Source organism: Sphingorhabdus sp. (assembly GCF_046154385.1).
In the GTDB taxonomy this organism is placed as follows: domain Bacteria; phylum Pseudomonadota; class Alphaproteobacteria; order Sphingomonadales; family Sphingomonadaceae; genus Sphingorhabdus_B.
In genome coordinates, this window is record NZ_JBJXFW010000049.1 from 1 (window position 1) to 54,839 (window position 54,839).

At 55.7% G+C, this 54,839-nt stretch carries 62 protein-coding genes and 3 tRNA genes (1 of these 65 running past the window's edge); 33 read left to right on the forward strand and 32 right to left on the reverse strand.

The genetic code is table 11. The annotated features are described in order from the left end of the window. Positions 1-75 (reverse strand) — tRNA-Thr (locus ACKVOS_RS10695). Positions 76-162: 87 nt separating this feature from the next. On the opposite strand from ACKVOS_RS10695, the gene ACKVOS_RS10700 reads away from it, so the two are divergent. From ACKVOS_RS10700 to ggt, 3 genes are all read left to right on the forward strand, one after another. Next, complete coding sequence (locus ACKVOS_RS10700; RefSeq protein ID WP_409211999.1) at positions 163-303, forward strand: hypothetical protein; 141 nt, start codon at positions 163-165, stop codon at positions 301-303. 301 nt (positions 304-604) lie between these two features. Continuing rightward, on the forward strand, positions 605-1,642 hold the full coding sequence (locus tag ACKVOS_RS10705; protein ID WP_409212000.1) for a quinone-dependent dihydroorotate dehydrogenase: 1,038 nt from the start codon (positions 605-607) through the stop codon (positions 1,640-1,642). 45 nt (positions 1,643-1,687) lie between these two features. After that, positions 1,688-3,430 (forward strand): gamma-glutamyltransferase, encoded by a 1,743-nt coding sequence (gene ggt, locus ACKVOS_RS10710; protein WP_409212001.1) that lies wholly within the window; start codon positions 1,688-1,690, stop codon positions 3,428-3,430. Between the two features lie 130 nt (positions 3,431-3,560). On the opposite strand, the gene ACKVOS_RS10715 is transcribed toward ggt, so the two are convergent. Beyond that, on the reverse strand, positions 3,561-4,829 hold the full coding sequence (locus ACKVOS_RS10715) for an MFS transporter (protein ID WP_409212002.1): 1,269 nt from the start codon (positions 4,827-4,829) through the stop codon (positions 3,561-3,563). Continuing rightward, a complete protein-coding gene (gene pgeF / locus ACKVOS_RS10720; RefSeq protein WP_409212003.1) occupies positions 4,826-5,590 on the reverse strand; it encodes a peptidoglycan editing factor PgeF in 765 nt (254 codons plus the stop codon). The genes ACKVOS_RS10715 and pgeF overlap by 4 nt, the downstream gene beginning before the upstream one ends. 89 nt (positions 5,591-5,679) lie before the next feature. On the opposite strand from pgeF, the gene ACKVOS_RS10725 reads away from it, so the two are divergent. The 3 genes from ACKVOS_RS10725 (at position 5,680) to ACKVOS_RS10735 (ending at position 8,082) form a co-directional block, all read left to right on the forward strand. Further along, positions 5,680-6,480 carry an SDR family oxidoreductase gene (locus ACKVOS_RS10725; RefSeq protein WP_409212091.1) on the forward strand — a complete coding sequence of 267 codons (801 nt, stop codon included), beginning with the start codon at positions 5,680-5,682 and terminating at the stop codon, positions 6,478-6,480. A 91-nt stretch (positions 6,481-6,571) separates the two neighbouring features. Next, complete coding sequence (locus tag ACKVOS_RS10730) at positions 6,572-7,369, forward strand: esterase/lipase family protein (protein WP_409212004.1); 798 nt, start codon at positions 6,572-6,574, stop codon at positions 7,367-7,369. A 41-nt stretch (positions 7,370-7,410) separates the two neighbouring features. Next, positions 7,411-8,082 carry a glutathione S-transferase family protein gene (locus ACKVOS_RS10735; RefSeq protein WP_409212005.1) on the forward strand — a complete coding sequence of 224 codons (672 nt, stop codon included), beginning with the start codon at positions 7,411-7,413 and terminating at the stop codon, positions 8,080-8,082. A 301-nt stretch (positions 8,083-8,383) separates the two neighbouring features. Here the strand turns inward: ACKVOS_RS10735 and ACKVOS_RS10740 are convergent, their stop codons facing one another. The 6 genes from ACKVOS_RS10740 to ACKVOS_RS10765 all read right to left on the reverse strand — a co-directional run bounded on the left by ACKVOS_RS10740 (position 8,384) and on the right by ACKVOS_RS10765 (position 12,256). After that, on the reverse strand, positions 8,384-8,854 hold the full coding sequence (locus tag ACKVOS_RS10740; protein WP_409212006.1) for an SRPBCC domain-containing protein: 471 nt from the start codon (positions 8,852-8,854) through the stop codon (positions 8,384-8,386). Beyond that, positions 8,851-9,651, reverse strand: coding sequence for a VOC family protein (locus ACKVOS_RS10745; protein WP_409212007.1), 801 nt, complete (start codon positions 9,649-9,651; stop codon positions 8,851-8,853). The genes ACKVOS_RS10740 and ACKVOS_RS10745 overlap by 4 nt, the downstream gene beginning before the upstream one ends. An 83-nt stretch (positions 9,652-9,734) precedes the next feature. Then, the gene (locus tag ACKVOS_RS10750) at positions 9,735-10,457 is read right to left on the reverse strand and encodes a DUF1428 domain-containing protein (RefSeq protein WP_409212008.1); all 723 of its coding nucleotides are present in this window, start codon (positions 10,455-10,457) and stop codon (positions 9,735-9,737) included. Positions 10,458-10,489: 32 nt separating this feature from the next. Then, positions 10,490-11,167 (reverse strand): glutathione S-transferase family protein, encoded by a 678-nt coding sequence (locus ACKVOS_RS10755; protein ID WP_409212009.1) that lies wholly within the window; start codon positions 11,165-11,167, stop codon positions 10,490-10,492. 1 nt (position 11,168) lies between these two features. Further along, positions 11,169-11,594 carry a VOC family protein gene (locus tag ACKVOS_RS10760; protein ID WP_409212010.1) on the reverse strand — a complete coding sequence of 142 codons (426 nt, stop codon included), beginning with the start codon at positions 11,592-11,594 and terminating at the stop codon, positions 11,169-11,171. 20 nt (positions 11,595-11,614) lie between these two features. Continuing rightward, on the reverse strand, positions 11,615-12,256 hold the full coding sequence (locus ACKVOS_RS10765; protein WP_409212011.1) for a TetR/AcrR family transcriptional regulator: 642 nt from the start codon (positions 12,254-12,256) through the stop codon (positions 11,615-11,617). 369 nt (positions 12,257-12,625) lie between these two features. Here ACKVOS_RS10765 and ACKVOS_RS10770 point away from each other — a divergent pair, with 369 nt between their 5' ends. Continuing rightward, the gene (locus tag ACKVOS_RS10770) at positions 12,626-14,134 is read left to right on the forward strand and encodes a YifB family Mg chelatase-like AAA ATPase (protein WP_409212092.1); all 1,509 of its coding nucleotides are present in this window, start codon (positions 12,626-12,628) and stop codon (positions 14,132-14,134) included. Between the two features lie 25 nt (positions 14,135-14,159). Here ACKVOS_RS10770 and ACKVOS_RS10775 read toward each other — a convergent pair. The 5 genes from ACKVOS_RS10775 to aroA form a co-directional block, all read right to left on the reverse strand. Continuing rightward, positions 14,160-14,245: transfer RNA gene (locus ACKVOS_RS10775), tRNA-Leu, on the reverse strand. Positions 14,246-14,303: 58 nt separating this feature from the next. Further along, a complete protein-coding gene (locus tag ACKVOS_RS10780) occupies positions 14,304-14,582 on the reverse strand; it encodes an integration host factor subunit beta (protein WP_373475926.1) in 279 nt (92 codons plus the stop codon). Positions 14,583-14,805: 223 nt separating this feature from the next. Beyond that, on the reverse strand, positions 14,806-16,512 hold the full coding sequence (rpsA, locus tag ACKVOS_RS10785) for a 30S ribosomal protein S1 (RefSeq protein WP_409212012.1): 1,707 nt from the start codon (positions 16,510-16,512) through the stop codon (positions 14,806-14,808). Between the two features lie 238 nt (positions 16,513-16,750). Continuing rightward, positions 16,751-17,377, reverse strand: a complete 627-nt coding sequence (locus ACKVOS_RS10790; protein WP_409212013.1) for a (d)CMP kinase — start codon at positions 17,375-17,377, stop codon at positions 16,751-16,753. 31 nt (positions 17,378-17,408) lie between these two features. Further along, positions 17,409-18,737, reverse strand: coding sequence for a 3-phosphoshikimate 1-carboxyvinyltransferase (gene aroA, locus ACKVOS_RS10795; RefSeq protein ID WP_409212093.1), 1,329 nt, complete (start codon positions 18,735-18,737; stop codon positions 17,409-17,411). A 157-nt stretch (positions 18,738-18,894) separates the two neighbouring features. Between aroA and ACKVOS_RS10800 the strand changes: the two genes are divergently transcribed. The 7 genes from ACKVOS_RS10800 (at position 18,895) to spt (ending at position 24,051) form a co-directional block, all read left to right on the forward strand. Next, the gene (locus ACKVOS_RS10800) at positions 18,895-19,212 is read left to right on the forward strand and encodes a TIGR02300 family protein (RefSeq protein ID WP_160354679.1); all 318 of its coding nucleotides are present in this window, start codon (positions 18,895-18,897) and stop codon (positions 19,210-19,212) included. Between the two features lie 81 nt (positions 19,213-19,293). Continuing rightward, positions 19,294-19,369 (forward strand) — tRNA-Ala (locus ACKVOS_RS10805). Between the two features lie 98 nt (positions 19,370-19,467). Continuing rightward, positions 19,468-20,520, forward strand: coding sequence for a GTPase ObgE (gene obgE / locus ACKVOS_RS10810; protein ID WP_409212014.1), 1,053 nt, complete (start codon positions 19,468-19,470; stop codon positions 20,518-20,520). Next, entirely contained in the window at positions 20,505-21,638 is a 1,134-nt protein-coding gene (gene proB / locus ACKVOS_RS10815) for a glutamate 5-kinase (RefSeq protein WP_409212015.1), read from the forward strand. Before obgE ends, proB begins: the two co-directional genes overlap by 16 nt. Continuing rightward, the gene (locus tag ACKVOS_RS10820; protein WP_409212016.1) at positions 21,635-22,546 is read left to right on the forward strand and encodes an NAD-dependent epimerase/dehydratase family protein; all 912 of its coding nucleotides are present in this window, start codon (positions 21,635-21,637) and stop codon (positions 22,544-22,546) included. The genes proB and ACKVOS_RS10820 overlap by 4 nt, the downstream gene beginning before the upstream one ends. A gap of 58 nt (positions 22,547-22,604) precedes the next feature. Then, positions 22,605-22,847 (forward strand): acyl carrier protein, encoded by a 243-nt coding sequence (locus ACKVOS_RS10825; RefSeq protein WP_409212017.1) that lies wholly within the window; start codon positions 22,605-22,607, stop codon positions 22,845-22,847. Positions 22,848-22,851: 4 nt separating this feature from the next. Then, positions 22,852-24,051, forward strand: coding sequence for a serine palmitoyltransferase (gene spt / locus ACKVOS_RS10830; RefSeq protein ID WP_409212018.1), 1,200 nt, complete (start codon positions 22,852-22,854; stop codon positions 24,049-24,051). A gap of 20 nt (positions 24,052-24,071) precedes the next feature. On the opposite strand, the gene ACKVOS_RS10835 is transcribed toward spt, so the two are convergent. The 3 genes from ACKVOS_RS10835 to ACKVOS_RS10845 are packed head-to-tail and all read right to left on the reverse strand — an operon-like array spanning position 24,072 to position 26,496. After that, positions 24,072-24,995, reverse strand: coding sequence for a hypothetical protein (locus ACKVOS_RS10835; protein ID WP_409212019.1), 924 nt, complete (start codon positions 24,993-24,995; stop codon positions 24,072-24,074). A 45-nt stretch (positions 24,996-25,040) separates the two neighbouring features. Further along, positions 25,041-26,009 carry a diacylglycerol/lipid kinase family protein gene (locus tag ACKVOS_RS10840; RefSeq protein WP_409212020.1) on the reverse strand — a complete coding sequence of 323 codons (969 nt, stop codon included), beginning with the start codon at positions 26,007-26,009 and terminating at the stop codon, positions 25,041-25,043. 10 nt (positions 26,010-26,019) lie between these two features. After that, the gene (locus ACKVOS_RS10845; RefSeq protein WP_409212021.1) at positions 26,020-26,496 is read right to left on the reverse strand and encodes a DUF2141 domain-containing protein; all 477 of its coding nucleotides are present in this window, start codon (positions 26,494-26,496) and stop codon (positions 26,020-26,022) included. Between the two features lie 125 nt (positions 26,497-26,621). Here ACKVOS_RS10845 and lptF point away from each other — a divergent pair, with 125 nt between their 5' ends. From lptF to ACKVOS_RS10865, 4 genes are read left to right on the forward strand one after another with little or no spacing between them, the layout of a single operon-like run. Continuing rightward, a complete protein-coding gene (lptF, locus tag ACKVOS_RS10850; RefSeq protein ID WP_409212022.1) occupies positions 26,622-27,854 on the forward strand; it encodes an LPS export ABC transporter permease LptF in 1,233 nt (410 codons plus the stop codon). Between the two features lie 39 nt (positions 27,855-27,893). Then, a complete protein-coding gene (gene lptG, locus ACKVOS_RS10855; protein WP_409212023.1) occupies positions 27,894-28,946 on the forward strand; it encodes an LPS export ABC transporter permease LptG in 1,053 nt (350 codons plus the stop codon). Positions 28,947-28,956: 10 nt separating this feature from the next. Then, entirely contained in the window at positions 28,957-30,498 is a 1,542-nt protein-coding gene (locus ACKVOS_RS10860; RefSeq protein ID WP_409212024.1) for a lipopolysaccharide biosynthesis protein, read from the forward strand. A 41-nt stretch (positions 30,499-30,539) separates the two neighbouring features. Continuing rightward, positions 30,540-31,697, forward strand: a complete 1,158-nt coding sequence (locus ACKVOS_RS10865) for an N-acetyltransferase (protein WP_409212025.1) — start codon at positions 30,540-30,542, stop codon at positions 31,695-31,697. 7 nt (positions 31,698-31,704) lie between these two features. On the opposite strand, the gene ACKVOS_RS10870 is transcribed toward ACKVOS_RS10865, so the two are convergent. Together ACKVOS_RS10870 and ACKVOS_RS10875 are read right to left on the reverse strand one after the other, a co-directional pair. After that, positions 31,705-31,863, reverse strand: coding sequence for a hypothetical protein (locus ACKVOS_RS10870; protein WP_409212026.1), 159 nt, complete (start codon positions 31,861-31,863; stop codon positions 31,705-31,707). Positions 31,864-31,886: 23 nt separating this feature from the next. Continuing rightward, positions 31,887-32,195: a DUF952 domain-containing protein gene (locus ACKVOS_RS10875; protein WP_409212027.1), complete on the reverse strand. Its 309-nt coding sequence runs from the start codon at positions 32,193-32,195 to the stop codon at positions 31,887-31,889. A 63-nt stretch (positions 32,196-32,258) separates the two neighbouring features. Between ACKVOS_RS10875 and ACKVOS_RS10880 the strand changes: the two genes are divergently transcribed. Together ACKVOS_RS10880 and ACKVOS_RS10885 are read left to right on the forward strand one after the other, a co-directional pair. Beyond that, on the forward strand, positions 32,259-32,909 hold the full coding sequence (locus tag ACKVOS_RS10880; RefSeq protein ID WP_409212028.1) for an SOS response-associated peptidase family protein: 651 nt from the start codon (positions 32,259-32,261) through the stop codon (positions 32,907-32,909). Between the two features lie 246 nt (positions 32,910-33,155). Beyond that, positions 33,156-33,650 carry a thermonuclease family protein gene (locus ACKVOS_RS10885; RefSeq protein ID WP_409212029.1) on the forward strand — a complete coding sequence of 165 codons (495 nt, stop codon included), beginning with the start codon at positions 33,156-33,158 and terminating at the stop codon, positions 33,648-33,650. Positions 33,651-33,653: 3 nt separating this feature from the next. On the opposite strand, the gene ACKVOS_RS10890 is transcribed toward ACKVOS_RS10885, so the two are convergent. From ACKVOS_RS10890 to ACKVOS_RS10925, 8 genes are all read right to left on the reverse strand, one after another. Beyond that, a complete protein-coding gene (locus tag ACKVOS_RS10890) occupies positions 33,654-34,544 on the reverse strand; it encodes a hypothetical protein (protein ID WP_409212030.1) in 891 nt (296 codons plus the stop codon). Positions 34,545-34,586: 42 nt separating this feature from the next. Then, positions 34,587-34,886, reverse strand: coding sequence for a DUF1294 domain-containing protein (locus ACKVOS_RS10895; RefSeq protein ID WP_409212031.1), 300 nt, complete (start codon positions 34,884-34,886; stop codon positions 34,587-34,589). A 200-nt stretch (positions 34,887-35,086) separates the two neighbouring features. Beyond that, positions 35,087-35,203: an excalibur calcium-binding domain-containing protein gene (locus ACKVOS_RS10900; protein WP_409212032.1), complete on the reverse strand. Its 117-nt coding sequence runs from the start codon at positions 35,201-35,203 to the stop codon at positions 35,087-35,089. Positions 35,204-35,426: 223 nt separating this feature from the next. Beyond that, the gene (locus ACKVOS_RS10905; RefSeq protein WP_409212033.1) at positions 35,427-35,990 is read right to left on the reverse strand and encodes a hypothetical protein; all 564 of its coding nucleotides are present in this window, start codon (positions 35,988-35,990) and stop codon (positions 35,427-35,429) included. 203 nt (positions 35,991-36,193) lie between these two features. Further along, positions 36,194-37,363, reverse strand: a complete 1,170-nt coding sequence (locus tag ACKVOS_RS10910) for a helix-turn-helix domain-containing protein (protein WP_409212034.1) — start codon at positions 37,361-37,363, stop codon at positions 36,194-36,196. A gap of 28 nt (positions 37,364-37,391) precedes the next feature. Further along, positions 37,392-38,444, reverse strand: coding sequence for a ribonucleotide-diphosphate reductase subunit beta (locus tag ACKVOS_RS10915; RefSeq protein WP_373475954.1), 1,053 nt, complete (start codon positions 38,442-38,444; stop codon positions 37,392-37,394). 29 nt (positions 38,445-38,473) lie between these two features. Beyond that, complete coding sequence (locus tag ACKVOS_RS10920; RefSeq protein ID WP_409212035.1) at positions 38,474-39,313, reverse strand: class I SAM-dependent methyltransferase; 840 nt, start codon at positions 39,311-39,313, stop codon at positions 38,474-38,476. A gap of 58 nt (positions 39,314-39,371) precedes the next feature. Continuing rightward, complete coding sequence (locus ACKVOS_RS10925; protein ID WP_409212036.1) at positions 39,372-41,330, reverse strand: ribonucleoside-diphosphate reductase subunit alpha; 1,959 nt, start codon at positions 41,328-41,330, stop codon at positions 39,372-39,374. 529 nt (positions 41,331-41,859) lie between these two features. Here ACKVOS_RS10925 and ACKVOS_RS10930 point away from each other — a divergent pair. Both ACKVOS_RS10930 and ACKVOS_RS10935 read left to right on the forward strand, forming a co-directional pair. Beyond that, positions 41,860-43,383 (forward strand): fumarate hydratase, encoded by a 1,524-nt coding sequence (locus ACKVOS_RS10930; protein WP_409212037.1) that lies wholly within the window; start codon positions 41,860-41,862, stop codon positions 43,381-43,383. A gap of 3 nt (positions 43,384-43,386) precedes the next feature. After that, the gene (locus ACKVOS_RS10935; RefSeq protein WP_409212038.1) at positions 43,387-43,854 is read left to right on the forward strand and encodes a hypothetical protein; all 468 of its coding nucleotides are present in this window, start codon (positions 43,387-43,389) and stop codon (positions 43,852-43,854) included. Positions 43,855-43,856: 2 nt separating this feature from the next. Here ACKVOS_RS10935 and ACKVOS_RS10940 read toward each other — a convergent pair whose 3' ends face one another. The 3 genes from ACKVOS_RS10940 to rpsU all read right to left on the reverse strand — a co-directional run bounded on the left by ACKVOS_RS10940 (position 43,857) and on the right by rpsU (position 45,011). Next, positions 43,857-44,015 carry a hypothetical protein gene (locus ACKVOS_RS10940; RefSeq protein ID WP_409212039.1) on the reverse strand — a complete coding sequence of 53 codons (159 nt, stop codon included), beginning with the start codon at positions 44,013-44,015 and terminating at the stop codon, positions 43,857-43,859. A 44-nt stretch (positions 44,016-44,059) separates the two neighbouring features. After that, positions 44,060-44,692, reverse strand: coding sequence for an FKBP-type peptidyl-prolyl cis-trans isomerase (locus tag ACKVOS_RS10945; RefSeq protein ID WP_409212040.1), 633 nt, complete (start codon positions 44,690-44,692; stop codon positions 44,060-44,062). A gap of 112 nt (positions 44,693-44,804) precedes the next feature. Beyond that, positions 44,805-45,011, reverse strand: coding sequence for a 30S ribosomal protein S21 (gene rpsU / locus ACKVOS_RS10950; RefSeq protein WP_125231027.1), 207 nt, complete (start codon positions 45,009-45,011; stop codon positions 44,805-44,807). Positions 45,012-45,235: 224 nt separating this feature from the next. Between rpsU and ACKVOS_RS10955 the strand changes: the two genes are divergently transcribed. Together ACKVOS_RS10955 and ACKVOS_RS10960 are read left to right on the forward strand one after the other, a co-directional pair. Beyond that, the gene (locus ACKVOS_RS10955; RefSeq protein ID WP_409212041.1) at positions 45,236-46,000 is read left to right on the forward strand and encodes a class II aldolase/adducin family protein; all 765 of its coding nucleotides are present in this window, start codon (positions 45,236-45,238) and stop codon (positions 45,998-46,000) included. Between the two features lie 191 nt (positions 46,001-46,191). After that, positions 46,192-46,731, forward strand: a complete 540-nt coding sequence (locus tag ACKVOS_RS10960; RefSeq protein ID WP_409212042.1) for a (2Fe-2S)-binding protein — start codon at positions 46,192-46,194, stop codon at positions 46,729-46,731. Positions 46,732-46,895: 164 nt separating this feature from the next. Here ACKVOS_RS10960 and ACKVOS_RS10965 read toward each other — a convergent pair whose 3' ends face one another. Beyond that, positions 46,896-47,480 (reverse strand): HNH endonuclease, encoded by a 585-nt coding sequence (locus ACKVOS_RS10965; RefSeq protein ID WP_160353739.1) that lies wholly within the window; start codon positions 47,478-47,480, stop codon positions 46,896-46,898. A 119-nt stretch (positions 47,481-47,599) separates the two neighbouring features. Here ACKVOS_RS10965 and gluQRS point away from each other — a divergent pair, with 119 nt between their 5' ends. The 5 genes from gluQRS to egtD are packed head-to-tail and all read left to right on the forward strand — an operon-like array spanning position 47,600 to position 51,545. After that, positions 47,600-48,484 (forward strand): tRNA glutamyl-Q(34) synthetase GluQRS, encoded by an 885-nt coding sequence (gluQRS, locus tag ACKVOS_RS10970; RefSeq protein WP_409212043.1) that lies wholly within the window; start codon positions 47,600-47,602, stop codon positions 48,482-48,484. Positions 48,485-48,524: 40 nt separating this feature from the next. Next, positions 48,525-48,752, forward strand: a complete 228-nt coding sequence (locus ACKVOS_RS10975) for an HIG1 domain-containing protein (protein WP_409212044.1) — start codon at positions 48,525-48,527, stop codon at positions 48,750-48,752. A gap of 18 nt (positions 48,753-48,770) precedes the next feature. Further along, entirely contained in the window at positions 48,771-49,352 is a 582-nt protein-coding gene (locus ACKVOS_RS10980) for a cob(I)yrinic acid a,c-diamide adenosyltransferase (RefSeq protein ID WP_409212045.1), read from the forward strand. Continuing rightward, complete coding sequence (egtB, locus tag ACKVOS_RS10985) at positions 49,328-50,587, forward strand: ergothioneine biosynthesis protein EgtB (protein WP_409212046.1); 1,260 nt, start codon at positions 49,328-49,330, stop codon at positions 50,585-50,587. Before ACKVOS_RS10980 ends, egtB begins: the two co-directional genes overlap by 25 nt. Next, positions 50,580-51,545, forward strand: a complete 966-nt coding sequence (gene egtD, locus ACKVOS_RS10990) for an L-histidine N(alpha)-methyltransferase (RefSeq protein WP_409212047.1) — start codon at positions 50,580-50,582, stop codon at positions 51,543-51,545. Before egtB ends, egtD begins: the two co-directional genes overlap by 8 nt. Before the next feature lie 9 nt (positions 51,546-51,554). Here egtD and ACKVOS_RS10995 read toward each other — a convergent pair whose 3' ends face one another. Continuing rightward, on the reverse strand, positions 51,555-52,409 hold the full coding sequence (locus tag ACKVOS_RS10995) for a hypothetical protein (protein WP_409212048.1): 855 nt from the start codon (positions 52,407-52,409) through the stop codon (positions 51,555-51,557). A 254-nt stretch (positions 52,410-52,663) separates the two neighbouring features. Between ACKVOS_RS10995 and ACKVOS_RS11000 the strand changes: the two genes are divergently transcribed. The 4 genes from ACKVOS_RS11000 to ACKVOS_RS11015 all read left to right on the forward strand — a co-directional run. Continuing rightward, positions 52,664-53,323, forward strand: coding sequence for an energy transducer TonB (locus ACKVOS_RS11000; RefSeq protein ID WP_409212049.1), 660 nt, complete (start codon positions 52,664-52,666; stop codon positions 53,321-53,323). Between the two features lie 77 nt (positions 53,324-53,400). Further along, complete coding sequence (locus ACKVOS_RS11005; protein WP_409212050.1) at positions 53,401-54,165, forward strand: MotA/TolQ/ExbB proton channel family protein; 765 nt, start codon at positions 53,401-53,403, stop codon at positions 54,163-54,165. A 90-nt stretch (positions 54,166-54,255) separates the two neighbouring features. Next, the gene (locus ACKVOS_RS11010; protein ID WP_409212051.1) at positions 54,256-54,798 is read left to right on the forward strand and encodes an ExbD/TolR family protein; all 543 of its coding nucleotides are present in this window, start codon (positions 54,256-54,258) and stop codon (positions 54,796-54,798) included. Positions 54,799-54,819: 21 nt separating this feature from the next. Continuing rightward, positions 54,820-54,839, forward strand: partial view of an ExbD/TolR family protein gene (locus tag ACKVOS_RS11015; protein ID WP_409212052.1) — the beginning only. It continues 436 nt past the right edge of the window; the window shows 20 of its 456 coding nt (coding positions 1-20); it begins with the start codon at positions 54,820-54,822; the stop codon falls past the right edge of the window.

Sequence of the window (54,839 nt, forward strand, 5' to 3'; positions counted from 1 at the left end):
TGGTGCTGCTGGGGAGGATTGAACTCCCGACCTCGTCATTACCAATGACGCGCTCTACCACTGAGCTACAGCAGCCTGCACCGAAGTTGCGGCGCTATGCGAAGGGTTGGGCTTAATGTCAAGCCGCTTGCGCGTTGCGTTGGCATTTGGCATCGGGCGATCATGTCAAAAGAGAGCGACCAGCGGCAAAAGGAACGGGCGGAGCGCTTGCGTGCGGCGCTGCGCAATAATTTGCGTCGCCGTAAAGCGGCGGGCAATAGCAGAATGGACACGGCTGTCGACGATCCCAAATCACAAGATTGACTGTGGCCCAACGCTTGCGAGCCGCCGAATCCGGGTTCCCATAAAAAAGACCCGCTGTTTCCAGCGGGCCTAACAGGAAAAAGAACTTGGCGTCATTCGACGTCGAGCCCTTCGGGTCGCAAAGTCTCTATTCACTGAAAACAGGAGTCGCTCTTGCACGGAATCATCATCTGCATCGATTACATTTGACATTTTCGGCCATCTGTTTTTTGGCTGTAGTTAAGATATTGGAAAACCGCATTTCTTGCATATTTGTGACACCGGGATTGCGTTGGCCATTATTGTGAGTGATAGCAGGTCCATGCTATATTCCTTTGCCCGACCCTTTCTGTTTCTTGCCGATGCCGAGCGCGCCCATAATCTGTCGTTGGCCGCGTTAAAGATTGCCCCGATACCGTCATCGGGTTGCACTGATCCGGTTCTTAGTCAGGATTTCGCGTCGCTGCATTTTGCAAACCCGGTGGGTCTTGCGGCGGGATATGACAAGAACGCCGAAGTTCCCCTGGAGATTTTGCGACTCGGCTTCGGATTTACCGAAGTCGGCACGTTGACCCCGCTGCCCCAGTCAGGCAACCCGCGGCCCCGCCTTTTCCGGCTTGCCGAGGATCGCGCGGTCATCAACCGTATGGGTTTCAACAATGCGGGTCAGGATGCGGCGCTTGCCCGATTGGCGAAATTATCGGGTCGGGTAAAATCAGGGCCGATCGGCATCAATATCGGTGCGAACAAGGACAGTGCGGATCGCGTCGCGGATTATGTGTCCGGCGTTCGCAAGATGGAGCCTTTTGCCGATTATCTGACCATCAATATAAGTTCCCCCAACACACCGGGGTTGCGTGCGTTGCAGGACAAAGCGGCGCTGGATGACCTGTTGGGACAAGCGATGGCAGCACGGGTGCAGGGCAAGCCCGTGTTTTTGAAAGTAGCGCCGGATTTGCAACCTGCAGATATTGATGACATTGTCGAAGTCGCCATGGCGCGCGGGGTGGCCGCGCTTATTGTATCGAACACTACAATCGGTCGTCCGGCGCTGAAGTCCCGATATTCTGGCGAGAGCGGAGGTTTGTCCGGCGCACCTTTGCGCGATCTCGCGCAGCAGCGGCTGGTGGATTTTCGCAAAGCGAGTGGAGGGCAGATTGCGTTGATCGGGGTGGGTGGCATAACCAGTGCTCAAGATGCCTATGCGCGCATTCGGGCAGGCGCATCGCTGGTGCAGATTTACAGCGCACTGGTTTACGAAGGGCCGGGCCTTGCGGCGCGCATCAATAATGGGCTGGTGCGATTGTTGAAAGCGGATGGATTTCAGGGCCTTGCCGATGCTGTCGGGGTAGATGCCTGAAAAGGGGCTTTGCCTTGGCCGCGCCGCGCCGCTAGACACAGGCTTATGAAAAGAATTTTTATCGCGCTGTTCGCACTTGCGCTGGTGCCCCAAAATGCTGCTGCCAACACTGTTGGCGTTGCGTCCTCTGCTGACCCCCGGGTGACCGAGGCCGGGATGGAAATGCTGAAGCAGGGTGGCACGGCGGCGGACGCGGCCATGGCCATGATGGTGGCGCTGACGGTGGTAGAGCCACAGTCGAGCGGTATCGGCGGCGGCGGGTTCCTGATGTATCAGGACGCAGGCAAGGGCATGTTGAGCACGCTTAACGGCCGCGAGACCGCGCCTGCTGCGGCGACGCCGGACCGTTTTGTGGGGCCGGACGGAAAGCCCATGCCCTTTTTGCAGGCGTTCCAGGGTGGCCGTTCCGTGGGCGTGCCGGGCAATGTCGCGCTGATGGCCGAGGCACACAAGAAATGGGGCAAGCTGCCTTGGGCGACGTTGTTCAAGCCTGCCATCCGGCTCGCGCAAAAGGGATATGTGGTCAACGCCACGCTGGAATCGCGGTTGAAGATGGTCGAGCGTCTATGGCCCAATTTTGACGAGGCGCGCTCTCTGTACTGGGCGGATGGAAAGCCTGTGGTGGCTGGTGCGACCATCCGCAATCCGAAGCTCGCCGCGACGTTGAAGCTGATCGCCAAGAAGGGGCCGGATGCCTTTTACAATGGCGCGGTGGCCAAGCAGATTGTCGACGCCGTCACCACCAGCAAAGTGGGTGCAGGCGACATGACCCTGACCGATCTCGAAAAATACCGCGTCAAGGAACAGGCGGCGGTGTGTGCGCCTTATCGCGTCTATGTCGTCTGCGGCATGGGTCCGCCTTCGTCAGGCGCAACCACGGTTTTGCAGATATTGGGCAGCCTGCAGCGGTTCGACATGGCGGCGCTGGGCAAGGATGCTCCCAAAAGTTGGTTCCTGCTGGGGCAGGCGATGCAGCTCGCTTATGCCGACCGCGAGAAATATCTGGGCGACAGCGATTTTGTCGAGGTTCCGGTGAAGGGCCTTTTGGACCCCGAATATCTGAAGGCGCGCTCGGCGCTGATTGATCCGGACAAGGCGCGCACCGACTATCCGGCAGGTTCACCCCCCGGCGCGATGCCACGCACTGCGGCGCTTTCAAGCGAGGTTGCGGGCACCACGCATTTCGCCGCCGTCGATGCCAAGGGCAATATCGCCAATATGACCTCGACCATCGAAAGCGTCTTCGGCAGCCAGTTGGTCGCGGGCGGTTTCTTCCTGAATAACGAACTTACCGATTTCACCTTTGCGCCTGAAAAGGACGGCGCGCCGGTCGCCAATCGCGTGATGGGTGGCAAGCGGCCCTTGTCGTCCATGTCGCCGACAATCGTCTTTGACCGCGATGGCCGTGCGGTCCTCACGCTCGGCTCTGCGGGTGGCAAGCGGATCATCATGCACGTCGCCAAGACATTGGTCGGCGTGCTTGATTTCGGCCTGCCGCTGGATCAGGCCATAGCCTTGCCCAACATCTATTTCGGGCAAGGCGAATTGCAAGTTGAAGAAGGAACCGCATTGGCGGCGATGGCCGATACGCTTTCCGGCTTTGGACAGAAGGTGCGGGCATCTGATCTGGGTTCAAAGGTCAATGGCGCACAATGGCTTTCCGGCGCGTGGACCGGCGCGTCCGATCCGCGCAGCGAAGGGACGTCGGCAACGCTTGATGACATGGGCAAGGTGACTGTGTCGGTCCCCAAAACGAACAAGGATGCACCCGCGGCGAGCATTCACTGACGCCGGTGATTTAGCGGGGACTGTCCCCTTGGGGACTGTCCCCAAAGTTTGAGTGGAACGCTGGCGTTGGGGACAGTCCCCGAAGGGACAGTCCCCGGAGATTCTAAAGGGACGGTCCCTAACGCTGGCTTCAATCTTCGGCGATCATGCTTTGGTTTTTTGTCTCCGGCAGCATCAGATACGCGATTACCGTCGCCCCGACGCAGATTGCGACATACCAGAAAAAGCCGGTTTCATTGCCCGAACTTTTGAACCACAGCGCCACATATTCCAACGTGCCTGCGAATAACGTATTTCCCACCGCATAAGGAAAGGCAACGCCCAGGGCGCGGATGTGGGCGGGGAACAGCTCGGCCTTTACCATCGCGTTATTGGCGGTGTAGCCGCCGTGCAGCGTAATCGGAATCAGGATGAGCGCCATTGCAAAAAGGGGCGAAGTCGCCGTGCCGACCAAAGTGTAAACCGGCACCGCGACTAACGCGACGCCGACACCGGCGATCAGCAACAACGGCTTTCGCCCGAACCGGTCCGCCAGGATACCGGCAATGGGTTGCAGGCAGAATGACCAGATCAATACGCCGGCGATAATCAGGGTCGCCGTTTGTTTTTCAAAGCCTGCGGTGTTGATGAGATATTTCAGCATATAAGTGGTGAAAGCATAAGAGGCGAGGCCGCCGCCGCCCGACATCACCATGACCAATATGCAGGACCGTTTATGGTCGCGCCACAGTTGTTTCAAAGAGGAATGTTGCCGTGTCTGGTCAATCTTCGCAAAGGATTTGGTTTCCGTCATCGTGCGCCGCAACAAGTACACACATAGCGCGAGTATGGTCCCGATAACGAACGGAATCCGCCACCCCCAATCGCCCAATTGCGCCTCGCTCAATATCGCTTGCAACAATAATGCGACCAATATGGCGAGCAATTGTCCGCCACTGAGTGTGGCATATTGGAAACTGGACCAGAAACCACGATGCGCCGCCGGGGCCATTTCGGACAGATAGGTGGCGCTTGATCCATATTCACCGCCGACAGACAATCCCTGAACCATACGGGCCACGACGAGGATGACGGGGGCGACAACGCCGGCTTGTGCGAAAGTAGGCGCGCAGGCAATGGCCAGCGAACCGCCCGCCATCATCAACACAGATAAAGTCAGCCCGGCCTTTCGACCATGTTTGTCGCCATAAATGCCCATGGCCCATGCACCGATGGGCCGCATCAGAAACCCGGCGGCAAATATGGCGGCGGTGTTGAGCAATTGCGCGGTCAGGTCGCCTTCGGGAAAAAACAGCGGCGCAAAATAAATGCTGAATGTCGCATAAGCGAACCAGTCATACCATTCGACCAGATTTCCGGCCGATCCGCTGATGATCGAGACGAAACGTTGCCGGTTCATACAGGCAGGGCGATCAGCGCCATTTGCCCGCCATATCCATTTTCATCCAGATGACAGCTTCGGCGGTAACTGAAAAACCGTTCGGGCTGACTATAGGTGTCTTCCCCCAAACACTGCACACGCATGACGCCCGCTGCACCCAAGCGTCCGGCGACGAATCCCTCGATATCAAATTGATAGTGCCCCGGTTTTCCAGCCCGGAAAAATCGTTCATAATCCGAAGCGGTGTCGACAAAGCGCCGGAAAAATCCTTCGTCCACTTCATAGCTTTTCTGCGCAATGCACGGACCGATGGCACAGCTTATCCGGTCGCGGCTGGCACCCAATGCCTCCATTGCGATAATCGTGTTTTCATTGATGCCCGAAATAGCGCCTTTCCATCCGGAATGGGCCGCACCCACCACCCCGGCTTGCGCGTCGCAAAAGAGCACCGGAACGCAATCTGCCGTCTGTACACCGAGCAGGATATTGGGACGGTTGGTCACCAGTGCATCGGCCTTGGGCGGACTGTCCTGATCGATTGGCCCCGCCACCGTAAGGACGTCGGGTGAATGTATCTGGTAAACTCGGGCAAGTGCTGCGCCGGGTAAAATCGATGCTATCGCTCGGCGGCGGTTCTCCAGCACATTTTCCCGCGCATCATCCGAGCCGAGGCTACAATTCAATCCCGCATAAATGCCGGTGGAAACGCCGCCGATGCGGCCCAGAAATCCGTGCGGGACATCGCCCAGATTGGTTGCTTTTATTACCGCTACATCCATAAAATTCACGCCCTCTGATGATCTTAATCGCAAGCGCCGCGCTTGACGGCAAGCCATTAGATTGCGAACCAGACCGGATGGGCAAACATATGCTGATTTTCGGAATGGGCTACACCGCATCGCGGCTGGCCGACAGGTTACGCGCGCAAGGGTGGCAAGTGACGGGCACCAGGCGGATGAGCGGGGAGGGGGCGGTGGCCTTTGACGACCGCTTTGCGGTGCTCCACGCGCTGGAAAGCGCGACGCATATCCTGTCGAGCGTCCCTCCATTGTCCGAAGCTATTGACCCTGTGCTTGACCAATATGGCAACGCCATCGCGGCCAGCCGCGCAGATTGGACCGGCTATTTGTCGTCCACCGGCGTCTATGGCGATACCGGCGGCGCGTGGGTCGATGAAAGCGCAGCCATAGGGCAGGGCCGCCGCACCGCGCGCGCCGACGCGGATCTGGCGTGGCAGGCGCTGCGGCCCGAAGTGCATGTGTTCCGCCTGCCGGGCATTTACGGGCCGGGGCGATCGGCGCTCGACCGGGTGCGCGAGGGCAAGGCGCACCGGATCGACATTCCGGACCAGATTTTTAGCCGCATTCATGTCGACGATATTGTTGGCGCGGTGCTTGCGTCCTTTGCCGGACCTTCGGGTGTCTACAATATTTCGGACGACCTGCCCGCATCGCAAAACGCGGTTATCGAATATGCGTGTGACCTGACAGGTGCCCAATGGCCACCGTTGCTCAGCCTTGAAGACGCGCAACTTTCACCGATGGCGCGTGGATTCTATGCCGAAAACCGGCGGATATCGAACAGGAAGGCCAAACGCCTCTTTCAGTGGATTCCGCAATATGCCGATTATAAGCAAGGACTTAAGGCGCTATATGATGCGGCAAATTAAAAAGATGATTGACCATGTTGGATCTATCGGCCTAGCCTCGTGTTAATTCGGCTGCAGACCGGACGTTACTGATGTTAACGGGAGAATTATTTTGGCAACTATCGCCGCTGATTCAAAAATGGGTGCCGTCAAGGCTCCTTCGCTTTTACTGATATTAAGCGAGCTGCCCCGCGCCTTGCTCGAAACCGGATCGCTGCCTTGGGCCGCGCCGTTTCTGTTGCAAGCTCCCAAGGGAGACGGTCATCCCGTGATGTTGTTGCCGGGCTTTATGGCTTCGGAATTTTCGATGCGGGCCTTGCATAGCTATCTCAAAAAACTGGGCTATGACCCATATCATTGGGAATTGGGCCGTAATCTGGGCCATAAGGCGGTGGGACATGAAGGCGAAAAGATGATTGCCCGCCTTGACGAAATCTACGCCAAGACCGGCAAGAAAGTCAGCCTCGTCGGCTGGTCGCTGGGCGGGTCGTTCGCACGGATGCTGTCGCGCCGCCGTCCTGATCATATCCGTCAGGTCATTTCTCTGGGTTCACCGATCACCGGCACGCCCAAATCGACAAATGCCTGGCGCGCCTATCAATATGTGACCGGACAAAAGCTTGATGATCCCAAGATGAAGGAGCAGGTGAGCGAAGGCCATGCCGTCCCGCCCGTGCCGTCCACCGCCATTTTCTCGCGTACCGACGGCGTGGTCGCCTGGCAAAATTCGCGAGAGCCCAAGTCGAAGACCACCGACAATATCGAAGTGCGCGGCAGCCATTGCGGCCTGGGCGCGAACCCTGCGGTTTTGTGGGCCATCGCCGACCGGCTGGCCCAGCCCGAGGATGGCTGGAAACCGTTCGAACGCACCGGCGCCCGTGCTCTGGTCTATCCGTCGTCGGGGCATTAACCCCCTTTCCATTCGGGTCATTCAACCCTAACAGGGCCATTATGTGGCACCTTCATCAATATCCGCTTTGTCCGTTCTCGCGCAAAGTGCGTTTGCTATTGGGGGAAAAGGGCGTTCCTTATAGTTTGGTGCGCGAAAATCCTTGGGAGCAGCGGGACGATTTTCTGCAAATGAACCCGGCAGCACGCACGCCTGTGATGCGCGATGCCGAACGGAACATAACATTGGTCGATTCCGTCGCCATTTCGGAATATATTGACGAAACCGTTTCGGCCAATCCGATGATCAGCGGCACGGCCCAATATCGCGCCGAAATCCGCCGTCTGGTCGCTTGGTTTGACGAGCAATTTTACGGCGACGTGACACAGCCCCTGTTGCACGAACGGATGAAAAAGCGCCTGATCGACCGCCAACCCCCCGACAGCCGCGTGCTGCGGGAGGCGATGAAACTGGCCAATGGGCACCTTGAATATGTCGATTACCTGATCGACCACCGTGCATGGATGGCAGGATCAGTGATGAGCATGGCTGATCTGGCGGCGGCGGCACAGATTTCCGTTGCCGATTATCTGGGCGGTATCGACTGGACCGGGCATGAACAGACCAAGGCATGGTACGCCATGTTCAAATCCCGCCCGAGTTTCCGGCCATTATTGTCCGAACGCATGGAAGTCATCGCGCCGCCGAAACATTATGAGCAGGTGGATTTTTAGGTCCTGATCCTAGCCTTTAAGTTCGGCTGCTATTTGGTTGGCAGGCTAGAGACTTTACAAGAGCTTCGCTCTTTTTCACTTCCCTTTGTGCCTTTGTGCCTTTGTGCCTTTGCGTCTTTGCGTGAGATTACCCTCTCCCCTTCAGGGGAGAGGAGCGAGACTTGGCCGCAAGGCCTAGTCGCAGCGGAGAGGGGGAGTTGGCGCACGACCCTCACCGTCGAGCCCCTCACCAACTGCGCCTAGGCCTTGCGGCCAAGGCTTCGTATCCTCTCCCCTAAAGGGGAGAGGGGGAAACATCACCTCAACCCTCCGCCAATTCCTTCAACTGTTCCGCACACGTCCCCCAGCCTTGCTGGAATCCCATGTCGTCATGTTGCTTGGCGGTGGCCTCGTCCCAGTGGCGCGAGCGGGCGGTGTAGCGGGTTCCGTCGCCTTCGGGTGCGATTTCCCAAATGCCGAGCATGAAGGGTGCGGATGGCATCAAGCTGCCGTCCGTACCCCGCACAACAGCGTCCGTGGTTACGAAACGAACGCCGGGAACGACCTCGAGAAATGTTCCTTCCAACCGATGCTCTTCGCCTTCCGGACCCTTCATTACCATCGCTGACCGCCCGCCTGCATACCATTGCTGCTCAATGATTTCCGTCCGCCAGGGCTTGGGGCACCAATATTCTTCCATGCGATTGGTCATGATGTCCCAGACCTTTTCCGGCGGCGCGGCGATGTAAGTGCTTACCGAAAGCTCCCAGCTATTTTCTTGCGTTGCGGTCACATGCGTGCTCCTACCAGGCCAAAGGCTGCGCCCTGGGGATCGGCCGCGACCAGGCTGTAATCGCCGCCGGGGATTTCGATGGGTTCCTGAATGATCATGCCGCCATGGGCCGAAATGGCCGCACAGGCGGTATCGATATCGGGCACGCGGAAATAATAGGTCCAGAACGGCACCGGCATTTCTGCCATTTTCGGCATGACCGCACCCAGCATGAACCGCTTTGCGCTGTCCCACCAAAATTCATATTTGCCCATCGGGCCCATATCCATGTCGCTCTCCTGCACCCAGCCGAACTGCGCGCCGTAAAAGGCTTTTGCGGCGTACGGGTCGGTGGTGGACAGTTCGTTCCATGCACAATGGCCGACCATCGGAGTGTCGGCGGCAAAGCTGGTGCTTTGGGCATCGGACTTGTCGGCAGGCGGTGTGGGTTTCATGATGTAGAACATCACCCCTTGGGGATCGGCGACAAAGGCCGCGCGCCCGACGCCTTCGATATCCCACGGGTCCATATGGATGCTGCCGCCTGCGTCCTTGATTGCGGCGGCGCAGGCATCGACATCGGACACAAGGATATAGCCCATCCAGCAGGGGTGCGCGCCGCCTGCCTGCATCTCGGCCGTCAGGGGAAGCAATCCGGCGACCGGCCCGTCGGACGCGGAAATCATCCGGTAATCCATCTGCGCATCGCTATGTGCGTCGATGTCCCACCCGATAACCGCCGCGTAAAAATCACGCGCACCTGCGGCATCGCTGGTCATCAACTCATACCAGATAAAATCGCCATGATTATTGGCCATGTCCTCTCTCCTCCATTTTGTCAGGGACGACCCCTGCTGGATGGCATGCGCTCGCCCACGGCAGGCGAGCGCATATCGTCCAATTAGCGTGCGGTATCGACGATCGGTACGAAGCCGCCCATAATCATGCGCTTGCCGTCAAAGGGCATCGAATCCGGGCCCATGGCGGCAAAACGTTCGTCTTCCATCGCGGCTTTGTTGCCGCTGTCGCGGGCTTCTTTGGATGGCCAAGCGATCCACGAAAAAACGACCGTTTCGTCATCAGTTGCCTCAACCGCGCGGTAATAGTCGGTGACTTCGCCGCGCATCAGGTCTTCGCCCCATGTTTCGACAACGCCGGTTGCGCCATGGTCGATGAATACCGGCGCAGCCGCTTCGGCAAGTGCCTGATAGTCGGCTTGCCGGACCACGGGCAGCGGGATGACAAAGCCGTCAATATAGCCAGCGCCCTTGTCATTGCCTTCGGACAGGATGGGCGCAAAGCCCGAATAGATCATCCGCTTGGTGTCGAAAGGACATTCGGCCATTTCGGCCATACGCGGGTCGGACATCATTTTCTGGCTGGCTTCGTCGCGGGTCAGCTTGTCCGGATATTCGCACCAGCTGAAAACGACTGTCTCGTCATCCTTGGCCTGAACCGCCCGTTTGAAGTCGGTCATCGTGCCGTCGGGGATATCCTCACCCCAACATTCAACCATCCGGGTCATGCCGAATTCCTTGAAGATCGGCACCGCGCTTTCGGCATGCTGCCGGTATTTTTCCTTGTTCGCGGTGGGAACCGCCAGCACAAATCCTTCGATATACATGTCGTCTCTCCTTCGGTTCTGCCCCCACTAATTCACATTATGTCCGGGTTGTTTCGCGCAAATGCATCGAGTTGCGCGGTCATTGCGGCCTTGAATGCTGGCCGCGACGTTCCACGTTCGACATAAGCGACCAGATTATCATGTGCGGCTACCAACTTATCTTCAGGGGCGGTTCGAAGCACATCGACCATCACGAGATCACCTATGGTAAACCTGTCTTCCAACCAGTCTTTGGTACCGAGTGCGTTCGACAGCATTTCCAATCGATTTTCGGCGAAAGGTCGCACTGCATTTTTTGCATCGTCCGCCCAGTTCTTTTCAGCGCCAGCATGTCCCACTAGCATCAATGCCGACAATGCTGGCTCAACGCTGTTCAGGGCTGCGATCATCCAGCTTATGGCGCGTCCGCGGCCTAAGGCATCGCGGGGTAATATCCGCTCATCCTTCTCGCCAAGGTGGATCAGGATCGATCCTGTTTCGAACAAGGAAATACCTTCAGCCTTATATACAGGCACTTGGCCGAAGGGCTGATCGACCAAATAATCCGACGCCTTGTCTTCGAATATTCCGCCGATCAGGCGTTCACGATAGGGCGTGGCGATCTCTTCCAGTGCCCATCGAATCCGCATATCTTTCACATAACCATGCGCAAAGGGCGGCACCCATTTGAATGCTGTGATTTCTACGCCGGCGTTGGGATCGACAGGCATTTCAGGATCCTTTGCCCAGCGGATGCCCGATGGACCAGCGGTAACCGAACGGGTCCTTGATCTGCCCGTAACGATCGCCCCAAAACATATCGGCGGGTGGCATGGTGGCTGTGGCCCCTGCCGCAACGGCGCGGGCGAACCATGCGTCGGCGTCGTCGACCTGAAGATGCAGGGTCAGGCCGCTGCCGCCTGCGACGTCGGCTTCGGACGGGTCGACAAATTCGGGAAATTCGTCGTGCAGCATCAGGGATGCGCCGTTGATGTGCACATGCGCGTGCATCAGGCGCTTGCCATCTTCGGCGAGCATCCGGCGGATCTCTATCGCGCCAAAGGCGTTGATGTAGAAATCGATCGCTTCGGCGGCGCGGTTGTCACCGATCTGGATGTGCGGGGTCAGTCCGCTCGTGGGTGCATGCTCCTCTGCCATTTCCTCTCTCCTTCTCTCCGTCACTTTTGCGTGAACAACATGATGACATAGCGTTGCAGGTGCATGACGCTGTCGCGGGCAATTACCGGATGGCCATTGGCTTTGGCCAATATGAAAGCGCCCTGCAGGACGGCCTGAATATGGTAAGCAAGGCTGAACGCTGTAACGCCCTCGGCGATCCTGTGGGTGTCGATGGCCTGTTGGATATTCTCGGCCAGCCGCAGCGCATAGGCGCGTATGCTGGCGTCGCAGGCGGCGCGGATGGGGTCGCTGCTGTTATAGCTTTCCTGCACCATCGTGCCGACAAAGCAGGTGAAATCCTCTGCCGGGCCGTCGAGCATCGAAAGTCGGAAGTCGATATGGCCCATCAGGCGGTCGAGCGGATCGGGAATGCGGGTCCAGTCGGGCAGGGTGAAGATGCGTTGTTCGGCAATGTCGGTCCATGCACCCGCGGCGGCTACTGCAAGAGCCTCTTTCGAGGCGAAGTGATGGAAAAATGCGCCCTTGGTGACGCCTGCGCCCTGACAGATTTCATCGACGGAGGTGGCGGAAAAACCCTTGTAGCGCACCGTCGCTATGGCGGCGGCGATCAATTTTTCACGCGCAGAACCGGGCGTGGAGGCAGGCATGCTTTGGGCAGTTCGGGTGCGACTCGGCGACATATGAAGTAGGATACCGACCAGTTGGTATGTGTCAACAAAAGCCTCTCCAAGCTTCAGCGGAGTCAACAAACCGAAAATGGTGTCCGGAATAAAGCTTGAAATATCAGCTAGTTTTAGCTATAACCAAAGATATATTTCGATGAAGTTGAGTGAGCAGCGTGGTGTCGCCAAAGTTCCGTAAAAACATGTCTGCCCATTGGCGAAAGGGTGAAAACGCCAAGGGCAAACATGCATAAAGCGACGGCTTGCTTCGTGTCCTTATTATGCCGTGCAGGGAATTTCCAAATGATGTGTGGGCAGGGTTAAGCGTAAATTAGCCCTGATTTTACAACCCCGCGTAACAATCTTTCAATGATCGGGGAAAAAGAAATGGTGTCGACAGTCTCGACCGTCGCCTATCTGGGGCTGGAAGCACGCAGTGTCGAAGTGCAGTGCCAAATTGCCCCGGGGATGGTGGGCTTCGCAGTCGTCGGCTTGCCCGACAAGGCGGTTGCCGAAAGCCGGGAACGGGTGCGCGCCGCCATATCCGCTCTGGGGCTGGCGCTGCCACCCAAGCGGATAACGATTAACCTGTCACCTGCCGACCTGCCCAAAGAAGGCTCGCATTATGATTTGCCAATCGCTTTGGCGTTGCTGTCGGCGATGGGGTTGGTCGATGCGGAAACGCTGGCGCATTATGTCGTGGTCGGGGAACTTGGGCTTGACGGCAAGGTTGCCGGGTCGCCGGGCGTATTGCTTGCCGCCCTGCACGCATCTTCGCGCGATATGGGCCTCATTTGTCCGGCGGTGCAAGGGTCGGAGGCCGCATGGGCCGGGCAAATTGAGGTCGTTGCCGCGCCGGACCTTCTGGCCTTGCTGAATCATCTGAAGGGGCATGCGTTGTTGCGGGCACCTCAACCAGGTGTTGCCGATCCGCCAAAAGCGGGGCCAGACATGAAAATGGTGAAAGGTCAGGAAACGGCGAAGCGGGCGCTCGAAATTGCTGCGGCGGGTGGACATAATCTATGTTTGGTCGGGCCACCGGGGGCAGGCAAATCGCTACTGGCATCTTGTATGCCGGGAATTTTGCCCGAGTTGACACCGGCCGAAGCGTTAGAAGTGTCCATGATAACTTCGGTTGCGGGCGGCCTTGAAAATGGACGACTCGTTCGCAGCCGACCATTCCGGAGCCCGCATCACAGCGCGTCAATGCCGGCATTGGTCGGCGGCGGCATGCGTGTGCGGCCGGGGGAAGTTAGTCTGGCCCATTTGGGCGTATTGTTTCTGGACGAATTGCCCGAATTTCAACGTGGCGTGTTGGACAGTTTGCGCCAGCCATTGGAAACGGGTGAAGTCAGCGTTGCACGGGCCAACAGCCATGTGACCTTTCCTGCAAATTTCCAGCTGGTTGCTGCGATGAATCCGTGCCGATGCGGCCATTTGGGCGATGCGGCACTGGCCTGCAGCCGGGCACCGCGCTGTGCCTCAGACTATCAGGCGAAAATTTCCGGGCCTTTGCTGGATCGCATCGATTTGCACGTCGAAGTGCAGGCGGTCAGCGCGGCTGATCTGGTATTGCCGCCTCCTGCAGAAGGGTCTGCCGAAGTTGCCGAGCGCGTGAATGCGGCGCGGCGGATCCAAAGCGCGCGTCTGGACGGAACGGCGCTGCGTACCAATGCGGAACTGGATGGTGACATGTTGGCTGCTCATGCAACGCCCGATGATGCCGGACAAAAATTATTGGCTCAGGCCGCAGAAGCCATGCGCCTTTCGGCAAGAGGGTATACGCGGATTTTAAGGGTGGCGCGGACTATTGCAGATCTGGCCAACGCCACACAGACGGGGCGCATCCACATTGCCGAGGCACTCAGCTACCGTCGGCAAGCACCGCGGAACTGATGATGGATAACGCCGATACCGGTCGTGGTGCGGATGGCGGGACTCGAACCCGCACGCCCAAAAGGACAACAGATTTTAAGTCTGTAGCGTCTACCATTCCGCCACATCCGCGTGCCGATAGCGCAGACAACATAATTACAGTGTGGTCAAGTCGCTTTGGTAAAACAGCTTATTTGTTAAGCTGTTCGCGTACTTCTTTACCGGGCTTGAAATAGGGGACGCGTTTTGACGGCACCTCAACCGATGCGCCGGTGCGCGGATTGCGTCCTTTGCGGGGGCTGCGTTCGCGGGTCGAAAATGCGCCAAAACCACGCAGTTCAACTCGTCCGCCATCGGAAAGTCGCTGGATGATCTGGTTGAAGAACAAATCGACAATCTTCTCGATTTCTTCGGTTTTGAGCTCGGGGTTCTCGCTCTCCAGTTTTTTAATCAACTCGGACCGGATCATGGGCAAAGTCCTTCATTCTATTTTCAAGTCGATACCCGAGTTTATAGAAGCCATGCGACCAAAGGGAACCGGCTCGGGAGCGTCGCAAAGCTGCCAGATTATTTTTTATTTTACAACGCTTTTGCGCCACGAACGCCGCTTCAAAGACATAAAAAACCCGCCCTTGTTTCCAAGAGCGGGTCTTTCTGTCCCAAAATTAGAACTTTTGTTAGAAAGCCGCAGCTTACTTCTTCACACCTTTCAGTGCTTCGCCAAGAATGTCGCCAAGCGAAGCGCCCGAGTCGGACGAACCATATTGCTCTACAGCTTGCTTCTCTTCGGCAAATTGCAGGGCCTTTACAGAGAAGTTGGGCTTTTTCGAACGGTCGAAGCCGGTGATCATCGCATCGAACTTCTGGCCAACCTGGAAACGGTCAGGACGTTGTTCGTCGCGATCACGGCCAAGGTCAGCGCGCTTGATAAAGCCGGTTGCGCCGTCTTCGCCTGCCTGAACCTCAAGGCCGCCGTCGCGCACTTCAAGAACGGTAACGGTTGTGGTCGCACCTTTCTTCAGGCCGCCTGTCGAAGTTGCACCTGCCGCAGTAGGCGCACCCTTTTCGATCTGCTTGATACCAAGCGAAATGCGCTCTTTCTCTGCGTCGATGTCAAGCACGATTGCCTTGACGGTTTCGCCCTTGCGGTGAAGATGCAACGCTTCTTCGCCCGAAATACCCCATGCGATATCCGACATGTGAACCATGCCATCGACATCGCCATCGAGGCCGATGAACAGACCGAATTCGGTCGCGTTCTTGACTTCGCCTTCGACGGTCGATCCGACCGGGAATTTCTCGGCAAAGCTTGCCCAAGGATTGTCCTGGGCCTGTTTGAGACCAAGCGATATGCGACGCTTTTCCATGTCGATGTCGAGCACGATAACGTCGACTTCCTGGCTCGTCGAAACGATCTTGCCAGGGTGGACGTTCTTCTTGGTCCAGCTCATTTCCGAAACATGGACGAGACCTTCGATGCCGGGTTCGAGTTCGATGAACGCGCCATATTCAGTGATATTCGTAACCGCGCCCTTAAGCTTGGTGCCAACCGGATAATTTTTGACCGCGGCATCCCAAGGATCGCTTTCAAGCTGCTTCATGCCAAGGCTGATGCGCTGTGTGTCCTTGTTGATACGAACGATCTGGACCTTGACGGTGTCACCAATATTGATGATTTCGCTCGGGTGGTTGATGCGCTTGTAGCTGATGTCGGTAACGTGCAGCAGGCCGTCGATACCGCCCAGATCAACGAATGCACCATAATCGGTGATGTTCTTGACAACACCGTCGATGATTTGACCTTCGGCAAGGTTCTGGATGAGACCGGTGCGCTGTTCTGCGCGGGTTTCTTCAAGGATCGCACGGCGCGATACGACGATGTTGCCACGCTTGCGGTCCATTTTCAGGATGACGAAGGGCTGGGCAATGTCCATCAGCGGCGCAACGTCGCGCACAGGGCGGACGTCAACCTGGCTGCCGGGCAAGAATGCAACGGCGCCGCCAAGATCGACAGTGAAGCCACCTTTGACGCGGCCGAAGATAACACCGTCAACGCGGTTGCCAGCTTCGAATTCGCCTTCGAGGACGTCCCATGCAGCTTCACGGCGTGCACGGTCACGGCTCAGCATTGCCTCGCCGTTCATATTTTCTACGCGGTCGACATAGACTTCGACTTCGTCGCCAACTTTCAGGTCGGCTTTCTGGCCGGGCATAGCGAATTCACGCAGCGCCACACGGCCTTCGGATTTGAGACCCACATCGATGACAGCATGGTCATTGTCGATTGCGGTTACGGTGCCTTTTACGACGCGGCCTTCAAAGCCACCGTCTGCGCCACCAAGTGATTCGTCGAGAAGTGCCGCGAAATCGTCGCGGGTCGGGTTTGGCGAAGTTGCCATAGGTTAGAGTTTCCTTACGTACTTTTTATCCGGCCAATCGGTTGGTTCCGATGGTCTTTGACCAGAGCTGCCTTATTACCCGAATAGCAATAAAGCGTTCAAAAACAGATTGTTGTACTCGAAATCACTGTCATGCCGAACTACTTTCAGCAACTTACTCCAGCCGGTACGGCGATATAGTAAGACCCTGAAACAGGTTCAGGGTGACGGGTGTTTCTTTGTGAACACTCCGGCTACGTCAGCTCCGGTGAAGTTTAGCCTCCACCAGCGCAATAGCAGCTTGAACGGCGCCGCCTATAGTCAAATCGCCCGTATCAAGCAAGAGCGCGTCTGCCGCTGGTTTTAGCGGTGCGTTTGTCCGCCCGATATCGCGCTCGTCGCGGGCACGAATATCCGCCAAAATGCTTTCAAACGACATGGCTTCACCCCTGCCAATCATTTCGGCATGTCGCCGTTCTGCCCGAATCACGGCATCCGCGGTCACGAACAGCTTCGCATCTGCATCGGGCGCAATCACCGTTCCGATATCCCGCCCGTCGAGCAATGCCCCGCCGGGTTGATGGGCAAAATCAACTTGGCGTTTATTCAACGCGGCGCGCACTTCAGGATGCACAGAAACACGACTGGCAAGCCCGCCAACGGCTTCACTGCGCAGAGAGACATCGTCCAAAACCGCTTCAGGAAAATCGCACGCCTTGCACGCATCAAGCGGGTTGTCAGGATCACCGTCATTTTGCAGCACTTGGAATCCGACGGCACGATAAAGCAAGCCGGTATCCAGAAAGGGCAAGCCATAATGTGCGGCCAATGCTTTGGCGATGGTGCCTTTGCCCGATGCTGTAGGGCCGTCGACCGCGATAATCATCGACGAATGCACGCCGGTTCAATTTGCGGGCTCATGACTTGAGCGCCCCGATTATCGTTTCAAATGTTGGAAAGCTTGTGGCGATCGGGGACACGTCGTCAACCGTGACGCCGTGATAGCAATGCTGACCCGCCACGGCGAAACTCATTGCGATGCGGTGGTCAAGTGCGCTTTTCACGGTAGCGCCTCCTTCCAGCGGCTCGCCCCCGCTTCCGTCGATGACCAATCCGTCCGCGCGTTCTTCGACTCTGGCCCCGATTGCTGTCAGGCCCGTTGCCATTAAAGCCAGCCGGTCACTCTCCTTGACGCGCAATTCATCCAGTCCGCTGGTAATTGTTCGTCCCTGCGCCATGCTGGCGGCAACGAAGAACACCGGAAATTCGTCGATCATGCTGGGTGCGACTTCGGGCGGGACTTCGATGCCGCGCAATACCGAATGGCGCGCAGTGATATCAGCCACGGGTTCGCCGCCCACTTCGCGTTCGTTGGTATAGGTCAAGTCTGCGCCCATCGCTTCCAACATCTTGTATATGCCGGTGCGGGTTGGGTTCATGCCGACATGGGTCACCGTCACCTCGCTTCCCGGAGTTATCAATGCGGCAACGATTGGAAACGCTGCAGAAGATGGGTCTCCCGGGACCTCAATTGTCTGTGGCTTCAGCTCGGCTTCGCCGGCCAAACGGATATGACGAACGCCATCTCCAGCAACCTCTACAGTCAAATCCGCGCCAAATCCGCGGAGCATACGTTCGCTGTGATCGCGAGTTTGGATAGGTTCGATCACTTCGGTTATGCCCGGTGTATTTAGTCCAGCCAGCAAAATTGCACTTTTTACCTGCGCCGACGCGACGGGTAACCGATAGGATAGAGGAATCGCGGGAACCAGACCGGTCACCATCAGCGGCAACGTACCGCCGGGGCTTGCATTAAATTCTGCGCCCATCATGCTTAGCGGATCAATGACGCGACCCATCGGCCGCCTGGAAAGGCTGGCATCGCCGATGAAAGTTGCGGTCAGCCGATGGCTGGCTACCAAACCCATCAGTAATCGTGTCGACGTGCCGCTGTTGCCCATGTCGAGCGCGCCGGCGGGCTGCATTAAACCGCCCACGCCCACGCCATGAACGGCCCAACATCCTTCGCCTATACGATCAATTTTCGCGCCCATGGCCCGCATGGCCGCCGCAGTAGCCAACACATCCTCGCCTTCCAGCAAGCCCGAAATTCGGCTTTCGCCTACCGCCAGTGCGCCAAACATCAATGATCGGTGCGATATGGATTTGTCGCCCGGAACCTTTACGATGCCGCGTAGGGGGCCCGATCTATGGAAAATGGCGGGGCGTGGAATGTTGTGCTGCATATTGCCTCGCGCTTTGCGGACGATGTCGGAATAAGTCAACGACCACGGTAATTTTTGACAGCATCGCGATGCTGTGGCAAAGGCCGCGCCAATTGACGGTGATTCACATATGTGGATCGCCCCTCTCAAGCAATTTTATAAAGGATTTGAGCCTGCCATGATTAAGGCTGAATGGGGAACCAAGCGCACTTGCCCGAAATGTGGTACGCGTTTCTACGATCTTACCAAGGACGAACCGGTTGAATGCATTGAGTGCGGTAACCAGTGGACGCCGGAACCGGTTTTGAAATCGAAACAGCCGCTTCCTTTTGAAGAGGTTGAAAAGAAGAAAGACGACGCTGATTTGGCGGACGACGATCTCGACATTGACGTCGATGCGGTTGATGGCGACGTGTCGCCCGATAATGATGTCGACCTGGGCGGTGACGATGATCTCGGCGTGGCCAGCGGAGAAGATGAACCCGACGATATTTAAGTCGAACTTCGTGCTTGATATATGATGGAGCGCCAGCTAGTGGCGCTCCTCACCAAATAGCCGCCTTGGTTGCGGCATGATGGGGCCTTAGCTCAGCTGGTAGAGCGCTACACTGGCAGTGTAGAGGTCAGGGGTTCGACTCCCCTAGGCTCCACCAGTTTTTCGCTAAAGCTACGGCTGGGAACCCAGCTTGGTGGTTGGCGGATTTGGTCGGCGCACTGGCCAAAACCCTATCCTTGCCCTAAAGGCCACCCCATGCATTTTCTTGACCAAGCCAAAATTTTTATCCGGTCGGGCGCTGGTGGCCCGGGGGCCGTCAGTTTCCGGCGCGAGAAATATGTCCAATATGGTGGTCCCGACGGCGGCAACGGCGGTAAGGGCGGCGACATCATAATTGAGGCTGTTGCTGGTCTGAACACGCTTATTGACTTTCGTTATGCACAGCATTTCAAAGCCATGCGTGGAATTCAGGGCATGGGACGCGACCGGCATGGAGCTTATGGCGACGATCTGGTCATTCAGGTTCCCGTGGGGACACAAGTTCTGGCGGATGACGAAGAACGCAGCCTGTTATTGGATTTGACTGAGGTCGGCCAACGTGTCATTTTCCTTAAAGGTGGTGACGGCGGGCGAGGCAATGCCTCTTATAAAAGCTCTACCAACCGCGCGCCACGGCAACATGGTCCAGGTTGGCCCGGCGAGGAGATGTATGTCTGGCTGAGGCTGAAGCTGCTGGCTGACGCTGGATTGGTCGGGATGCCCAATGCCGGCAAATCGACATTCATCAATCAGGTTTCGAACACCAAGGCGAAAGTCGGTGCATATCCATTCACGACGACCCGTCCCCAATTAGGGGTGGTGGAGCATAAAAGCCGTGAATTTGTCATTGCCGACATTCCGGGCCTGATTGCTGGTGCAGCGGAGGGCGTCGGTATTGGAGACCGCTTTCTTGGGCATATCGAGCGGTGCCAGATATTGATCCATCTGATCGATGCAACGCAAGACGATCCGATTGAAGCCTGGCATATCGTGTGTGAGGAATTGAGCGAATATGGTGCGGGACTTAGTGAAAAACCCCAGATCGTGGCGCTCAACAAGGGCGATTTGCTTGATCCTGAATTGATGGCGGATATTTCAGCCCAATTGCAAGAAGCAGGCGCGCAGGATGTTATCGCTATTTCGGGGGCCACAGGGCAAGGCGTTGATCTTGTGCTTGACCGCGTGCTTGCGGCGTTGCCCGCAAAAAGTGGCCTTGAAGGCGCAAAAGCCGACGGCCTAACCGAGGATGGGACATGGTCGCCGATCTGAATCCTGCTGCCTTTCCTGCAAATATCTGCCCTTTGCTGGTCGTAAAGGTAGGATCGTCGTTGCTGGTGCAGCCCGATGGTGGCGTGCGGCGGGACTGGCTCCAAACTCTGGTCGCAGATATCAGTTTGCGGCATCAGGCGGGGCAACGGATAATTGTCGTAACTTCAGGAGCGATTGCGCTCGGTGCCCGCAGGCTGGCTTTCGATAAAGGTGGGCGTGGAAGCCTGGCTGACGCACAGGCGGCGGCATCGGTCGGGCAGATCATACTATCCGGCATATGGGCCGAATTGTTAAGCGCGCAAGGCTTGGCGGCCGCGCAGATGCTTGTGACATTGGACGATTTGGAAGAGCGGCGCCGCTATCTGAATATTGCAGCAACTCTTGACCGCCTGATCGGTGTTGGTGCAATCCCCGTCATTAACGAAAACGACAGCGTGGCGACGGAAGAAATCCGCTTTGGCGATAATGATCGCTTGGCCGCTCGCGTTGCACAAGCTGCGGGTGCATCAGGCGTCGTTCTGCTTTCCGATGTCGACGGTTTATATGACCGCGCGCCTCATCTTCCGGGTGCGACGCTATTACCGCATGTTGAAAAAATTGATGGGCGCGTTCGCATCATGGTTGCGGAAGGGTCTTCATCGGGAATGGGTTCAGGCGGCATGGCTTCCAAGCTGGATGCAGCCGATATCGCGACGCGTGCGGGCATTGGCCTGACCATTACTTCCGGCTTGCATCCCCATCCACTCGCAACCCTTACGACAGGTGGCCGGGCGACCTATTTTTCCCCACGGGCAGGCGGTTCCGCGCGCAAGGCATGGTTAAGCGGCCGATTGACGGTAAAGGGCCGGATTAGAGTCGATAAGGGTGCGATTAAAGCATTAAAGGCGGGAAGCAGTTTGCTTCCGGCTGGAGCCATTGGTGTTGACGGCGAGTTCAAGCGTGGCGACGTTATCGACATCAGCGCCGATGACGGACTCGCTTTCGCACGAGGGCTTTCGGAATATGATGCCGTCGACGCTGCCCGCATTTGCGGACATAGATCCAGCGAACTGGGCGACATTCTCGGAACGGTTCCGCGCTCTGTCCTCGTCCACCGTGACCAGATGGTTTTGCTTTGAAGACGGTCGCTCTGACCGGTGCCACCGGATTCGTCGGAAGGATAACAGTTGACCGGTTGGTTGCGGCAGGGTGGCAAGTCCGGGCTTTAACCCGCCGTGATCAGGCTAGCAGGCCGGGTGTGATATGGATCAATGGCGCACTGGATAATCCTGAAAGCCTCAGAAAATTGTGCGAAGGCGCTGACGCCGTGTTGCACGTCGCCGGTGTCGTCAATGCACCTGATGCGGAAGGCTTCGAAGCCGGCAATGTGACCGGCACTGCCAATATACTTAGCGCTGCCAAAGAAGCTGGCATCGCGCGGTTTGTCCATGTGTCGTCGCTTGCCGCAAAGCAGCCCCATCTGTCGATGTACGGTGCAAGCAAAATGCGGGCAGAAAATCTGGTTCAAGAAAGCATTTTCGACTGGACTATCATTCGGCCTCCCGGCGTTTACGGACCCGGCGATACCGAAATGCTGGATATGTTTCGTCTCGCGAGCAAAGGTTGGGCATTGTTGCCCCCCCCCGGCCGAATATCGGTGATACATGTTGATGATCTGGCCCGACTGCTGGTCGCGTTGGTGCCTTCTCAACCCGGCGTTTCGTCCCGGATTTTTGAAGACGATGATGGCGTTGTCAACGGTTGGAGCCATGAATCTTTTGCGCGCGCTATCGGTGCTGCAACCGGCAAGCGGCTAAGGGTTTTTCATGCTCCGCGATTTCTGCTGAAAGTGGCAGCATCGGGGGATAGTTTTTTTCGTGGACGAAAAGCCAAGCTGACACGGGACCGGGCGAGTTATCTCTCACATCCCGATTGGACCATTGATGCTGGTGCAAAGCCTCCGTCCGAGTTGTGGGTACCAATGATCGAGACTTTACAGGGGCTGAAAGAAACCACCGACTGGTACAAGGCGCAAGGGTGGCTATAAATTGCCCTCTTGCCGCCTTAATCGGTTGCCATAGCGCGGCAAAACAAAAGGATTTGATATGACCGAGCGTAGCGAAATGTTTGATCGGCTGAAGGGCCTGATCGCACCATTCAATAAAAAGGGTGTTGAAATTTCCGAAGTGACGACCTTTGCGGGTGATCTTGAATGGGATAGCCTCACGGTGATGGACTTTGTTGCCGAGGTTGAGGATGATTTCGATATCGTCATAAGCATGAACTTGCAGGCAGAAATTGAAAATGTCGGCCATCTTGTCGACGCGGTAAAGAAGCTGGCGGATTGATCCCATGACCGACCTGTTTTCAAAATTCGACGCACTGATCGCCCAACGTGAAGGCTTGCTGGCGACAGGTGTGAAAGACCCGTTCAGCCTTGTGATGGAAGAGGTGAAATCACCCACCGTTGCTGTCTGCAATGGCAAGGAAACTATCTTGCTGGGCACCTATAATTATATGGGCATGACCTTCGACGATGATGTCATTGCAGCGGGTAAGAAAGCACTCGAGGAGTTCGGTGCCGGAACCACCGGCAGCCGCGTGCTTAACGGAACGTTTTTTCATCATCGCGATGTCGAACAAGCGCTCAGGGAATTTTACGCGATGGACCATGCGATGGTCTTTTCGACGGGCTATCAGGCAAACCTCGGAATCATAAGCACCATCGCTGGCAAAGGCGATTACATCATTCTCGACATCGACAGCCACGCATCGATCTATGACGGCTGCAAGATGGGCGACGCCGAAATCGTCGCTTTTCGCCATAATGATGTTGAGGCGCTGGAAAAAAGGCTGAAGCGCCTCCCTGCTGAAGCCGGCAAGCTGGTGGTTCTCGAAGGCGTCTATTCAATGCTCGGTGATGTTGCTCCGCTGAAGGAAATGATACGCGTTTCCAAGGAGGCTGGCGCGATGATCCTGGTCGATGAGGCCCATTCAATGGGCTTTATCGGTGAAAACGGGCGCGGCGTGGCCGAAGAGCAGGGCGTGATCGACGATGTCGATTTTGTTATCGGTACTTTCTCCAAATCGGTTGGAACTGTCGGCGGCTTTTGCGTTTCGAACCATCCAAAGTTCGAAATCATGCGCCTTGTCTGCCGTCCTTATGTTTTTACCGCTGCGTTACCGCCAAGCGTGATGGCATCGAGCGCGGCGTCAATCCGCAAGCTGATGCACAATGGCAACAAGCGCGCGCATTTGTGGGAAAATTCACGGACATTACATAAGGGTTTGCGCGATCTTGGTTTCAAACTTGGCACAGAAGAAGCGCAAAGCGCGATTATCGCGGTCATCATGCCCGACCTCGAAAAAGGCGCAGCCATGTGGCAGGCTTTGCTCGAAAACGGCCTTTATGTGAATCTCGCCCGCCCACCTGCAACCCCTGCTGGAATGACATTGCTGCGCTGTTCGCTATGTGCCGAGCATACGAGCGATCAGGTTGCGGACATTCTTGACCGGTTTGAACGGGCAGGGAAAGCGGTCGGGATTATCTGATTATTGCGCTGATGCAGCCTCTAGCGGACAGAACCCTTCAATAGCAGTTTCGGAACCAAAAACAGTGCCGCCACTAAGGGCCATTTTCGCTGCCACGGTTTGATTTCGATTTGCGTTCCCGCATGGCGGTTGATCTTCCATGCCAAATAATCGATCCCGCCTGCGTAGGTGAACGCAGCTTTTGCCAGCCGTGCCACAGTCAGGAACTTTCCATTGCGGCGAAGCGCGGGCCAGCGGTCGCGTTCCTGCATTATCCGGCATTGTGGATCGGCAAGAATGTGCACCTTGTCCCCGCGAATTTCGTTGGCAATCGGCGTATGTAGCAACGCGGCGTGACCGAAACGCGCATAACGGTCAGGGTCGAAATCGACAACTGAGGCGGGCCGGTCGTTGCGCTCGGCCCTCAACTCCGCATCATAGGTCATCCGGAAACCGGTTTGCCATAGGTCAAGTACATCGACCTCGCGCTCGGTAAATGCGAGAGCTGCGTTTAAAAGCGTCGGCGCTGCGCCCGAAATTGCGTTTGCTACCGATATGCAGGCCGCGTTATCTGCCGACCAGACCAACCGAGAGGGTTGGGCGAAACGGGCCCAAACAGATACGGCCGAAGCCGCCGGCCGGTTGAGGTCGTGGAAATCGGCTTCGCTCAACACCGCCACTTTTGCGACCAATCCGTCATGTTGGAACGGGAATACATTTGGCGGTAACCGATGGTTCCATGTTGCCAGCCATTTTCGGGTATAAGCGGCTTCATAACTGGACACTATCAGGTAGAAATCGAGCATCTGACCTTCCAGTTGTTCCGATCTCAGGCATGAACCGTAGAACAAGACCGCGCGCGCTGCGTTCGGATATTGGTGCGCGATATGCGCTGCAAAGGCCTGCACCTGGGGGTGTGCGGGGGTGGCCAATTCATCGGCGACAAGTTGGGTCAAAGAGTGCACGGCACTGCCCTAGCGATTTTCATACAGCTTTGTTAAGTGCGAAGATCAGGCTGCCAGTTTCAGGAATGGCACCGGTGGCGTTGAACGAAGCACAATGGGATTGCCGCGACTGGCTTCGAATACCTCACCATCCAGAACAACGCTGCTGTCGTCGCTGTCGATGCGGATCGTGTCGCCTTCCTGAAAATGCACTCCCGTCATTTTGCGCTGCCCCAATTTACCGCCGAGCGACGCGACGATCATTTTCAACATGGACCAGGGTCTCTGGTCGACCGCCAGAAATTTCATCAGTCCTTTGCGTGCGCCGCCAGCTTGCGCGCCAAGCAGCAATTTATCCAGTGTCGTTACGATCAGAACCGAAAATATACCCTGCAATTCGCCCTGACGGATAAACGATACACTGATCGGCTTCGCACGAGCCGGCAGAAAATCAGCTTTAAACCTGAAAATCGTCGAAAACAGCACTGCCATTGCCGCAAGAAAATGGCTCAGGCCATTAGGCAGGCCGAGCGGATAAATCTTGTTCCGGCAATATAGAATAGTTTCGGCAAGTCCCGCGCCGCCCAGGAACATACCCAACACCGGCCGAGCTCCCTCGCTACCATCGCTCAAGGCGATGAGCTCGCGGACCACAATGTGTTCGGTCAAATCACCTTTGGCGACCTCGACAATGCGGCTTAGGGCCACCAGCGGATCGCCTTCCGCACCGAGGTCGAGCGCGATCAAATTGGTTTTGCCATTGGGCAACACGGCCACCGGTGGCGGCGTTCCTTCGAAATGGCCGCCATGATAGAGCTCGGTGAGCGCGGATTGTACCGTCCCGTCGCCACCATTGACCACCAAAACCTTTGGCTTGACCCGCGCAATCATTTCCAACGCCTTGGCGATCTGGCCGATTTCTTCAACTTCATAATGGAATATGTCTGGATTGCGGGCACAATAGCAGCGTACCGTCGGCAACAGTGATCTGTTTCCGGTGGAATTTGGATTTGAAAGAAGCGCTACAAGTGCCAAACCGGGTCCGTTACAAATATTTCAGGTTGATGGTGATTTTGGTCACACCTGGCCCGGCCTGAAACGCGACCTTGCTGACAGATGGTTTTCCGAGATTCAGGATGCTGATACTCGGGTTATTGGAAAATCCGCCGCCATCCTGGCTTATGTCGGTTTTTCCGTTGCCATTGCGATCATGGCGCACCGCTATACCATATCGGCCTTCGGACGGGACGGGAACGCAGAAATTCATATTGCCGCTGTTGGCGCGGCTTTCAATGCGATGCAGCCACCGGCCCTTGGCCAACCAGGCGTTGCCGGTTGCGGGATAGGATTGAACGCGTATTTTTCCAGCAGATTCTTTGACACCACGCACCACGACGAGCACGGATGGACCTTTATCCGCCGCGCAGCGGGACATATCATTCCCGACTTCCTGACCAGCCACGGCCGTCCCGGCCCCCAAAGCGAGCACGGAAAACGCACATATCATAACAAACTTCATCATCTTCACACTCCTGGAACAGTATTTTTGGGCTGTGTGTTTTCCAGCGCCATCGATATTGCCCCTGAACCTGATACCGTCTATCGAGTGAGTTTGCGGCCAAATTAGGGTAATAGGGCGACCATAAGTTGAAATTTATAACCGCCACGGACCGCTACATCTTTCGATTGGTGATGTTACCCTTGCTGGCGACGCTGGCCATTGCCGCATCGCTGCTGCTGCTTGAAAAAATGTTGAGCCTGTTCGACTTCGTCGCGGCAGAAGGCGGTCCTGTCAGTGTCGTGTGGCGGATGCTTGCGAATCTTATCCCCGAATATCTTTCGCTGGGCATCCCGATTGGCCTGTTATTGGGCGTATTGCTGGCTTTCAGAAAGCTAGCGACCTCTTCAGAACTGGATATTTTTCGGGCCGTAGGGATGAGCTATTTCCGGCTTTTGCGCGTTCCGTTCATGTTCGCCATCACGCTGGCAATAGTGAATTTCGCGATTGTCGGCTTTGTTCAACCCAGTTCGCGTTATTTATACGAAGAATTGCGGTTTGAATTGCGATCCGGCGCTTTCGGCGCGAAAGTGCGGGTCGGCGAATTTAACAATGTTGGCGAAAATTTGACGATGCGGATCGAAGAAAGCCGCGACAATGGCAATCGGCTATCGGGGATGTTTGTCTACGCCAAAAGCAAAAATGGGCAGTCGATTGCCGTATCGGCCGAAAAAGGCCAGTTTTTGAGGACCGATGATCCTGATACTATTTTGCTGCGGTTGGAAAAAGGTACGCTGGTTCACGACGCACCCAATTACCAAACCCCGCGGGTGTTGAGTTTTAGCAGTCACGATGTGCCGATACCATTGCCCAAAATTGAAAGTTTCAGGGCGCGTGGTGGTAAGGATCGGGAATATATTTTTACCGAACTCATGCGGATTGGCAGTGATCCGGGCAAACCCGTGATGGAACGCAATAAAGCCTGGGCCAATTTCCATTTCCGCCTTGTCGAGGTCGCGATGATGCTCTTGTTGCCGTTTCTGGCGGTAGCACTTGCGGTGCCGCCAAAGCGATCCACTTCGGCGTTGGGCGTATTCCTGTCGATCATCATGGTGGTGACCTATCATAAGATCAATGAATATGCCGAAGGTGTCGGCGGAATGGGAGTCGTCGATCCGTTTATTGCGCTTTGGGTTCCGTTCCTGTTTTTCGCGGCGCTGATACTTTGGATGTACCATATCATCGCCGATGTGCCTGGCGGGCAACCGATAGGAGCGCTCGAAATATTCGCAAGCCGTGTCGGTATTTTCTTGCGCAAGACGTTCAATTTCCGAAGAAAATCGCGATTGGCAACCATCGGCATGGCCGAAGCGGAGACGTAATTCATGCATTTTTTTCCGTCCCGCAACATTACGATTTATATGGCAAAGCTTTTTGTCGTGCGTACTTTTGCTGTACTTGCAATGCTTGTTCTGATCTTGATGACGCTGGATCTTCTGGGCGAAAGCGGGAAGATTCTCTCGGTTCCCGGCAACGATCAGGGCGATGTGATGCGCTATGTCATGATGCGTGCGCCACAGATTATTGCGAGATTTTTGCCGTTTTCAGTTTTGCTGGGTACATTGATTGCCTTTGCAACCCTTAGCCAGCATAGCGAAGTAATCGCGATGAAAGCGGCAGGTCTTTCTGCGCATCAGATTTTGGCACCGATGTTTGTGGCAAGTCTGGCAATGGCCGGAATTTCCTTTGCATTTAATGATATTGTCGTCGCGCCCAACACCGCCCGGTTAAAGATTTGGCAGGCCGAAGATTATGGGCCGGTTCCCAAAGACACCGGAATAAAGGCCAATGTCTGGGTTCGTGAAGGTCCGGATTTGATAAATGCGGCGACAGTTACCGGCTCAGGGGCGCAAACACAGCTGGGCGATGTCAGCCTATATTTGCGGACCAATGGCAGCTTGCGTCAGGTGATAAGGGCGCGGGAAGCCCGATACACGGGGGCAGCATGGAAATTGGTCGACGTAACATCCTTCGACGTTGCCACAACAGAAGAACAGAAATTCGATACTCTGACCGTTGGCAGCGACATCAAGCCCGACCGGTTCAACTATGTGAAGGTGGATGGCGATAGCTTGGGTTTCTTTCCGTTGATGAACGCAATTGACGATTTGAAAGCTTCCGGGCGAAGGACTGATAATCTGGAAGGCATATTGTGGCATAAGCTTTCCGGTCCGCTTTCCACATTACTCATGCCATTGTTGGCTGCGGTCGCGGCATTTGGCTTGGCGCGTTCGGGTGCGCTTTTCTTGCGCGCCGTGATCGGCATGGCATTGGGCTTCGCCTATTTCGTTGCGGACAATTTTGCGCTCGCTATGGGGAATCTGGGTGCATATCCGCCGATAATTGCGGCGTGGGGTCCCTTTTTGCTTTTCTTCCTGATTGGGGAAACCGTGCTGGTCCGAACCGAAGAATGAGCATCGCGAAATGAGTGGGCCCATCGAAGATGCGCTGGTTCCGCCTGCGCCTGCCGTCAGCAATAATGAAGTTGCCAAGGGCGCGGGACTGGCCGCTATATCACGGTTAGGCGCGCTGATCGAAGTGATCGCCCAACCCGCTTACACATGGATGTTCGGGCTGACCGGTTATGGCGTCTATGTTGTTTTGTGGGCCGCCATAAACATTCTGGCGAACATCCTCGATCTGGCGATGGGACAGGCTTTGCAACGCATTGTGCCAGCCGACGAAGACGAAGGTCGCCAACATGGGGCTGTAAAATTCGCCCTGGCGACCGGCACCGGACTCGGCATGATTGCGGCATTAGCCATCACCTTGTCTGCAAACTGGCTGGCTGGATTTGTAGCGACCTCACCTGAAGACGCTGGCCAGATTCCACGTTCCATTGCGCTATTTGCGTGGAGTTTGCCGTTGTGGATATTCGTCGAAATTGCGACCGCGGCAGCACGCGCCAAACGCGCCTTTGGTCCCGAAATCCGTTTGCGTATATTTTGGGAACAGGTGGCCCGCCTGCTATTTGCAGCAGGTTTTTTTGTTGCCGGCTATGATCTGTTAGGCCTGTTATTGGGCCATATGCTGTCCCTTGCCGTCACCGCGATTTTGTCAGCGCAGTTGCTGGGACGTTATTACAATCTTCGATTGCTAGTCACAGCCCCATTGACGCCTGTAGTGCGTGGCCTGGTTCTTAAAGCTGGTATCGCAATGTTACCCCCGGCAATCGCGCGCAGGGCGTATAATGATTTGCCGCCGATCTTGCTGAACCTGATGGTGCCCGGTGCGGCGGGTGCAACAGCGGCCGGGCTATACGGCATCGCCCGTAAAATCGCCTCGATTCCCCTTATCGTGCGCCAGTCATTTCTGTATGTTTTGTCGCCGCTGGCTTCATCACAGGCTTCGGTTGATCGTGGCGCTCTGTTGCCAATGTATCGCTTCTCGACCCATATGTCGGTTTTACTCGCGGTGCCCTTGGCAGGTTTTATGATCCTGATTGCTTCGGATATGTTAAGCGGATTTGCTCCAGGCGCTGCTGCTGCTTTGCCGGTGTTGGCGGTTTTGCTCGCGGCGCGCGCGGGCGAGGCAGTAATCGGCCCGGCGACTCCTATTGTGGAGATGATCGGACATCGGGCACTTCCTTTGTTGAATTCGACAATTGGTCTGGCTTTATGGCTTGTGCTCGCCATGTGGCTGGTTCCACTTCACGGCGCGTTGGGGATGGCGATTTCCGTTTCGGTCGCGGTCGTGGTAACCGCGTGGGCGGCGGTGGTCGAATTGCGGATTAGCGACCAGCTCAATCCGTTTGGCAAAGGATTTTTCCGGGCGCTTTTGGCGGGCCTGTCAATCATCGGGCTTTTGTGGGCGGTGGGCGAAGCGCTCACTCCATTCGGCGCCCGTGTCCGTGCAATTTCGCTATTCGTCCTGTTCTGGCCATCCTTGTGGTTCGGATTGCGTTTCGGTTTGGATGAATCTGACAAATCTTCGTTGGGGAAACTTGGCCAGAAGCTCCGGCTCTAATGTCAGGACATATTGACAGAAAGTCCATTCGGAATCAGACAATGGCCATGACAGATATCATCATTCGACCCGTTACAACAAAAGCTGACAAGAAAGCCTTTGTTGACTTACCTTATCGTTTATATGCCCGCGATCCCAATTGGGTGCCGCCGTTGAAGGATGAGGTTTATGGCCTGATTACTCCGGGTAAAAACCCTTGGTTCGAACATGGCGAAGCGGAATTATTTCTGGCCGAAAGGAACGGCCAAATCGTCGGCCGTATTTCGGCGCACATCGACCATCTTGCATTACAGCAGCCGCCGGAACAGGGAATGGGGCCCGGCTGCGGCAATTGGGGTTTGTTTGAAGCCGAAGATGCTGATGTTGCGGCGGCGTTGATTGCGCGGGCGGAGAATGCTTTACGGGCGAAGGGCATGACGCGTTCCCTAGGGCCAATCAGCCTTGCGATGTGGGATGAACCCGGTCTGTTGGTCGAAGGATTTGACGAGCCACCGGTGGTCATGATGGGTTTTAACAGCGCCACATATGCCGATTGGGTTTTGACGGCGGGCTATGTAGCCGTGCAGGATTTGATAACTTACGATTTGCCAATCGACAAAGGCTTGCCCGAACTTGCGAGCCGCATTGTCGCTATGGGCGAACGATCGGATAAAATCCGGATACGACGCGTCGATAAAAGAAATTTCGATGAAGAAGCAGCTCTTCTGATGCGCTTGTTGAATGACGCATGGAGCAATAACTGGGGGTTTGTTCCGCTCACGGATGCCGAAATCGCATATGCCGGCAAAAAGCTGAAGCCCATCGTATATGAAGATCTGATCCGGGTAGCCGAGGTGGATGGTGAGCCTGTGGCGTTCATGATGACGATCCCCGATCTGAACGAAAAATTGCGGGGTTTCGGCGGAAATTTGTGGCCTTTTAACTGGGCCAAGTTGCTGTGGTGGCTGCGAAAGCCGAAAGTCACCACAATGCGAGTGCCGCTTATGGGGGTTACCAAGCGGTTGCAATCCAGCCGTATGGCCAGCCAGTTGGCGTTTATGCTGGTGGAATATATCCGGCGCGATTCGGTCGAGAAATTCGGGGCCGTGCGTGGGGATTTTGGTTGGGTGCTCGCCAGCAACAGCGCCATGCGTTCCGTTGGCGAAGCCGTCGGTGGCACCGTGAACAAGGTTTACCGCATTTACGAAAAGCAACTTTAGAACGGATTTATCCCGGCTTTTGCTTCGCCTTATGCGCCGCGATGTCGGCGTCGAGCGTCGCGATACGGACGCGTTCAGGGGAATCCTTGGGTAGGCCTTTTAACCGCGCGGTTGCCCAAAGGCTGCGACGTTCGGATTCGAGGGCTTTCAGGTAGAGATCGGCCATGTGGATGCCCTAGGCGCTAAAGTTCAGGAGGTAAATGCCGGTGCGCCGATAATCGCGGTTGCAGGCAGGGTGCCATAGATATGCGGGAATAAGGCCCCCCCGCGCGACACCTCCCACTTCACCAGATCGCCCAGCGCCAGAAGGTCAATTTCGGCAATCACCAGTCCTGTCTGTCCGGCAAAATGTTTGTCGAGCGTGGCTTGCAACTGGTCGGCGGCGGACAAATGGATATAGCCATCGGCCAGATCGACTGGCGCGCCATGAAAAACGCCATCGGCCTGAAACTGGGACCATTGGTCGGCCGTGAAAATTTTGAAGGCGGTTTCGGGCATCGGGGGTCCTGCTGGGTAACGGGGGTGGTTGCGTTGTCGGGATGACCCCCTAAACTAAATCCCATGTGCAATCACTACGCAAATAACCCCGACGCGCAGGCGCTTTTGCAGACATGGCGCGAATATATTTCGTGGAGCCTGACCGACACGATCCCACCGCGCGCAGCCGAGCTGGAGGACGAGATTTGGCCCCGGCGCGAAGCAGCCGTGGTGCGGCAGGATATTGCGGCCGGTGGGGCGGTGGTTGATGTGATGACGTGGGGCGTGCCGCTGCCGCTGCCGGGCAAGCGGCCGGGGACGACGGTGACGAAGCACGTCACAAATGTCCGCAATCTTGCCAGCCCCTTCTGGCGGTCGATGCTGACAAAGCCGGAACAGCGCTGCCTTGTGCCCTTCACCCGCTTTGCCGAGCCGAAAATGGGGCAGGGGCGGGCGGAGCACTGGTTTACGGTCACCGACCGCCCGGTTGCCGCCTTTGCCGGGATATGGCGCCTGGTGGGTGGGGCGACGACGGGAGGGGTGTCGTCGCCCGAGGGGAAAAAGATGTTCGCCTTCCTGACCTGCGCGCCTAACCCGCTGGTCGCACCGCTGCATCCCAAAGCGATGCCGGTTATCTTGCACGAGGCGGATTACCATAAGTGGCTGACGGCGGAATGGGACGAAGCCGCGCCGTTGGTCGCCCCGTTTCCGAGTCAGTTGATGACCGCGGATTAACGAGTCCTATTTCTGCATGGTCTCGGTAATTGTTGCGTACAACATGGCAATAGCGAATGCAGACACCATGCCGGTGAACAGGGCGACGAAGGGAATTTGAAATACGTCCATGACAGGCTCCTTGTGTTGTTGAATGAGAGATAGAACCGCCCGCCGTCCGGTTCCTTGATCTGGGTCAAAAAAGAGGCAATTCATTTTAGAGCGGCATTAGCCAAATCTTGACTTCCTCATGCGCAATGTCGGCGCATGAGGAATTCCGCGAAACGACCATTAACCGGCTTACGCGATCTACAGCCGATACTCATGCTCGCCCCTATGCTGAGTGCCGCCATGTTCTGGGGCGTGTGGACCTTGTCCGCACCTGAGGCACAGGCGGCGATAGTCACGGACCGTGAACGCGCATCTTTCACCCTCTGTGGTGAGGGCCCACGCATCAACTGCATCGTCGATGGCGACACTTTATATTATCAGGGCGTCAAGATCCGTATCGCAGATATCGACACACCCGAAACCAACCCGCCCCGCTGCGCGCAAGAGGCCAGTCTTGGCAAGGCCGCGACGCAGAGGTTGTTACAGCTCGCCAATGCGGCCCCATTCACCCTGCAGGGCATCGACCGTGACGAGGACCGCTATGGCCGCAAGCTGCGCGTGCTGACGCGCGGGGGCCAGAGTCTGGGCCGCGTTCTGGTCGATGAAGGCCTCGCCCGCTGGTATCAGGGCGGCCGCCGCCCCTGGTGCTGAGGCTCACCAATTGGGAAAGGGAAAGGATACCTGCGAATTGAACTCGCCGATTTTATAGCTCGCGCCTTCGCAGACCGGCGTCACTTCCTGCGGTGTCAACGTGCCACTCGAGACCAAAGTGGCCTTGCCTTTGCCAGCAGGGGTCAGCGTGATGGTGACCCCGCCCAAATTTGCGCTGCCCGCCTTGTCGATCGGCAGTTCGATGCGGTTTTCCTTGCGTCGGCCGATGCCCGCGCCCCAGTACCACATTTGTACGGATTTGCCGGACATGCCCGAAACCTCTATCTTGCGTGACGCGGGATAGCTGTCGAGTGGCCCGCCGGCCTTGGCACCGGCAACCGGCGGTGGTGCATTGTCCGTCCATCCGATTTGCGGGCTAAGCGGCATGTCGAGCCGAGAATAGCTCAGACCCATATTCCCGCTTTTCGGCCGCCAGGCATTGTCATATTTGCCGTCATCGTCACGATCTTCAAGGCAGATCCAGCGATAATGCCCTTCGCCGGTCGCCCCGCCGAACAATCCATTTTGCCAGCCAATGGAACAATGCCGGTCAACCCCGCCCAGCCCGCGCCAGATCGTGATGGGTGATCCGGCGGCGAGCGGTACCGCCTTTGACAGCGACTTGCCCTTTTCATCGAGCAGGTTGATATCGTCCGTCAGATAGCGCTTTGCAGGCGTGATCGCATATTCCTCTTGCGCGATGATCAATCCCTTGCGCGCCAGCGTCGCGGTGGTCAGATATTCCTGCGCCGCGGTGGTGGGCTTGTTCATTACCAAAGCCCAGCTTTGCACAGGCGCGCCATAGGGTCCGAAAGGCCCGCTCCAGCAATTCTCGTCCGCAACCGCCGCCGCCGGAATGCTCACCAGCAACCCGGACATTATGATTTTCCGCATAGGACTTTCTCCGCTGTTTTGCCGAAGCTACCTAATCTGGTTTTATCCTGCAAGCATCCAACCACCAGCGAGCGCGGCGGCGAACACCTGAAAGATCGCCATCTGGCGGAGATTGCTGGAGAAGGGTTGCTTGCGGGTCTTGTGCCGGAACACCGCGCGGCCGGTGTAAGCGCCGATGGTGCCGCCCAGAAGCGCCCAGGCAAGCAACGTCCCCTCAGACACGCGCCATGTGCCTTCTTCGGCGCGGATCTTGTCGAGGCCGAACAGCATGAATGTCCAGATGTTGACCAGCGCGAAAGCGGCGAGTGCGTTGGGGACGGTGAGGAGGGTAGTGATGTCCATTCGATTATTCCTTAACTCCCCTCTCCCCTTTAGGGGAGAGGATACGAAGCCTTATTGCGAGAGCAATTAGGCGAAGTTGGAGAGGGGAGAGTTCGCGTGCAAACCCCTCAGCTCAAACCTCACCGCCCAACCCCTCTCCGCTGCGACTAGGCGGCAAGCCGCCAAGTCTCGCACCTCTCCCCTGAAGGAGAGAGGGGGCATTAGTTCCCGTAATATGGCTCACACGCAACGCCGTCGTCATCGCGGTCGAGATGCTGGGCGTAACCCGGCTGTCCGCGAAGCAAAGGCGCCTTTCCGGCGGCGCGCCATCGGAGCAATAGCGGTAATAAACCGACTGCTCGGTAAAGCGCATCGCGGTCTTTTCCTCCTCCGACTGGATGGGGAAATTATAGACGGCGATAAAGGTCAGGATCGCCAAAGGGGCAATGGATTTCAGGGTCGAGTCGCGTGCCATCCAAGGAGGATGACAGGGGGTGGTTAAGAGCTACTTACATGTGCGACTTATCAGCACAGATTCACCGACATCTGCGAATAAACACATTAGGATTTGAATCCAAATAGTCTGCAACCTAAAATTTTATGGCCTCCCTGTTCCTGATGGAAAAGAAATGTACCCGTTCCGTCTGCCGTGACCTGATCGGATACAGCGGCAAATTCGTTGGTACCCATTGCAAATGACCCCGAACCAGTTGTCGCACCGCCAAATAAAAAGCGGACTACACCACCTGGGACCTCTTGCTGGCACAACGCGAGATATCTAAGTCCTGACGTGGTTTTAAATGTAAGACCAGCTCGACTTCCGATGCCTGGATTGCCATTTGAGTTCGGTCCCAATGCGATTGATCCTGTCGTAGTGTCTGCTGCATCCCACATTATTGGATCGGCAGAATTGAGCGACAACGAAGAATCGATGGGTCTGTTTGGTGTCACGCTTTCTGCTGTAATTAAGACTAAATCAGCAGTGGAAATCTTGGCTAAGTTGACGGCCTTCATAAAGGCTTCAGCCTCAACTGCCTTTGAAATGGGTTTTTTGGGATTAGCCTCACCGCCCTTGCATCCGGTCATAGCCGCGATGACAAATGCCACATAGAAAAGAACGCGCATATCTGCTCCTTCGTTATGGTTATTGTAGTCATAGCTCTTAGGGCGAGCTGAGGCGAGTCTTTAGAAGCTGACTGGAAAAAGAAGACGGTCGACTTTTGTTTTTTGAAAAATGACACCCTCGCGGATTATTACTATCAGCGGAAATAGGTTCAGATCAAGTTTTCAAATTTCTTGATGGGAACTGTCGGCTATTTCACTCTAGTTTACCGTGGTGCCCATAAACCGCTATTGTCATACTCTGAACATCTAGGTCGTCCAAATGATTGCCATAAGATATCTAATATTGGTCTGGCAATATCGTCGATCGATTCAGTTGACATCGAATCTTCTATCCAAACCTCTGGAAGAATGAGATTCGACCGGTCTGCCATTGCAGCTCCTCGACTATAAAAACGCTCACCTAAAACAAATTCATATTCAGCAACATTTAAAATTGCAGTATTCAGAATAGCTGGCCCGTAAAGATCAAATTTCTTCGCTGCATTTAAAAATTTGCCAACGGACTCTCTAAAAAACGTTGCGATAGTAGTTGAGGGTATCAACTTCCTGTCGCTCATGATTGCGCCACCAGTTCGATAAGCCTCAATTACACCCGTTCGATGAACCTGAGTAAAAGCTCCTACTTCCGAAGACAAATCTCCGTCATGCACGACCAATCCATCAAGGTTGTAAGTACATGACGCACCTCCCCAATCGGAAAACATAAAGTCTGAGAAATGTTCATGTGCTTCGTTCATCGATATCATCTGACGGCCAGTCATCGATGCGATGGGTATAAACTGGATCAAGCAGACCGGGCCATTCCTAATTGGCTTCCAAGTATCGCCATTCGAGGTTGATTCCCATCGTTCCTTCCATGTTGTGCGAGCACGGTCTGCCAATGATGCCGTACGATCAAATGCACCACGCAATTGGGTATACGTCAATTCGCTTGTATGAGTTCCGTTCCTAATCACAAACTTACTGCTTCCATTGGAAGTAAACCGATGCGGACCGTCAAAAGATGCAGGCACACGCAACGATAATGTATAGCCATCTTCACAAAGGATTGATGTAAATTGAATTCCCGATATGCGAGGTTCAATTCCCGATTCAATGATCTGCCCTAATCGTCTAATGGCGTGATCACTCTCCTCATCGGTAATGGGGCAGATAGCGCCAGCTTTTCCGGATTTCTCAAGAATGCCGTAAATTAGGTACCCGCCTTCACAATTGGCAAAAGCGCATACATCTTTCAGAAATTCAGAACGACTTCTCTCGTCTCGGCCAGGCAAAATTTTCTTGAAATCAAGATATTTTGATTCCGCAACGCCGTCGCTAACGAGCTCCTTTATTCCTCTTTCGCTGAGTTCTAGGCGGAATGAATTACTCATTTTCTAATCATTAAGTGATTGCCCGCACCTACTCCGCCGCAACCCCCGCCTGTTCAAACATATCCACGCCATCATTCTCGGCGGCCGGCTCAATGCCGATGATCTTCTTCTTACGGTTGTCGAAGCTGTTCCATACTTGGCCCCAATCGCCGCGGGTGCTGGCCTTGCTGTACTCGGTCGCGCGGGTTTCGAAGAAGTTGGCGTGCTCGACACCGTTCAGCAATGGCGCGAGCCATGGCAGCGGGTGGTCTTCGACCATGTAGATCGCGGGCAGGCCAAGCTGGCCCAGGCGCCAGTCGGCGATGTAGCGGATATAGCGCTTGATTTCTTTCGCGGTCATGCCGGGAACGGGGCCCATTTCGAACGCGAGGTCGATGAAGCTGTCTTCCAGACGGACGACCTTCTGGCAGCAATCGATGATGTCTTCCTTGACGGCCTTGGTCAGGCATCCGCGCTCCGCACAGAATGCGTGGAACAGCTTGGTGATGCCTTCGCAGTGGAGCGATTCATCGCGGACGGACCAGCTGACGATCTGTCCCATGCCCTTCATCTTGTTGAAGCGCGGGAAGTTCATCAGCATGGCAAAGGATGCGAACAGCTGCAGCCCTTCGGTAAAGCCGCCGAACATGGCGAGCGTGCGGGCGATGTCTTCGTCGCTGTCGACGCCAAACTGGTGGATATAATCAACCTTGGCGGCCATTTCCTCATATTCGAGGAAGGCGCTATATTCGCTTTCGGGCATGCCGATGGTGTCGAGCAAGTGGCTGTACGCCGCGATGTGGACGGTTTCCATGTTGGAAAAAGCGGTCAGCATCATCTTGATTTCGGTCGGTTTGAACACGCGGCCGTAATTTTCGTGGTAGCAATTCTGCACCTCGATATCGGCCTGTGTGAAGAAACGGAAGATCTGCGTCAGCAGGTTGCGTTCATGATCGGACAGCTTCTGCGCCCAATCGCGGCAATCCTCACCCAAGGGCACCTCTTCTGGCAACCAGTGGATCTGCTGCTGGCGTTTCCAGAAGTCATAGGCCCATGGATATTCGAAAGGCTTGTAGCTGTTACGGGCTTCTAAAAGTGACATCGGTCGGTTCCTCTTGGCTAATTCTTATATCATAGGGTGCGCTGGGTGCACAATGCCCCGGCGTGGTAGGTGAACAGGCGGCTGGCGAACCGCGGCGACAGTTTTAGCAAGCCGCGGCGCATCACCATTTTCGCAGCAGCAGCGGGCGCGCTGCTCGTGAACTGGTGGATATTTCGGCTATGGTCGAACAGATGCATCGCACCGACATTCAATCCTCCAGTCGCCAACGTCAGCACAAAGCTTTCGGGCGTGTAGGCATTGATATGCCCGATATCGAGCGTGGTCTGCATATTGGCCTCGCTCGTGCGCAGGTTTAGCTCGCACGGCACTTCGAGATAGATCGGGCCTTTGGCAACGCGCGCCAGTTCGACGAGAAAGCCGCGCTCGTCGGGGACATGTTCGAGGACATGGCTGGCGAATACCAGATCGAAGCTGTTGTCGGCATAAGGCAGGCGCACGCCGTCAAAGCTGTCGAGCTGGAGCGCACCTGTGGCGTAGGTACCGCTCAAATTGTTTCCTCGATGTGCCTCGGGGTCTGCAACATCGACGCCGCGATGGTCGTTGCCGATGCCAAGCGCCTTGACCGCGGCAAGGACATCGCCGGTACCGCAGCCGACTTCGAGGACTGAGCCGATATTGGCGGCCTTCGTCCCAAGCAACGTCGCCAGATTGGCTGCCTTGTCTGCCGCCCCTAGTTGCCGCCAGCACAGCATTCGCGCGTCATATTCGCCTTCATAATGGGCATTGTGTTCGCTGACGCGGAATTGCGGTACATCAAAGGCTACGTTCCGGCTCTTGTCGCGCACCGCATTGCTGCGCGCAGCGTCGCTGTTCGGCGCAGTGCTAGCAGGGGCAGCGGCTTGAGTCATGAATTGTGGTTCCTCGGAAGGGTTTTACGGCTCCTGCGTCACGCGAGAGGCGCTTAGTTTATTGGCAGGCCAGACACTCTTCATAATCCGTCTGTTCGCCTGCGGTCAGTTCGATCTTGGGCGCTTCGGCGGTATTGTCCGCTTCGACGCCACCGGCAAAACCGGCGCGCTGGATGCTCTTTGAACGCAGATAATATAGCGACTTCACGCCCAGTTCCCACGCGCGGAAGTGGAGCATGAGCAGGTCCCATTTTTCCACGTCGGCAGGGATATAGAGGTTCAGCGAAGTTGCCTGGTCGATATAAGGCGTGCGGTCGGCGGCGAGTTCGATCAGCCAGCGTTGATCGATTTCGAAGCTGGTCTTGAACGTGTCCTTTTCCTCTGGTGTGAGGAAATCGAGATGCTGAACCGAGCCGCCCTTTTCGAGGATGCTGGTCCAGACGTTCGTGCTGTCCTTGGCCTTCGCCTGAAGCAGCTTTTCGAGATAGGGGTTCTTGACGACGAAGCTGCCCGACAGCGTTTTGTGCGTGTAGATGTTCGCCGGGATCGGTTCGATGCACGCCGATGTGCCGCCGCAGATGATGCTGATCGATGCGGTCGGCGCGATCGCCATCTTGCAGCTGAACCGTTCCATCACGCCCATTTCTTCGGCATCGGGGCAGGCACCGCGTTCGTTGGCGAGCATCATCGATGCCTCGTCCACCTGAGCGCGGATATGCTTGAAGAACTTCATGTTCCAAGATTTGGCGAGCGCGCTTTCAAAGCCGACGCCGCGTGACTGCAGGAAGCTGTGATAGCCCATGACGCCGAGGCCGACCGAGCGTTCGCGCGCGGCAGAGTATTTCGCACGGGCCATTTCATCGGGCGCGCGGTCGATGAAGTCCTGCAACACATTGTCGAGCATGCGCATCACGTCTTCGATGAATTGCTTGTCGACGCTCCACTCATCCCATGTTTCAAGGTTGAGCGAGGAGAGGCAGCAGACCGCGGTGCGGTCATTACCCAGATGGTCGCGACCGGTAGGCAAGGTGATTTCGCTGCACAGGTTGGAGGTCGAAACCTTCAGCCCAAGGTCGCGGTGATGCTTGGGCATCGCGTTGTTCACGGTGTCGGAAAAGATGATATACGGCTCGCCGGTGGCAAGGCGGGTTTCGACCAGCTTCTGGAACAGGCTGCGCGCATCGATGGTGCTGCGCACTTCGCCGGTTTTGGGCGAACGCAGGTTGAATTCGTCGCCCGAGCGGACGGCTTCCATGAATTCGTCGGTCAGCAGCACGCCGTGGTGCAGGTTCAGCGCCTTGCGGTTGAAATCGCCCGATGGTTTGCGGATTTCGAGGAACTCCTCGATTTCAGGGTGCGATACGTCAAGATAGCACGCAGCCGATCCACGACGCAGCGAACCCTGGCTGATGGCGAGGGTGAGGCTGTCCATCACGCGGACGAAGGGAATGATGCCGCTGGTCTTGCCGTTGAGGCCGACAGGTTCGCCAATGCCGCGCACGCTGCCCCAATAGGTGCCGATGCCGCCGCCGCGTGACGCGAGCCAGACATTCTCGTTCCAGGTGTTGACGATGCCTTCGAGGCTGTCGTCCACCGAGTTTAGGTAGCACGAAATCGGCAGGCCACGACCGGTGCCGCCATTCGACAGAACCGGCGTTGCGGGCATGAACCACAATTTCGAGATATAATCATACAGCCGCTGGGCATGGTCCTGATTATCGGCATATGCCGCCGCGACGCGGGCAAACAGATCCTGATAGCTTTCGCCCGGCAACAGATAGCGGTCCTGAAGCGTTTCTTTGCCGAATTCCGTCAGCAACGCGTCGCGCGATGAATCGGTCACGATGTTGAATCGACGCACATCGACAGATTTGCTGGACGCAGGCTTTTTGGCCGCGGCCGCTGGCTTTGCCGTTTCTTCTGCCTTTGCTTCGGTTTCCAATGTTACTTTATCGAGCACATCCGTTGTTCCTGTGTCTATTGCGTCGGCCCCTTGGCCCATATCCCTGAAATCCATCTGACCCTGTTGCTCCATTCCATTTGCGGCACTGTCGCAGCGCGGGAAATACCCACGCGCCAGGCCGGCCCGTTACACTCTGACGAAAACTACGTTCCCGTCTTGTTCGACTCAGGGCACGAAAGCCCTTATTAGCATTATTTGGGCCGCGAAGGGGACTAAATTCGACTTGTCCCCAGCTTATCGACGGAAAAATATTCCCCATCGGCAGAATCATGTCCTGCAGCTTTAAGCACAATCTGTGGTAATGCCCCCCAAGGCCAACCGCTACCTATAGTGCCTTATTCATTTTCAGACGCAAGAGGGTAAATGGTAAATTTACCATTCCATTCGTCGCTATTGTGATTCCGTTCGTCGCACCTCGCATGGTGCCAAAGGGGAGCGACGCGTGGATCCGCTAAGCGTTTTTTCGCGCGCAAGATGGAAAATAGCGGTCGAAAAATATTTCTGCCATTCGGGTCTAATTGGTTGAAACTGGCGGGACCGGCGTTAGGGGCAATGGGGTGTGATCATCGAACGGGGCCCAATCATGACTGTACTCATCCGCCAAAGCGATCTGATCGAAAGCGTCGCCGATGCGTTGCAATATATCAGCTATTTTCATCCCATGGACTATATCCGTGCGCTGGGCGACGCCTATGAATCGGAACAGTCTCCTGCGGCGAAGGATGCCATTGCCCAGATACTGACCAACAGCCGCATGTGCGCCGAAGGGCATAGGCCGATCTGTCAGGATACAGGGATCGTCAATGTGTTTGTCAAATGGGGCATGGATTGCCGCTTAGATGAAAGCTCGAAATCCTTGCAGGACGTGGTCGACGAAGGGGTGCGCCGCGCCTATCTGCATCCCGAAAACAAGCTGCGCGCGTCAGTTTTGGCGGACCCGGCCTTTACCCGTCGCAATACCAAGGACAACACGCCGTGCGTGTTGCACGTCGAAATGGTGACCGGCGGCAAGGTCAGTGTAGATGTCGCGGCAAAAGGCGGCGGCAGCGAGAATAAGTCGAAGTTCAAGATGATGAATCCGTCCGACAATATTGTCGACTGGGTGGTTGAAATGCTGCCCCAGATGGGCGCTGGCTGGTGCCCGCCCGGAATGCTGGGCATCGGCATTGGCGGTACGGCGGAACATTGCGTGCTGCTCGCCAAACAGGCATTGATGGAACCGATCGACATGGGACCCTTGAAAGCACGCGGCCCCCAAAATGATATTGAAGCCATGCGGATCGAGATTTTCGACAAGGTCAACGCACTGGGTATCGGCGCGCAGGGGCTTGGCGGACTGTCGACGATATTGGACGTGAAAATCATGGATGCGCCCTGCCATGCGGCGGGTAAGCCTGTGGCGATGATCCCCAATTGCGCCGCCACCCGCCACGCGCATTTCACGCTTGATGGGTCGGGACCGGCCTATCTGGAAGCGCCTAAGCTTGACGAATGGCCAAAGGTGGACTGGAAACCCGATGCGGCCGCGAAACGCGTCGACCTCGACACGCTGACCGCTGCCGATGTGCAGGGATGGAAACAGGGTGACCGGCTGTTGCTGAACGGCAAGATGCTGACCGGACGCGACGCGGCCCACAAGCGGATTGCCGACATGCTGGCGAAGGGTGAGGAGCTGCCGGTCAGTTTCAAGGGGCGAATGATCTATTATGTGGGCCCCGTTGACCCGGTAGGCGAAGAAATTGTCGGCCCCGCGGGGCCCACCACGGCGACGCGGATGGACAAATTCATGGACATGATGCTGGAACAGGGCCTGCTGGCTTGCGTCGGCAAGGCCGAGCGTGGTCCGGCAGCAACGCAAGCGATTGCCAAGCACAAGAGCGCTTATCTGATGGCGGTGGGCGGTGCGGCCTATCTGGTTGCGCGTGCGATCAAGGGCAGCAAGGTCGTCGGTTTTGAAGATCTCGGCATGGAAGCGATCTACGAATTTGACGTGCAGGATTTCCCGGTGACCGTTGCCGTCGATAGCGAAGGCAACAATGTGCACCAGCTTGCACCAGCGTTGTGGCAGAAGCGGATCAAGGACGAAGGATTATTGGCGGGGGTTTGATTCGTGGACCCCGAAGAATCGAATGCGCTGTTTCAGGATATCCGTTCACTGGCGCTGCGCTACCGCAACGCAACGGGAAAGCCATTGGGTGTCACCGGTGAATTGGCAGAGTTAGCGGCATCGCAGATATTGGGCGTTGAACTTGCGCCTGCACGGACAGCTGGATTCGATGGGTGGTTGGTGCGTGGCGGCGATCGGCTCCGCGTGCAAATCAAAGGGAGGGCAGTCCCTTGGGCAACACGATATGTCGGGCGGTGCCCCGCAATAAAATGCGGTGATCAGTTTGACATTGTTCTTTTGATTTTAGTCGACAACCAAACAATGCAACCCCGTGAAATTTGGGAGGCGGATGAGAAAGACATCGTTGCCCGATTAAGTGTTCCGGGGAGCAGGTCGCGCAATGAACGCCATTCTATGGGCATCAGCCAATTCAAGTCCATTGCAAGACTGATTTGGTCGGACACGCCCTGATCTCAAGCCATTTCGCTCGTTCGCTCTTCTTTTGGCACAAGAGCCAAAATCACAACTCCATTTCTGGACACCTCAAATCGCTCACCCATTTCGGCGCGTTCGACGAATGCGATGGCATCGGCCTCGAGTTCTTCGATTGTAATTTGCGTCCAAACCGTCATCTTTAAAAGATAGGCGGCCAGCAAAAGTGACGCAAGATCCTTGTTTACCGCCCTTGCATCTGCGCGTCGATTTGGGCCTGGATTTCGGGTGGCAGGCCTTGTGGTGCGCCACTGGCTTGTCCGCCACGCGGGGCGCCGCCGCCCTGTTGCTTTTGCATTTCCTGCATCTGGCGCTGCATTGCGTCAACTTCGGCGCGGGATTTAAATTCGAGCAGGTCGACGTCAAAAATCAATTCGCTCCCGCCGGGAATAGCGACTTCGCCGGTTTGGGGATTGCGCTGGTCTTCGGGGCCATAGCCAAGACTTGCCGGAATCCACAGCCGGTATTGTCCGCCGCGCTGCATGATCTTCAGGCCTTCGGAAAATCCGGGAACCACGCCATTTACCGGCAGGGCCGCTTGCGGATTTTGGTCAAAAATCTTCCCGTCTTTCAAACGGCCGGTATATTTTATCAGCACCACATCATTGTCGGTCGGTGATTTGCCTTCACCTGCTTTCAGGATTTTGTAACGCAAACCTGATTCGGTTGTCACGACATCACCAAATTCCTGACGCACATCGCTGGTTCCCCAATATGCCAGACCACCACCGGCCGCCAGCACCAGGGCAACGCCAATCCATAATTTGGTCAATGACCCTTTTTTAATCGGCAAGATGGGAACGGCAGTTACGGTCATTATGAAATTCCTGATCGCTATGGTTTGTGCGCTGACTAGCAGAAAGTGCGTCGGTTTCCAGACACAAAAAAAGCGCCTGTGCGGCGCTTTCCCTGTACCATATTAACAACGCTTATTTCGCGCCGTCACGTTCTTGCTGCTTGCGCTCCATCTTGCGGGCACGACGGACAGCAGCGGCCTTTTCACGGGCGCGCTTTTCCGAAGGCTTTTCGAAATGGCGACGCAGTTTCATTTCGCGATACACGCCTTCACGCTGCAGCTTCTTTTTCAGCGCGCGTAGGGCTTGGTCAACATTGTTATCGCGAACCATGATTTGCATAAAAAACTTCACTCCGAATCGAATCGGCAAAATTGGCGGAAAACAGGCCAAAAATGCGGTAAAAATGAAAAATGCCGCAACACAGCTGCGGCGTATTGAGGCGCGCCTTAGCTTCGCTTTTAAGATAATTCAAGTATAAACAGGCGGAAATGGCTGGACTTGCCCCATTCCCTGTTTCATTTCATCGTATAACGCATTCGGGAATCAAAAGAGAGGATGGACCTATGGCAACGCAGCTAAAGGCAAATAGCAGTTATAGCGAGGCTGAATGGACGGCACGGCAAGAGCTCGCAGCCTGTTACCGCATTTTTGCGATGTTCGGTTGGGATGAACTGGTTTTCAATCACATCACCGTCAAGGTGCCGGATGAGGAAGGCGCCTTCCTTATCAATCCTTATGGGATGCATTTTGGTGAAATCACCGCATCCAGCCTGATTAAAATCGATATCGACGGGAACAAGCTGGATGTCGATAATCCATGGCATGTGAACAAGGCCGGATTTGTCCAGCACAGCCTGTTCCACCGCACATTGCCCGATGCCCATGCCATCATCCACACCCACACGACCGCCACCGTGGCCGTATGTTCACTCGAAGGCGGGTTGCAGCCGGTGAATTTCTATGCCTGCAATTTCATGGGGCAGTTGGCCTATCATGATTTTGAAGGCGTGACGGTACGCGAAGAAGAGGGCGTGCGTCTGGTCGAACATCTGGGTGAAAAGCGCATTTTGATGCTTCGTAATCACGGGCCGGTCGTGATGGGCAAGACCTTGCCTGACGCATTTATCAAATATTGGGCATTGCAGCGTGCGTGCGAACATCAAATGGCGACCATGCAAATGGGCCAACCGATCATGGTATCGCAAGACGTCATCGCTGTGCATCAACGCGACCTTTATATGGCGTCGCCCCCCGGTGGTTCCGGCCGGGTCGAATTTGACGCGATGGTCCGCAAGGTCGACCGGATCGACAAAAGCTGGCGGGATTGAATGACTCTGACCCTCCCCCAGCCCCTCCCGCAAGCGGGAGGGGAGCGCGACACCCTCCCCCGGCCCCTCCCGCAAGCGGGAGGGGAGTTGATGAAATCAATAGTCCCCCTCCCGCTTGCGGGAGGGGTTAGGGGAGGGTAACATGATAATATGCGGCTCTTTCATACCCATCCTTCGGCAGGACCGGCGCTTTGACCAAATTCACCGTTAACGATCGCCCAGTGCAATATAAAATGGACCCGCAAACGCCATTGCTTTGGGCGTTGCGCGATGCATCCAACCTGACCGGGACCAAATATGGGTGCGGCACGGGCGATTGCGGGGCCTGCATATTGGAAATTGACGGCGAAGCGATCCGTTCGTGTCTCGTCACCATAGCCGAGGCCGAGGGCCGGTTTGTCACCACGATTGAAGGCCTGAGCCGCGACCGCAGCCATCCGTTGCAGCAGGCCTTTGTCGCGGGCAATGTCCCGCAGTGCGGTTTTTGCATTACCGGCATCATCATGGCAGCATCTGTGCTTTTGAAAAAGAACAACAATCCGACAGATGAAGAAATCAATGCGGCGATTACCAATTTGTGCCGATGCGGCATCTATCCCCGTTTGCGCGACGCCATCAAGCGCGCAGGCCGCGTGATGCGGGGCGAAGAACGCATAGCCGCCGCGCCGCCGCCGGGGATTACACCCGAAGATGCCGCACGGGCGGTGCCCGCGTTGACCGTGACGGAGTAGGTAGGCGGGTTCTGTAGTATGCGGCGTTGAGGACAGTCCCCAAGGGGACAGTCCCCGTAAAGCGCAACCTAGGGCAGTCCCCAAGGGGACAGTCCCCGTAAAGCGCAACCTTGGGGACTGTCCCCTTACCACGGCGCAGCCTCTGAACACTGTCCGCGTCTAATTCACCCCTCCAGCTCGATATCCCAATAGAGCCAGTCGTGCCATGTTTCATGCAGATGATTTGGCGGGAATGCGCGGCCACGATCTTGCAATTGCCAGCTCGTCGGACGGATCGCAGCCATATTGAGTTGCATATGCGCTTGTTTCGGCGTGCGGCCACCCTTTTTCAGATTGCACGAAAGGCAGGCGGTCGTGACATTTTCCCAACTTGTAATACCGCCCAACCGGCGCGGGACGACATGATCAAAAGTTAGGTTATCGCCCGAACCGCAATATTGGCATTCAAACTTGTCCCGCAGGAACAGGTTGAACCTGGTGAAAGCAGGATATTCCGACGGTTTGACATATTGACGCAGGGCAATGACCGAAGGAATCTTGATGTCGAGGCTCGGGCTGTGGACGTGGCGGTCATAGCTTGAAACGACATCGACCTTATCCAGAAACACCGCCTTAATGGCGGTCTGCCACGGCCAGAGGCTCAGCGGATAATAGCTGAGCGGGGTATAATCTGCATTGAGCACCAGCGATGGGCAATTTTCCGGATGCCTTGCCCTTCCTGCCGCTTCGAACGTTCCGGTATGCAACATAAGTCAGACCTTCTCCCCCTGTTGTCATACATGCTTTAAGCCTAAGAGCGTTACAGCATTTTGACATTTGACAACCTATTTGCACATATTGTGACGTCAAGAGGGCAAAAGCACATAATATGGTATTTCTACCGCGATCAGGAAAAAAGCATCGGGTAAAGACACGAACGCGGTTCGCGCCGAGCCCCAATGGAGCATTGCATCTGGGTCACGCTTTTTCGGCGCTGTGCGCGCATGATTTCGCCCATAGCAATGACGGCGATTTTATTGTGCGGATCGAGGATATCGACGGAACGCGCAGTCGACCGGACCATATCAGCGGTATATTGGCTGATTTGGCCTGGCTTGAATTGAATCCGGATGCGCCGGTGCAATATCAATCCGCCCATATCGGGCGTTATAAATCGGCCTTGGAAAAGCTCGCTGCCCTTGACCTTTTGTATAAATGTACCTGTACCCGCGGAGATATTTCGGCCGCTTTGAAAAATGCGCCGGTGTTGCACGGGCCGGATGGACCGCAATATCCCGGAACATGTCGCAACCTTTCTATCGAAGCGAATAGCGGATTTTGCTGGCGAATGGATATGGGCAAGGCGGTTGCGCTGGTCGGTCCATTGCGATGGAATGATCTGGTGGCGGGGGATCAGTTTGCCGACCCGGTGCAATTTGGCGATGTCATTTTGTGGCGGAAAGACGCGCCGGCGTCCTATCATCTGGCGGCTACCGTTGATGATGCGTTGGATGGCATCACCCATGTCGTGCGCGGACGCGACCTATTTGCGTACACAGGCATTCACCGCCTGTTGCAGGCTCTGTTGGATTTTCCAGAGCCGGTTTACTGGCATCACCCGCTCATTCTCGACGGTGAAGGCCAGAAACTTTCGAAAAGCAAATCAGCCCCGGCTCTATCAATTCAAAGGCTTGCAGGAGGCGACGGGCGACATCTTATCAATAATTTGCGGCAGGGGGTTCTGCCCCTTGGCATTTCGCTGTCCGATACCTAAATAAGCTTCAGCCGAGTCAACAAAATAAGGTTTTCGAACAATGACTATAGTATTGGTGCTCCTTATTATCGGTGGTGCAGGTGCTGTAGCATTTGCGTTAATCCGCGGGTTACATGCGTTTGCAAATATGCGGCCGACGGAACTGGACAAAGACGGCATCCCGCAATCACTCGCCCTGCAAAACAAGATGATGTTTTCGCGCGTCAAATGGCAGGCCATTACTGTGATGCTGGTGGTTGTTCTGCTGCTCGTGGCTGGCTCGCAATAAGCGAGTGCGGCTCTCTTCATGGTAAAGTTGAACAAAATATACACGCGAACAGGCGACGACGGCACCACTGGTCTTGTCGATGGCTCACGCGTTGCCAAATCTGATCCCCGGCTTCACGCCATTGGGGAAATCGATGAAGCCAACAGCGCCTTGGGTTTGGCCATTTATGTGTTGGCGGCCGATGACGGCGCAACGGATCTGGTTGCGGGTCTGCGCCGGATCCAGAACGACCTTTTTGATCTGGGCGCAGATGTTGCCACGCCGGGGCAGACTTTTGAACCGTCCCCGATGGAACTGAGGATTGTATCAGATCAGGTTGACTGGCTTGAATCGGCGATCGACGCCGCCAATGCTCAGCTTTCACCCCTGACGAGTTTTATTCTACCGGGCGGGAGCCACGCCGCCGCCCAAATGCATATGGCGCGAACGATTTCGCGCCGCGCCGAACGTGCGCTGGTCGCTGCGGCCCAATCGGTCAGCATCAACCCGCTCGCCATTCAGTATTTGAACCGCCTTTCCGACTATCTGTTTGTCCTGTGCCGCCTTGTAAACCTAACACGGGGTGGCGATATTCTATGGGTGCCGGGCGGATCGCGGTGACGGGACGTTTAAAGGACCGGTTTTTTGCAACGCGCAAATTAACACTGGATCTGGTCGCTCCGCTTTCGGACGCCGATGCAACGGTTCAGTCCATGCCAGACGCCTCTCCGGCTAAATGGCACTTGGCGCACGTCACGTGGTTTCTGGAAAGCTTCATTCTTCGGGACCATGTCGCAGGATACAAGCCATTTGACGATGATTTCGCTTTTCTTTTCAATAGCTATTATGAAGCGGAAGGTGCGCGTCATTCCAGAACCGCACGTGGATTGATAACGCGCCCCACGCTTGGTCAGATACGGGATTATCGAAATCATGTGGAAACCGCGATTGAAGCGCATTGGCACGCGCTTCCCGAAACCGCATTGACCTTAATTGAACTCGGTATTCAGCATGAACAGCAGCATCAGGAACTGCTGCTGACAGATATTCTACATCTGTTTGCCCAAAACCCGACATGCCCCGCCTATTGGCCCGAAGCTATCTTGCGGCCTGTGTCTGTTGCATCATCCGAAATGGCGTCCTGGATTGCCGGGCCGACCGGACTGTTGGCGATGGGCCATGACGGTTGCGGCTTTGCTTTCGATTGTGAAGGTCCACGTCACGAGATTTTTTTGCAACCTTTCGTGCTTTCGTCACGAACTGTGACCAATGGAGAATGGATGCAGTTTATGAACGATAATGGATATGGCGAGCCTCACCATTGGCTATCGGATGGGTGGTCATGGGTCCAGCAAGCAGGCATTGCCGCGCCTTTATATTGGCAGCAGGATAATGACGGACAGTGGTTATCCTTCGGGTTGGATGGTTTGCGCGGCGTCGACCCGAACGCGCCTGTTACACATATCAGCCTGTATGAAGCAGATGCTTATGCGAGCTGGGCCGGTGCACGTCTTCCGACCGAAGCCGAATGGGAAGTGTTAGCATCAACGGATGCTGCGGACGGCGGGCATCAGCTTGATATGGCAGGTCCGGTGCGCCCAAAGGCAACGGATGACCGCGCATTTTTTGGCAATGTGTGGCAGTGGACAGGCAGCGCGTATCGTCCATATCCCGGTTTTTGCGCCGCCGAAGGTGCTGTCGGCGAATATAACGGAAAGTTCATGAGCGGACAGTTTGTCCTGCGCGGTGGCAGTTGTGCTACGCCCAGAGGTCATGTTCGGGCAAGTTACCGAAACTTCTTTTACCCCAACCAGCGTTGGCAATTCACCGGACTCAGGTTGGCTAAAGATGCCTGAAACCGCGTTGCTTTTGGATGCCGACCCGCAGTTTTTGGCCGATGTCCTCTCGGGCTTGCGCGGTCCACGCCGTGCTATTCCGGCTCGCTGGTTCTATGACGAGCGAGGATCAGAGCTTTTTGACGAAATTACGCGGCTGCCGGAATATTATCCGACGCGCACGGAAACGTCATTGCTCGAAAATTGCCGGGATGAATTTGCAGCGCATATCTCGCAGGGTTCTGCCGTTATAGAATTTGGTGCGGGCAGTGCGACAAAAACCCCTTTATTGTTAGAGGCCATAAATCCTGCAATTTATGTTCCTATCGATATTTCAGGGGATTATCTAAGGAGTTCGGCGTCAACGCTGCAATCGCGCTTTCCGGACTTGAATATTCTGCCGGTCGAAGCTGACTTTACGCAGCCCATGGCTTTGCCCGAAAACATCGAAGCTATGGATCTCGTCGGATTTTTCCCGGGTTCGACAATTGGTAATTTCGTTCCCCGCAGTGGCGTGGATCTGCTTCGACACATGCGCGGCATTTTGGGAGAAGGCGCAAAGCTGGTCATTGGTTTTGACCGGATAAAATCAGAAGATATACTAATACCGGCATATGATGATGCCGCCGGAGTTACGGCTGCGTTCAACCTCAACCTGCTGCATCGCATCAATAGGGAGCTTGATGGTGATATTCCCGTCGACGCATTTTTGCATGAAATAAGGTGGAATGATCAGGAGGCCCGGATCGAAATGCACTTGCGCTGCGGTCGGGATGTGCGTTTTATGGTAGCTGGATTTGAATATTCGATGTGCCAGGGCGACGCTATTCACACCGAAAACAGCCATAAATATGACCTACGCAGCCTGCGGATGCTTCTTCGATCGGGTTGCTGGACATCCATTGCTGAATATTCGGACCCGCAAAACTGGTTTACGGTGGTCCTTGCCGAAGCCACCCCGATTCAAACGGCGCCCTAGGTTCGGTTCTTAGCGTTTGCGGCCGCACGGACCAATGCTGTCGAGAATATAATTATAGTCTGCCTGCACCCTTGCCATATCGCCGCTATCTGCCGTTTCCACCATGTCGGGCGCAATTGACCGGGGCAATTCGCAGGCCAGACGATACCAAAGCAACGTAAATTTGGCCGGCGCTGTTGCCGATTCGTCGATCACCTCGGCCGTCGAAACCGCCCAAAGTTTCATTTCGCCCGGCCGGCTAAGTACGGAAAGCGACAGTGGCTGATCTTTCACCGTTTTCAGGAAAATCTGCGTTTCGCCTTCACCTATTACGGTTCCGGCGCTGTAAAATGCGCTCGTGATACCTGCTATCTTCGCCGGAGCATCCAATTGGACCGCCTCCTTTGTGATGGTTCGGACCAGAATATCGTTCGCAGGGCTCCATTGAATAAGGGCGTTCGGTCGCGATAGCCGTATTTCACCGGGACGGCCGGCAACCGGGCTGCCCAATAAAAACAGCCGTTGTTTTTTCAACTTCGGTATCTTCCCCTTTGCATCTTTAGGAACATCGAGAAGAAATCGCACCCGTGGATTTACGCCTTCCTGTCCGCGAATCAGGGCCAGAATGTCAGCCTCGATCAGCATCCGTTGTAGATTTTCAGGAACGCCAACCGCCTGTTCGGGAGGAATCTTTCGTAAATTTTTAATGTTAGCATCGAGGATTAAGGGAGAAATGACCACCAAATCGGCGACATCAGCATAGCTGGCGGAATCGGCTTGTACCGCAAGCGATGAGGGAACGCCCACATTGGTCTGGGCATTGATAACGCCGCTAAAACCTAGCAAAATGGCGGCAAATGCCGTTTTCAGCACAGTGACTTTCATTCAAATTCCTTTTCGGACACCCGCAATTGTCGCAGCTTTGGTCTATATCTGTTCTGTGCCATAAGAAAGCGCTGTTCATGAATTGCGTATGAATCGCAGAATCCGTGTTGCTAGCCCTGATAGGCTTGGCTAAAGCTTGGAGGAATCGAAGTTAAAAAAATAATGTTTTCGATTTCGCGGGGGTATATCGGGCGCATCTTCAAATAGTGCGGCCATATGCTTTTTTGTTTTGAAGGTAGGAGAGTTGTTTCCGCATGGCATATGCTGATCAAGATGGGATGAGCACGAACCGTTTGGTTTCGGTCATCATTGTTGTCCTTCTTCACGCGTTCCTCGGTTATGCCTTGGTGACTGGCCTCGCTTATGATGCGGTCCTGTCGATCAAGGAGAAAATGACCGTGGTTGATGTGAAAGAAGAAGAGCCACCAGAAGAAGAAGAGCCGCCACCAGAGCCGGAGAAGCAGATCGAGCCTCCCGTGGTGTCGCCGCCACCAATGGTGGTTACCGTTACGCCTCCGCCAACTGTGCGGACCGTCGATACACCGCCGCCTGCCGCCCCGATCGTTCCGACTGCAGCTCCGCCTGCACCGTCGGCACCGCCTCCGCCTCCGCCCGCAGGGCCTACCGCGGCAGCAAAGGCTAAGGGCAATCCGAGCAACTGGGCCAACACGAATGACTACCCATCACGCGCACTGCAGCAGGAGCGGGAAGGTACAACGGGGTTCCGCGTTACCATTGATACAAATGGCCGTGTGATTGATTGCCAGATTACGCAATCAAGCGGTCATGCGGATCTTGACGCGGCAACATGCACGAACGTCAAGAGACGGGCTCGGTTTGAGCCTGCCGTGCAGAATGGCCAACCGGTTCAAGGTAGCTATTCGAACCGTGTCCGGTGGCAAATTCCAAAGTAATTTTCAAAGCTCGGCAAGGGGGAGCCTTCGCGCCGGGTATTTTGCTAGCAACTAAAATTTTCTGAGAGGTAGTTAAAATGTCGATTTTGTTTTTGACCGCGGCCGGTGCCGCAAACGCAGAGGCCGCTGCCCAGTTTGGCCTCATCCCCGCCCTTAAAGAAGGTGGACCGATCTCCATCGCAATTTTCTCGGTCATGGTTATCATGTCCGTATTCTCCTTCTACATCATGTTCACAAAATTGTTCGAGCAACAAAAAGTGCTAAATCAGGCCAAGCAAGTGCGTGCGCAATTCTGGCGTGCTGCTACTTTGGAAGAAGGCGCTGCCAAACTTGAAAAGGACAGCGCATTCCGTCAAGTCGTCGACGACGGTATTTCGGCCCAAAAGCAGCATAGCCTTTTGACTGACCCGGTCGAAGCACATGACTGGCTGCACGGCGCGATGGCCCGTTCGGAAGAAGCGATCAACAACAAGCTTGCAGGTGGCTTGCCATTCTTGGCAACCGTTGGCGCGACGGCACCGTTTGTGGGTCTGCTCGGCACGGTTATCGGTATTTATTCGGCGCTGATTAAAATCGGTATCGCTGGTCAGGCCGACATCGGCAAGATCGCTGGTCCTGTTGGTGAAGCCTTGATCATGACCGCAATTGGTCTGTTTGTTGCTGTGCCTGCCGTTCTCGCTTACAACTGGCTGCAAGCTCGTAATAAATCGATCGCCCGTAGCCTTTCGACATTCTCGAACGATGTGCTTGGTTACATCTCTTCGGGCGGTGCTTTGAAACCAGCCGCTCCTGCTGCACCGATGCAAGCTGGCAAGCCTGCTGCTGGCGCAGTCAAGAAGTAAGATTGGGTGAGGGCTGTGCTACGGCGCAGCCCGTTTGCCGGTTTTACCGGCTCTCGATTTTGACCCAATTTAGTTAGAGAGGATTGGCCAATGGCAATCAGTTCAGGAGGCGGCGGCAATGAAACGCCAATGTCTGACATCAACACGACGCCACTTGTGGACGTTATGCTGGTGCTCCTCATCGTGTTCCTTATCGCAATTCCGGTCGCCATTCAGACGGTGAAGATGGATATTCCGGTCGTGAAGTTCGAACCTACAAAAGCAAAACGTGAAAACGTGTTGCTGTCGGTGACGACCACCGACGCGGGTGGGCGCGATCCAGGTGACCCCGCTTATGAGGGTGCTAACCCGAATGGCGAATGCCGCATTTACTGGAACGTCACACCGGTAGATTCGACCGAGTTGGTAGATCGTGCTGCAGAGCATTTGAAAAACGAATTCGAAAAGCTGGGTGGTAAAGCTGCCGCCGACGCTGGCTTGATCGAACCGGACATGCTGCCCGAGGCGCATATTCGTGGTGATATCAACACACCTTATCGGTGCATCGGTGGTGCAATTTACACCATGCAGATGGCGGGTTTTGCGCGTGTTGGCTTCATTTCATCGCCGTTCGAAAATGCGAATGTGCAGTAATAATATTAAGGAGCAATCATCATGGCAATGAGTGGCGGTAA

Bases quoted from the DNA above. Each gene is read 5' to 3' on its own strand.
- ACKVOS_RS10700 (WP_409211999.1), top strand. From the start codon at position 163: ATGTCAAAAGAGAGCGACCAGCGGCAAAAGGAACGGGCGGAGCGCTTG.
- ACKVOS_RS10705 (WP_409212000.1), top strand. From the start codon at position 605: ATGCTATATTCCTTTGCCCGACCCTTTCTGTTTCTTGCCGATGCCGAG.
- ggt (WP_409212001.1), top strand. From the start codon at position 1,688: ATGAAAAGAATTTTTATCGCGCTGTTCGCACTTGCGCTGGTGCCCCAA.
- ACKVOS_RS10715 (WP_409212002.1), bottom strand. From the start codon at position 4,829: ATGAACCGGCAACGTTTCGTCTCGATCATCAGCGGATCGGCCGGAAAT.
- pgeF (WP_409212003.1), bottom strand. From the start codon at position 5,590: ATGGATGTAGCGGTAATAAAAGCAACCAATCTGGGCGATGTCCCGCAC.
- ACKVOS_RS10725 (WP_409212091.1), top strand. From the start codon at position 5,680: ATGCTGATTTTCGGAATGGGCTACACCGCATCGCGGCTGGCCGACAGG.
- ACKVOS_RS10735 (WP_409212005.1), top strand. From the start codon at position 7,411: ATGTGGCACCTTCATCAATATCCGCTTTGTCCGTTCTCGCGCAAAGTG.
- ACKVOS_RS10745 (WP_409212007.1), bottom strand. From the start codon at position 9,651: ATGGCCAATAATCATGGCGATTTTATCTGGTATGAGTTGATGACCAGC.
- ACKVOS_RS10750 (WP_409212008.1), bottom strand. From the start codon at position 10,457: ATGTATATCGAAGGATTTGTGCTGGCGGTTCCCACCGCGAACAAGGAA.
- ACKVOS_RS10755 (WP_409212009.1), bottom strand. From the start codon at position 11,167: ATGCCTGTCGATCCCAACGCCGGCGTAGAAATCACAGCATTCAAATGG.
- ACKVOS_RS10760 (WP_409212010.1), bottom strand. From the start codon at position 11,594: ATGGCAGAGGAGCATGCACCCACGAGCGGACTGACCCCGCACATCCAG.
- ACKVOS_RS10765 (WP_409212011.1), bottom strand. From the start codon at position 12,256: ATGTCGCCGAGTCGCACCCGAACTGCCCAAAGCATGCCTGCCTCCACG.
- ACKVOS_RS10770 (WP_409212092.1), top strand. From the start codon at position 12,626: ATGGTGTCGACAGTCTCGACCGTCGCCTATCTGGGGCTGGAAGCACGC.
- ACKVOS_RS10780 (WP_373475926.1), bottom strand. From the start codon at position 14,582: ATGATCCGGTCCGAGTTGATTAAAAAACTGGAGAGCGAGAACCCCGAG.
- rpsA (WP_409212012.1), bottom strand. From the start codon at position 16,512: ATGGCAACTTCGCCAAACCCGACCCGCGACGATTTCGCGGCACTTCTC.
- ACKVOS_RS10790 (WP_409212013.1), bottom strand. From the start codon at position 17,377: ATGATTATCGCGGTCGACGGCCCTACAGCATCGGGCAAAGGCACCATC.
- aroA (WP_409212093.1), bottom strand. From the start codon at position 18,737: ATGCAGCACAACATTCCACGCCCCGCCATTTTCCATAGATCGGGCCCC.
- ACKVOS_RS10800 (WP_160354679.1), top strand. From the start codon at position 18,895: ATGATTAAGGCTGAATGGGGAACCAAGCGCACTTGCCCGAAATGTGGT.
- obgE (WP_409212014.1), top strand. From the start codon at position 19,468: ATGCATTTTCTTGACCAAGCCAAAATTTTTATCCGGTCGGGCGCTGGT.
- proB (WP_409212015.1), top strand. From the start codon at position 20,505: ATGGTCGCCGATCTGAATCCTGCTGCCTTTCCTGCAAATATCTGCCCT.
- ACKVOS_RS10825 (WP_409212017.1), top strand. From the start codon at position 22,605: ATGACCGAGCGTAGCGAAATGTTTGATCGGCTGAAGGGCCTGATCGCA.
- spt (WP_409212018.1), top strand. From the start codon at position 22,852: ATGACCGACCTGTTTTCAAAATTCGACGCACTGATCGCCCAACGTGAA.
- ACKVOS_RS10845 (WP_409212021.1), bottom strand. From the start codon at position 26,496: ATGATGAAGTTTGTTATGATATGTGCGTTTTCCGTGCTCGCTTTGGGG.
- lptG (WP_409212023.1), top strand. From the start codon at position 27,894: ATGGCAAAGCTTTTTGTCGTGCGTACTTTTGCTGTACTTGCAATGCTT.
- ACKVOS_RS10860 (WP_409212024.1), top strand. From the start codon at position 28,957: ATGAGTGGGCCCATCGAAGATGCGCTGGTTCCGCCTGCGCCTGCCGTC.
- ACKVOS_RS10865 (WP_409212025.1), top strand. From the start codon at position 30,540: ATGGCCATGACAGATATCATCATTCGACCCGTTACAACAAAAGCTGAC.
- ACKVOS_RS10870 (WP_409212026.1), bottom strand. From the start codon at position 31,863: ATGGCCGATCTCTACCTGAAAGCCCTCGAATCCGAACGTCGCAGCCTT.
- ACKVOS_RS10875 (WP_409212027.1), bottom strand. From the start codon at position 32,195: ATGCCCGAAACCGCCTTCAAAATTTTCACGGCCGACCAATGGTCCCAG.
- ACKVOS_RS10880 (WP_409212028.1), top strand. From the start codon at position 32,259: ATGTGCAATCACTACGCAAATAACCCCGACGCGCAGGCGCTTTTGCAG.
- ACKVOS_RS10885 (WP_409212029.1), top strand. From the start codon at position 33,156: ATGAGGAATTCCGCGAAACGACCATTAACCGGCTTACGCGATCTACAG.
- ACKVOS_RS10890 (WP_409212030.1), bottom strand. From the start codon at position 34,544: ATGCGGAAAATCATAATGTCCGGGTTGCTGGTGAGCATTCCGGCGGCG.
- ACKVOS_RS10895 (WP_409212031.1), bottom strand. From the start codon at position 34,886: ATGGACATCACTACCCTCCTCACCGTCCCCAACGCACTCGCCGCTTTC.
- ACKVOS_RS10905 (WP_409212033.1), bottom strand. From the start codon at position 35,990: ATGCGCGTTCTTTTCTATGTGGCATTTGTCATCGCGGCTATGACCGGA.
- ACKVOS_RS10910 (WP_409212034.1), bottom strand. From the start codon at position 37,363: ATGAGTAATTCATTCCGCCTAGAACTCAGCGAAAGAGGAATAAAGGAG.
- ACKVOS_RS10915 (WP_373475954.1), bottom strand. From the start codon at position 38,444: ATGTCACTTTTAGAAGCCCGTAACAGCTACAAGCCTTTCGAATATCCA.
- ACKVOS_RS10920 (WP_409212035.1), bottom strand. From the start codon at position 39,313: ATGACTCAAGCCGCTGCCCCTGCTAGCACTGCGCCGAACAGCGACGCT.
- ACKVOS_RS10925 (WP_409212036.1), bottom strand. From the start codon at position 41,330: ATGGATTTCAGGGATATGGGCCAAGGGGCCGACGCAATAGACACAGGA.
- ACKVOS_RS10930 (WP_409212037.1), top strand. From the start codon at position 41,860: ATGACTGTACTCATCCGCCAAAGCGATCTGATCGAAAGCGTCGCCGAT.
- ACKVOS_RS10940 (WP_409212039.1), bottom strand. From the start codon at position 44,015: ATGACGGTTTGGACGCAAATTACAATCGAAGAACTCGAGGCCGATGCC.
- ACKVOS_RS10945 (WP_409212040.1), bottom strand. From the start codon at position 44,692: ATGACCGTAACTGCCGTTCCCATCTTGCCGATTAAAAAAGGGTCATTG.
- rpsU (WP_125231027.1), bottom strand. From the start codon at position 45,011: ATGCAAATCATGGTTCGCGATAACAATGTTGACCAAGCCCTACGCGCG.
- ACKVOS_RS10955 (WP_409212041.1), top strand. From the start codon at position 45,236: ATGGCAACGCAGCTAAAGGCAAATAGCAGTTATAGCGAGGCTGAATGG.
- ACKVOS_RS10965 (WP_160353739.1), bottom strand. From the start codon at position 47,480: ATGTTGCATACCGGAACGTTCGAAGCGGCAGGAAGGGCAAGGCATCCG.
- gluQRS (WP_409212043.1), top strand. From the start codon at position 47,600: ATGGTATTTCTACCGCGATCAGGAAAAAAGCATCGGGTAAAGACACGA.
- ACKVOS_RS10975 (WP_409212044.1), top strand. From the start codon at position 48,525: ATGACTATAGTATTGGTGCTCCTTATTATCGGTGGTGCAGGTGCTGTA.
- ACKVOS_RS10980 (WP_409212045.1), top strand. From the start codon at position 48,771: ATGGTAAAGTTGAACAAAATATACACGCGAACAGGCGACGACGGCACC.
- egtB (WP_409212046.1), top strand. From the start codon at position 49,328: ATGGGTGCCGGGCGGATCGCGGTGACGGGACGTTTAAAGGACCGGTTT.
- egtD (WP_409212047.1), top strand. From the start codon at position 50,580: ATGCCTGAAACCGCGTTGCTTTTGGATGCCGACCCGCAGTTTTTGGCC.
- ACKVOS_RS10995 (WP_409212048.1), bottom strand. From the start codon at position 52,409: ATGAAAGTCACTGTGCTGAAAACGGCATTTGCCGCCATTTTGCTAGGT.
- ACKVOS_RS11000 (WP_409212049.1), top strand. From the start codon at position 52,664: ATGGCATATGCTGATCAAGATGGGATGAGCACGAACCGTTTGGTTTCG.
- ACKVOS_RS11005 (WP_409212050.1), top strand. From the start codon at position 53,401: ATGTCGATTTTGTTTTTGACCGCGGCCGGTGCCGCAAACGCAGAGGCC.
- ACKVOS_RS11010 (WP_409212051.1), top strand. From the start codon at position 54,256: ATGGCAATCAGTTCAGGAGGCGGCGGCAATGAAACGCCAATGTCTGAC.